The organism is Kribbella orskensis (assembly GCF_004342085.1).
Lineage (GTDB): Bacteria > Actinomycetota > Actinomycetes > Propionibacteriales > Kribbellaceae > Kribbella > Kribbella orskensis.
The window spans coordinates 56,220-111,937 of the sequence record NZ_SLWM01000006.1; the positions used below are offsets into that span (position 1 = coordinate 56,220).

Consider the following 55,718-nt stretch of genomic DNA (forward strand, 5'->3'; position numbering starts at 1 on the left):
GACACTTGTCCACGGTCTGCGTGCGTGCGAGCGTCGTACTCATGGGGACTGGCATTGGCAGCACGCCGCCGCTCCAGACCAAGGGGCGGCCCTCGTCCATGGTTCGGCACCGCCAGGGGCTGGTCATTGGGTTGGTCGTCCTGGTGGCGTTGTACGCCGTCGCATGCGGTGGCACGGCACCCTCGGAGTCGGGCTCTGTCGCTGGGCCTACGTCACCCGCGTCCGCGTCTGAGTCGCGGCCGAGTTCGCCACTACCGGCAGCAGGCGCCGCGCAGATCGTCAGTGCTCACCAGGTGGGGGGCCGCACCTGGGACCTGACAGTGCGGTCGCCGGCGGTCGGTACCGACGTCTACGTGCGGTTGCTGCTTCCCAGCCGATTCACCAACGCCCCGGATCGACGATGGCCGGCGCTGTACCTGCTTCACGGATGCTGTGACAGTTACGTCAGCTGGACCAGGTCCACTGACATCGAGCAGCTCTCGAGAGACCTGGACGCTCTAGTCGTGATGCCGGATGGCGGATGGGCAGGGTTCTACTCCGACTGGATATCCGGACCGCACTGGGAGACCTTCCACCTTCTGGAGCTGCCGAGTCTGCTCAAGGAGCGTTATCGGGCCAATGACCGGCGCGTTGTCGCGGGGGTCTCGATGGGCGGGCTCGGGTCGCTGAGTTATGCCGCCCGCCACCCGGGAATGTTCACCGTCGCCGCCTCCTTCAGTGGCGTCGTCAACACCCGCCTTGCCGCAGCGGAGTCGCAGGCGTACCTAGGGCTGCTGCAGTCACAAGGCGAGGATCCGCACGGGCTGTGGGGAGATCCGGACGCCGACGTGGACGTCTGGCGGGCGCACAACCCGTATGACCTCGCGGAGAAGCTCGCAGGCACTCGGCTGTACATCTCCGCTGGATCGGGCCAACCGGGGCCCCTCGACTCGGCTGGCGCGACCTTCGACCAGACCGAGAGCGCACTCCGAGCGGAGAACGAAGTGTTCGTCAAGCGCGTGCGTGAACTCCACCTCGACGCCCAGATTGACCTGTATTCACCCGGCACCCACAACTGGGTCTACTGGCAGCGAGAACTCCACAAGGCCTGGCCGCTGCTCAGCGACGGACTCCACGACGGCTGACAAGCTGGCATGCTCGGTCCCTCTGTGTCGTCTGGCTTTCACCGCAGCGCTCGCTCTGGGCTGGGTGGTCGTGGACGCCCCTATGGAGTCGGACGATGATGAGCTGGCTGGGATCGTGCGCCAGGCGTGCGTTGAGCAGGTGCAGCATTGACGGACGTGCCCGGATCCCTCTGAAAAGGCCCCATGGGCGCCGTGGTGGCGCCCGTGGGGGGCTGGTCAGGGGGCGACGTATTCCGCGAGGTGTTTGCCGGTGAGGGTGGTGGGGGTGGATATGAGGTCGGCGGGGGTGCCTTCGTAGACGATGCGGCCGCCGTCGTGGCCGGCGCCGGGGCCTAGGTCGATGATCCAGTCGGCGTGGGCCATGACCGCTTGGTGGTGCTCGATGACGATGACGGACTTGCCGGAGTCGACGAGGCGGTCGAGCAAGGCCAGCAGCTGTTCTACGTCGGCGAGGTGGAGGCCGGTGGTCGGCTCGTCGAGGATGTAGATGCCGCCCTTCTCGCCCATGCGGGTAGCCAGCTTGAGGCGTTGCCGCTCGCCGCCGGACAGGGTGGTGAGGGGCTGGCCGAGGCTGAGGTAACCGAGCCCGACGTCGGCGAGCCGGTCGAGGATCTTGTGGGCGGCCGGCGTGGCCGCCTCGCCCGCGCCGAAGAACTCCTCGGCCTCGGTCACCGGCATCGCGAGTACTTCGGCGATGTTCCGGCCGCCGAACTCGTACTCCAGCACCGACGCCTGGTACCGCTTGCCCTCGCACTCCTCGCAGGTGGATTCGACGGTGGCCATGATACCCAGGTCGGTGTAGATGACGCCGGCGCCGTTGCAAGCGGGGCAAGCACCCTCGGAGTTGGCGCTGAACAGGGCCGGCTTCACACCGTTGGTCTTCGCGAACGCCTTGCGGATCGGTTCGAGCAGCCCGGTGTACGTCGCGGGGTTGCTCCGGCGGGAGCCCTTGATGGCGCCCTGGTCGATCGACACGACCCCTGCGTCGGTGGGCATCGACCCGCGCACCAGCGAGCTCTTGCCGGAGCCCGCCACGCCGGTGATCACGCAGAGCACCCCGAGCGGGATGTCGACGTCCACGTCCTGCAGGTTGTTGGCGTCGGCACCGCGGATCTCCAGCTTGTCGGTGGCAGTCCGCACCGTCTCCTTGAGTTTGGCCCGGTCGTCGAGATGGCGGCCGGTGATGGTGTCGGAGGCCCGCAGGCCCTCGAGAGTGCCCTCGTAGCAGATGGTGCCGCCCGCAGTACCGGCGCCGGGGCCGAGGTCGACGACGTGGTCGGCGATCGCGATCGTCTCCGGCTTGTGCTCCACGACGAGCACGGTGTTGCCCTTGTCCCGCAGTTGCAGCAGGAGGCCGTTCATCCGCTGGATGTCGTGGGGGTGCAGGCCGATGGTGGGCTCGTCGAAGACGTAGGTGACGTCGGTGAGCGAGGAGCCGAGGTGGCGGATCATCCTGGTGCGCTGGGACTCGCCGCCGGAGAGGGTGCCCGACGGCCGGTCGAGCGAGAGGTAGCCCAACCCGATCTCCGCGAACGAGTCGAGGAGGTGCTGCAGCCCGGTGAGCAGTGGGGTCACGGACGGCTCGTCGAGGCCCTTGACCCAGTCGGCCAGGTCGCTGATCTGCATCGAGCAGACGTCGGCGATGTTCTTGCCCTTGATCTTCGACGACAGGGCTTCCTTGCTGAGCCGGCTGCCGTCGCACTCGGGACAGGTCGTGAACGTCACCGCCCGCTCCACGAAGGCGCGGATGTGCGGCTGCATCGCCTCGACGTCCTTGGACAGGAACGACTTCTGGATCTGCGGGATCAGACCGGCGTACGTCAGGTTGATCCCCTCGACCTTGATCTTGGTCGACTCCCGGTAGAGCAGGTCGTGCATCTCCTTCTTGGTGAACTTGCTGATCGGCTTGTCCGGGTCGAAGTACCCGCAGCCGCGGAAGATCCGGCCGTACCAGCCCTCCATGCTGTACCCGGGGATCGTCAGCGCGCCCTCGTTGAGCGACAGGCTGTCGTCGTACAGCGCGGTCAGGTCGAAGTCGGTGACCGAGCCCATGCCCTCGCAGCGCGGGCACATGCCGCCGAGCCGGTTGAAGGTCGCCTTCTCGGCCTTCGTCTTGCCGCCGCGCTCGACCGTGATCGCGCCGCTGGCCTTCACCGACGGGACGTTGAACGAATATGCGTTCGGCGAGCCGATGTGGGGCTTTCCGAGCCGGCTGAAGAGGATGCGCAGCATCGCGTTGGCGTCCGTGGCGGTGCCGACGGTGGAGCGGACGTTGGCGCCCATCCGCTCCTGGTCGACGATGATCGCCGTGGTCAGCCCCTCCAGTACGTCGACCTCCGGCCGCGCCAGCGTCGGCATGAAACCCTGCACGAAGGTGCTGTAGGTCTCGTTGATCAGCCGTTGCGACTCCGCGGCGATGGTGCCGAAGACCAGCGAGCTCTTGCCCGAGCCGGAGACACCGGTGAACGCCGTCAGCCGGCGCTTCGGGATCTCGATGCTCACGTCCTTGAGGTTGTTCACGCGCGCGCCGGTGACGCGGATCAGGTCGTGGCTGTCGCCAACGTGCGGCGCAGGCGGCTGCTTGTCCGTCTTCTTGGCCGTGCTCATGGTGTCTCCATCTGTCAGTCGGGCCGCCCTCGCGGTCTCCGTCAGGGTCGCCTGGCTCGATCTAACCAGCCTCCGGTACTACGTGGCCGCGGTCGCTCAGCCCGTATTTGGTGGCGTCGGCCGCTCAGCGGTACTACGGGGCGTCGGTCGCTCAGCGCAGTTGCTGGATGCGGACCATGTTGCCCGCGGGGTCGCGGAAGGCGCAGTCGCGGACGCCGTACGGCTGGTCCGTCGGCTCCTGGACGACCTCGGCGTCGCCGGCCTGCAGCCGCTCGAAGGTGGCGTCGAGGTCGGCGGTGGCCAGGTTGATGCCGCCGTAGGTGCCCTTGGCCATCATCTCGGTGATGGTGCGGCGCTCCTCGTCGGTGATGCCGGGGTCGGCGGCCGGCGGGTGCAGGACGATGGACGTGCCGGGCTGGTCGGGCGGGCCGACGGTGATCCAGCGCATCCCCTGGTAGCCGACGTCGTTGCGGACCTCGAAGCCGAGGGTGTCGCGGTAGAAGGCGATCGCGGCGTCAGGGTCGTTGTGCGGGAGGTAGCTCGCGTGAATGGTGATGTTCATGACGGTCACGCTAATGCGACTCGGTGACCGGCGCTTCTCGATTCCTGATCGGTCTGGTCACCTGTTTCGCGACGCAGGACGGCATCCCCGCGGTCGCGAGCGCCGCCTCGCGCCGGTAGACGCTCGGCGGGACACCGACCAGTTCGGTGAAGCGAGTGCTGAAGGTGCCCAGCGATGAGCAGCCGACCGCGAAACAGACCTCGGTGACGCTCATGTCGCCGCGACGCAGCAGGGACATCGCGCGCTCGATGCGCCGCGTCATCAGGTAGCCGTACGGCGACTCACCGTAGGCGGCCCGGAACTCGCGGCTCAGGTGCCCAGCCGACATGTGCGCGCCACGGGCGAGCGCCTCGACGTCCAGCGGCTGCTTGTACTCCCGGTCGATCCGGTCGCGGACGCGCCGCAGCCGCGCAAGATCACTCAAGCGCTGCGCCCCGTCGGCTTTGCTGGTCACGCTAACGATCGTGCCACATCCCCCGGACCAGCAGCCGAGCGCTGACGCTAGTGGTCTGGGGTGAAGCGGTAGACCTGCGAGTTGCGGGGTTGGAAGCCCAGTCGTTGGTAGAGGTGGTTGGCGGAGGTTCGGTCGGGGCGGGAGGTCAGGTCGACCGTACGGGCGCCGGCGGTCTGGGCCAGGCGGAGGGCTTCGTTGGTCAGTGCGGCGCCGATGCCTTGGCCTCGGGTCGAATCGTCGACGACTACGTCTTCGATGCGGGCTCGTAGGCCGGTGGGGATGGGGAACATCACCAGGGTGAGGGTGCCGACGATCGCGTCCGGAGCGCGGGCGATCAGGATGGTGTTGGCTTCGTGGGACACCATGCGGCGCAGGGCTTCCCCGTCAAGCGTTGGGGCCGAGCTGGAGAGCTGCGGGAGGAGGCGGGCGAAGGCCGCGGTCACCTCGTCGGTGATCTCGGTGAGTACCTCGACTGTGACTGTCACGCTCGGCACCCTACTGATCTCGCCGACCGCCAGCAGTAGCCGGTCGGTCAGTTCACTGACGGGCAGCTGTCGTTGCCGACGGTTCCGCAGATGATCAAGGGCATCTCAGGACGACCGGGCGCAGTTCGACGGTGGAGTCCAAGAGGCGGCCGACCATGGCGAACTCGTACTGGTCGACCATGCTGCAGGCCTCGAGGTCGGCGACAAAGCCTTCGTGCTTCGAATGCGTCGGATGCCGCCAGACACCCATGTGCTCCGCACCTGCAGCCCGTACTGCGCTCGCAAGGTCCGCTGGCGCCGGGTTGGTACCGCGCAGAAGCGCGCCCAGGTGTACTGCGCACCCCTCGTCCTCCGAGGTGTCTCCGGTGCACAGGGCGGTCACGGGGGAGTGCGGATGGTGCTCGGTGATCCAGCGGGCGGTGGCGGTGATGTTCGTAGCTGCGGCGGCCAGGAGTGCGACAGCCTGGTGGGCGGAGGCAAGGCCGCGGGTCCCGTTCGAGGTTCGCTGGATCACGTGAGCCCCGGTGAGGTCGGACGCCGCGACCTCGACCGGGGAGTTGCCCAGGTCGAAACCCTCCGGACGCTGGCCGTGCTCCTCGCCCATCAGTACAGCGCCGAGGCTCTGATCCCGCAGAGCGAAAGCCTGGTCGAGCTTCTCGACACAGACGATCCGCTCGGCCCCTGCAGCGAAGGCGGCCGCTGCGGTGGTGAACGCGCGGATGACGTCGATCACCACGACCACCTCGGTCAGCGCCGGCCGGTGCCGGAGATGAACCACGTTGAAGCTCTTCATCGCCCGGAAGCCTCGCACGGCCAGGGAGCAACCGCAGTCAAAGCGCACCGAGCCAACCGGCGACCACCACTCGCTCCACGGGGTCAGGATGCCACTCGAACGACGGGGCCGGCGCCCTATTTTCAGACGCCGGCCCCGCCACTGAGTACTGCTTACGCAGCGCGGAAGAGTGCGCCGCCTGAGGTGATACCGACCGAGGTCTTCACGCCGGCGACGACCAGGTCGATGACGTACGTCGTGCCCGACCAGCGTCCCTTGTACGTGACCGAGCCGGTCGCCTTGACCGGGGCGACGAACGACAGGATCGAGTCCGAGTAGCCCGAGCGGGCGAACATCAGCGTCGGCGCCGAGTTGCGGGTGAAGATGTTCGGGTAGTGCCAGCCCTGGATCGGGTTGGTCTGCGCCTGCTTGATCAGGATGGCGCCCGCCGGCAGCGCCTGCCGGAACGGGACCTGGAACAGGATCGTCCGGCTGGTGTCACCCGCCTTCGCCGCGATCGCCGTCGTCCGCGAGTACACCGTGGCCTTCTGGTCCGACGGCATGTGCCACAACGTCTGGAACTGTTGCGCCGTCTTCGAGGTCGCCCGGTCCAGGGACACGATCAGGTCGGGATCCTTCAGCACCAGGTAGCCGCGGGTACGGCTGATCCCGGAGCCGGGGACGTCGGAGAACTCGAAGAACTCCGCGTTGACCTTGACCACCTGGCGGTTCAGCTTGGTAACCGGGAGGGTCTCGGCGGACAGTGGCGTCGTCATCGAGTTGGCGGAGAACTGGCTCTTCGCCCAGGTACGCCAGACGTCGTTCTGGTAGCCGGCGTGACCACCGTTGATCAGGATGTCGCGGCCCTTGGCGGTGTAGGTGATCCCCATGTGGTCGCTGTGTCCGTGCACGGCGCGGGTCAGTGCCGGTAGCTGAAGCCTTCGCTGGTGAGGCGGGCACGGAGGTTGGCGACCTCGGCGGGCGGAGCTTGCCGGTGGGTTGACGAGACGTCAGCCTGAGCGCTGTCCGGGGACTTGATGGAGGCCGGCACGGCCGGTGGTCGCCTGCGCTTGCGTCCCCAGGGCTTCCACATGCTCCCCAGCATGACGCAGCAGACGACGCGGGAGAAGAGGCCGTACTGCGTGCCGCGGGTGGAGACGCCGTACTAGCGGTGCTTGGCCGCTAGGTGTGTGGCGTTTGTCGTGAGTTTTCAGGCGGCCTTTGCGAGGTGTTCGTGGTCGATGCGGCTGCGGACGTGGCGGTCGATGGTGGCCAGTGCTGGTCGGACTTCGGTGGGGGCGGGGGTTTGGTCGGCGGCGAGGAGGGGGCTGAGGAGGCGGTCGTGGACTTTGGTGGAGAAGATCGCGACTCGTTGGCCGATCGGGAAGAGCACCGTGCCGATCGGTCCGTCGGGTGTGAGGTCGTAGGTGTTGGTTCCTTGCCGTCGCTGGCTGAGCCGGTTGAGGCGGAGGCGGGCTCGTTGACCGTCACCGTCGCCATAACCCTGGCTGTCCCGCGCCATGACACCCGCGCCAGCCCCCCACTCGGCGGTCAGAGGCGAAGCCTCACTGGTGCTCTGGGGGGTTCGCTGCCTCCTCGGGGGTTACCCCACTGCCCTGGGGTTACCCACTGCTCTGGGGGTTACCCACTGCTCTGGGGGTTACCCACTGCTCTGGGGGTTACCCCACTGCTCTGGGGGTTACCCCACTGTTCTGACAGTGGGCGAACCCCAGCGGCGCGGGCGGAGCACACTCTGCGGCTGCGCGGGCGTGGTTTCGCGTCCTCCGGGGGTCCACTGGTGCTCTGGGGGTTCGCCGCCTGCTCGGGGGGTTACCCCACTGCTCTGGGGGTTACCCCACTGTTCTGACAGTGGGCGAACCCCCGCGGCGCGGGCGGAGCACACTGTGCGGCTGCGCGGGCGTGGTTTCGCGTCCTCCGGGGGGTCCACTGGTGCTCTGGGGGTTCGCTGCCTCCTCGGGGGGTTACCCGACTGCTCTGGGGGTTACCCCACTGTTCTGACAGTGGGCGAACCCCCGCGGCGCGGGCGGAGCACACTGTGCGGCTGCGCGGGCGAGGTTTCGCGCCCTCCGGGGGACCGCTAGGGTCGGCGGATGTTCTCCGCACCGCAGGTCAACGTCTACTCCGCGGACGTGGTCCGCTCGGTCGGGTTCTACCGGGGCCTCGGCTTCGAGGAGACGTTCCGTACGCCGGCCGAGGGCGAGCCGATCCACGTGGAACTCGTCCTGGACGGCTTCAAGATCGGCATCGCGTCGGTCGACTCGGCGGGAGCGGACCACGGCCTTCCGCTCGATCTCACCCAGCCCGGCCGCGGCATGGAGATCGTCCTCTGGACCGACGACACCGACGCCGCCTACGCCCGCCTGGTCGCCGCCGGCGCCAAGCCCCTCTCCACCCCGCACGACTGGCTGGGCAGCCTCCGAGTCGCCTGGGTCGCCGACCTCGACGACAACCCCATCGAACTGGTGCAACGCGTCTGCTAACGCCCAGCACCCGCTCGGCGGTCGTTGGCCGCCAACCGCTCGGCGTGCTCCAGGCCCAGTTGGACGCAGTTGGCCTGGTCGGAATGGCAGTACATCGACATCACCAGGCCCCGGACGTTCCAGGCGATCGCTGGCCGCTCGGCGGGGCCCCACTCCTCGACAGGTGCCCCGAACCTCTCGATCAGGAGCCGCCGCAACTCGTCGTACCGGGGACGCGCCTCGCCTTCGAACAGGAACAGGCTGAAGCCGAGGAACTGGTCGTCGTACGTGCTCCACTGCCCCTTGCCGCCGAGCGCGGTGAACTGCCTGTCGCCACCAGACACGTCCACGAAGCCGACCTCAGCGAACAACCCGACACGCTCCGCCTCGGTGGTCGGCCAGCGTGTCTCCACGATCCTGCCGACGGTCTCGACAACAGCCGCAGCTCTCATGCGCCCACCCAACCACGCCCGCGGACCGTAGTACCGGGTCATCCGTCGAGTTCCTGCGGGCTGCGTTCTATGCAGAACTCGTTGTGCTCGGGGTCGAGCAGGGTGACCCAGCCGCGGCCGTTGGGTTGGCGGTGGTCCTCGTGAATGGTGGCGCCGAGGGCGAGGAGGCGGGCGACCTCCTCGTCGCGGGTGCGGTCGGTGGGCTGCCAGTCGATGTGGACGCGGTTCTTGAGCGTCTTGGCCTCAGGGACGGCGATGAAGAGCAGGCCTGGCACCGGGCTCGGGGACTCGACCAGTACTTCGGTGTCGCCGGGCTCGTCGACCGACGAGACGGGCCAGCCGGTGACCTCGCTCCAGAAGGTGGCGAGTGCGTAGGGATCGCCGGAATCGATGGTGATGTGCCGCAGGATCATGACCGCTGACCCTAGTCGTGAGCACAGCTCAGACGAGCGGCGCCGCGCCCCCTCCGCGACTGCCCGATCACGCGACGGATTCGTGCCGGAACCGCCGGAGAACCGTGCTCCTCGAGGGCTCGTGGACTGTCGGAGGGTAGGTCTAGGGTGCGAAGCCTAGGCAGTATCCGGGCAACGAGCGGTATTCGGACCAGGGGGTTTGTGATGGCTTCGCGACTCAATCCGTACATCAGCTTCAACGGCACCGCGCGGCAGGCGCTGGAGTTCTACCGTGACGTGTTCGGCGGTGAGCTGGCGATCAACACGTTCGGGGAGTTCGGTGCGGCGGATTCGCCTGACGCCGACAAGATCATGCACGGCCAACTCGAGAGCCCCTCGGGGTATGTGCTGATGGGGTCGGACACGCCCGAGGGGATGGAGCAGAGCAGCAATGGCACCATCAGCCTCAGCGGCGACGACGGTGACGCGCTTCGCGGGTACTTCGAGCGCCTGGCCGACGGCGGCACCGTGACGATGCCGTTGGAGAAGCAGATGTGGGGCGACGAGTTCGGCATGTGCGTCGACAAGTTCGGCATCGGCTGGATGGTGAACGTCAGCCAACCGCAGGGCTGAGTGTCCGCTGACCTGCTGCGGCTGCCGGACGGCCGGCAGGCGCAGTACTGGCAGGGTGGTTCGGAGAGCGGGCCGGTCGTGTTCTTTTTGCACGGCTGCCCGGACACGCGCCATGCGGCGTTCGTGGGGGACGAGGCGGCGCGGCGTACTGGCGTGCGCCTGATCTCGGTCAACCGGCCGGGCTACGGATGGTCGGACGAGGCCGCCTCCACCCACGGGTCGGTCGCGGACGACGTCGCCGCGGTGGCGGACCTGCTCGGCATCGAGCGGTACGCCGTACTCGGCATGTCGATCGGTGGTCCGTATGCGCTGGCGTGCGCCGTCCGGCACCCCGGGCGGGTGACGGCGGCCGGCGTCGTCGCGAGCCCGGCGATCCTGACCGAGCTGGATCCGCCGATCCACCGGGACGACCTGTCGGCGGACGAGCAGGAGTACTTCGCGGACTTCGCACGCAGGTCGGTCGAGGACACGATGGAGCTGGCCCGGCCGGAGTTCGAGGCGTACGTCGAGAGTCTCGCGCCGGGTGATCCCGACGACGAGGCGCTGGTCCGGCGGTTCACCGAGCGGGTGTCGCCTCTCGACGCCGAGGTCCTCGCGCGGCTGACACCTAGTGAGCTCGCGGGCTCGATCCGGGAGGCCCTGATCAATCCGAACGGGTACCTCCGCGACGCCGCGATCACCTTCAGGGCCTGGGATTTCGATCCGTCGAAGGTCAGCTGCCCGACCACCTTCTGGTACGGCGAACTCGATGCGAACGCCTCCGTCCGGAACGGCGAGTGGTTCGCCGCGAGCATTCCCGGCGCGAGGCTGGTGGTTCGTGAAGGCGCGGGGCATCTCGGCTCGCTGCACGATCATTGGGAGGAGATCCTCGGCACTCTCCGTGGATAAATAGGTACGTCTGGTGCGGCGTCACGACCTACTGTCGGAGGAAACCGGCGACCGACGGGAGAGATCGTGAACGAGGTGCTGCTCGACGCAATCCGGCACAACAACTGGGCGTCGAAGCAGCTGCTCGCGTTCTGCCGGGAACAGAACTTCACGGCGGAACAGCTGGAAGTCACGGGTGTCGGCACCTTCGGCGGGATCCTCGCGACGCTGCACCACATCATCACGTGCGATGGGAGTTACCTGCGCCGCTTGGCCGACAGCGACCTGCTGCCGTGGGCGGACGGCAGCGAGCCCGAGGCCGACTTCGACACGCTCGAGCAGTGGGCCGAGGAGGCGCGGCTGCTCTGGGAGGACACCCTGTCGAAGCCGATCGAGGTCGAGCGGATCATCATCGTGGACGACGAGACCCGCGGCACCCGGGCCGGCATCTTCATCGCCCAGGCCCTCAACCACGCGAACCACCACCGCGAGCAGGTCTGCGCCATCCTCACCGGCTTCGGCATCGAGCCTCCCGACATCCAAGCCTGGGAATACGCCTGGCAAACCAACCGAATCTGGGACCTCCCCACCCCGACCCACTAGCCGAGGACGATCTCCGTACCGCTGGTCGTCGGCAACACCGCGTGGGCCCGGTCCTCTGTCAACACTCGGGAGAGGGGTCAGGCCTGGTCGAAGGCTGTTATGACGGATTTGGGGGCTTGGAGGCGCCAGGCGTCGGTGAGGAGTTCGCGGAGTTCGGCGGGGGTGATGGCGGGGAGGCGGACGAGGATGGCGGGGTAGTTGGCGTAGTGGGGTTCGGTGAAGAACTTGGCCGGGTCGGCGGCCAGGAGGGACTGTTTCTCGCCCTCGTCGGCTACCCGGACGACCAGTACTTCGGGGTTCGTGACGCGCTTCTTCTTCGGGTCGGGCCGCTCCAGCCAGCCCCACGCGAACCCCCGCCTGTCGACGGAGAACGCGAAACGGTCCTCCGCCTCGCGGACCTCCGGCAGTTCGAGTGCGATCTTTCGGACGTCCTCTTGATCAGCCACGCCCTCTCCCTACCAGATCCCTCGACTCCTGGACAGGAGTCACCGGTACGCCGGTGGCGAACCAGCTGACCAGGTTCTCCACCACCAGGCGGCCCATCGCGTCGCGGGTCGGGACTGTGGCGGAACCCACGTGGGGGAGCAGTACGGCGTTGTCGAGCTCCAGCAGACCGGGGTGCACGTCCGGTTCGTGCTCGAAGACGTCCAGCCCGGCGCTCAGGATCGTCCGGGAGCGCAACGCGTCGACCAGCGCGGCCTCGTCGACCACGGTCCCGCGGGACACGTTGATCAGGATTCCGTCGGGACCGAGCGCCTCGAGCATCTCGGCGTTCACCAGGTGCCGGTTCTCGTCGCCGCCCGGGATCACGATCGTCAGGATGTCGACGTCACGCGCCATCTCCACCAGCGACGGGTAGTAGCGGTAGGCAACATCCTTCTGCCGGCGGTTGTGGTAGGCGATGGAGATCCCGAACGCCTCGGCCCGGTGCGCGATGGCCTCGCCGATCCGACCGAGCCCGAGGATGCCCATCGTCCGGCCCTTCAACGTTGCCGGCGCCAACGGATACGCCCGCTCGTTCCACTTCCCTGCGCGCAGGTACCGCTCGGCCTGCGGGAACTCCCGGGCTGTCATCAGGAGCAGCCCGAGCGCGGTGTCGGCGACCTCGTCGTCCAGCACGCCCGGCGTGTTCGTCACCACCACACCGCGTTCCGCCGCGGCCGTCGCGTCGATCTTGTCGTACCCCACGCCGAAGCTCGCCACGATCTGCAGCGACGGCAGCTTGTCCAGGAATGCGCCGTCGACAGTCGCACCCGAGTTGGCGACGGCAACGATGTCCTTGCCCCGCTCGGCCAGTACGGAGTCCGGGTCGTCCGCCTCCCAGAGCCGGATCACCTCGAATTGCTCCGCGGTACCGGCGAGCACCGACCGGTTCATCGGACCTGGCATCAGCACGGTGGGACGAGCCATCACGGATCTCCTCTGACGAGCACGGGTCGGGGAAGTTCATCGAGGCTTTGCGCCGTCAAGCCTATTTCCCGGCCGCCGCGAGAGTCAGGATCGGGGTACCACGGCCGCAGTACCGGCTGGGAGACAGTGAGGAGCGGACCATGATCGTCGACTGCGCTTACTACCTCGGCGGCCGTCGTCAGCATGTCGGGGCGATGTCGGTCGAGGAGGCCGCCGACCGATGCCGGCAGGGCGGGTTCGTCTGGCTCGGGCTGTTCGACCCGACCGTGGAGGAGCTCGACCAGGCCAGCAGGAGCTTCGGCCTGCACGAGCTCGCCGTCGAAGACGCCCGCACCTTCCACCTGCGACCCAAGGTGGAGCCGTACGAGGGCGACATCCGGCTGGTGATCCTGCGGACCGCCCGGTACGACGAGGAGCGAGAGGAGGTGGACTTCGGGGAGGTGAGCGTGTTCGTCGGAAAGGCGTTCGTGATCACCGTCCGCCAAGGGGTGGCGAGTGAGCTGCACGGCGCGCGCACCCGGCTCGAGCAACGCCCCGAGCTGCTGGAGAACGGCACGAACTCGGTGCTCTGGGCGATCCTGGACCAGGTCGTGGACGGGTACGGCCCGGTCGTCGCCGAGCTCGAACGCGACATCGAGCAGGTCGAGGCCACGGTGTTCGCGGGATCCGTCGCACCGACCGAGCGGATCTACTTCCTCCGCCGCGAGGTGACCGACTTCTACCGCGCGGTGCACCCGCTTCTCGCAGTACTGGCGACCCTGGAGCGCGGTGCGCGCAACACCGGCCTGCTGCCGTACTTCCGCGACGTGCACGATCACCTGGTGCTGGTGAACGAGGAGGTCGCCGCGCAACGCGATCTGCTCGCCACCGTGCTCGAGGCGAACATGGCGGTGATCTCGGTCGAGCAGACGAAGGTGAGCGTGCGGCAGAACGCGACGATCGAGCAGCTCACCATCCTCGCGACTGTGTTCCTGCCGCTCACCTTCGTCACCGGGTTCTTCGGACAGAACTTCGGCTGGCTGGTCGACCACGTCGGCACCTTCTGGGACTTCCTCGTGCTCGGCGTCGGCGGCCTGCTGATTCCTTGCATCGCGTTGTTCATCTGGTTCCGGCGCCAACGTGCCGCCCGGATGGATGTCGTGCGTGCTGACGAGCATCCATGGGCCGGTCGCTGAGACAGGCCCTATGCCGTACCGGCCGGCTCGAAGCCGGCAAGCATCTCCTCCAACGCACGCTGGTCCGGACCGACGAAGGGGATCGGAGCCCGGTGCCGCGGCGAGCATGTCGAGGAACTCAGCCGTCTGCCCGGCCGCCGGAGGTAGGTGGGTGCTGAAACCCCGGTCGGGCTGGCTGAGCCCGGTATCGACCACCACGGGTTCGGTCGCCTGCAGAACGAACGCTCATTCACCGTTCATCCAGTTGGCGCGGGGTGTTCCAGGCCTGCACCGCGAGCACGGTGAAACTGCCTCCACCCGGTCTGAATCACATCGTCTGGAGGATGACATGATCCGCCCGAAACTGTCTGCCTTGCTGGTGGCAACCACCTTGCTCGCGCTGGTCGCCCTGCCGACCGCGTCAGCCACAGCACCCGCAGCACAGGCTGCTGGTACTGCGGTCGCTGCCGAGCCGCCATCGTTCGTCGCGACGCCGCTTCGGTCGTACGCCGCGTTCGACGCGAACCAGGCTGTCGCCGTGGACCAGAAGTACTTCTACGCGGTGAACAACACGAGGATCACCAAGCACGACCGGGCCACCGGTCAGCCGCTGCTGCAGTTCGCCGGTGCAGCGGGCGGTCCGTTCCAGCACATGGACAGCGGGGTCGTTGTCGGCAGCAAGTTGTACGCCGTGCACTCGAACTACCCGGACTCGCCGATGGAGAGCTCCATCGAGGTGTTCGACACCAAGACGATGCGGCACGTCGACACCTACAGCTTCGGCATCTACCGCGGCTCGCTGACCTGGCTGGACCGGCACGACGGCGCCTGGTGGGCCGGATTCGCGAACTACGACGTGATCCAGGACGGCCAGACCACGCCGTACGGGGAGACCTACAACACCCAGGTCGTGAAGCTGAACGACAAGTTCGAGGTCACCGAGTCGTGGACGATCCCGAAGCAGATCCTCGACAAGTTCAAGCCGATGAGCAATTCCGGCGGCTCGTGGGGACCGGACGGCCGGCTCTGGCTGACCGGGCACGACCTCGGTGAGGCGTACGTGATGAACCTGCCCAAGGCCGGCGCCGAACTCGAGTGGGTCGCCACCGTCGACCTCCCCGACGTCCAGGGCCAGGGCATCGCCTGGGACCGCTCGTCCGCCAAGCCGACCTTCTGGGCCATCAGCCGCCCCAACAAGCAGGTCCGCACCTTCACCATCCCGACCCGGTCGATCACCGACCCCACAGCCAAGGCCTGGCAGGTCCTGGGCCCCGGCCACTTCCAGCAGTAGTCCGCCTGGCCCCGGCGGCGCGATCCATGCCGCCGGGGGTCCGAGGTCTCGAGTGGGTGTCCGAAGCCCCACTTTGTGCACCATTTGAGCGTTCGGCCGCCCAGGATCTGCTCAAGCGGTGCACAAAGTGCCGGTTCTGAAGAGTCGCGCCGCCCCGGGGGTCGGCTACGCGGCAGCGGTAGTTGCCTCGGCCGACCGCCTGAAATCGCCACTTCGGTGGTTGGTTGGCCGGGCTTGTGGGGTTCACGGGTGCGGATGGGTGGGTATGTTGCCTGCCATGCTTGCTCTCGGACCGTTGTATGCCTTGTACGTCCGCCGCCTCCGGGCTCAGCTGCGCGGACGTGCCTTGCCTGGGCACATCGGTGTGGTGATCGACGGGAACCGCCGCTGGGCCCGCGATCAAGGGCACGCGAACCCGAGTGTTGGGCACCGCTACGGCGCCGAGCACATCGGCAACCTGCTCGGGTGGTGTGAGACGGCCGGCATCCCGCACGTGACGATCTTCCTGTGCTCGACCGAGAACCTGGTCAAGCGCGGGGATGCCGAGGTCGCTCACCTGATGCGGGTCACGGAGGACATCCTCGCCACCCGGCTCGCGGAACCCGGCGGGCGGTGGCAGGTGCACATCGCGGGACTCCTAGACCTCCTGCCGGACAGTACGGCGTACGCGCTGAAGGGCGCCGTCGAGGCGACGAAGGACTGCGCCACCGGCAACCACATCACGCTCGCGGTCGGGTACGGCGGCCGGCAGGAGGTCGTCGAGGCTGTTCGCTCGCTGCTGGAGTCCGAGGCGGAGGCCGGCAACGACCTGAGCGGCCTGGCCGACACGTTGAGCGCCGAGGACATCACCAAGCACCTGTTCACCGTCGGCCAGCCGGACCCCGACCTGATCATCCGCACCAGCGGCGAGCAACGCATGTCGAACTTCCTGCTCTGGCAGAGCGCCTACTCCGAGCTCTACTTCTGCGAGGCCTACTGGCCCGCCTTCCGCGAGGTCGACTTCCTCCGAGCCCTCCGCTCCTACACCGACCGCCAACGCCGCCACGGCGCGTAGTACCAACCCGTACTCCGGCCGCGTCGCACCAACCTGTACTCCGGGCCGCAGGCTCAGTCTGTACTCCGGGCCGAGGGCTCAGGCTGCCAACCTCAGAGCGTGCCGAGGTCTTCGAAGATGAGGGCTGTGCGGGTGGCCAGGACTTCGGGGATGGCCTGGAGTTTTTCGAGGACCACCCGGCGGAGGCCCTCGTTGTCGGCGGCTCGGACCAGAAGGATGGCGTCGAAGTCGCCGCCGACCAGCGCCATGTGCTTCACCTCGGGGATGGCCTGCAGTTGTTCCCGCAAGGTTCGCCAAGAACTCTGGCGGAGACTGAGGGTGACGTACGCCGAGGTCGCCAGGCCTAGTTTGAGCGGGTCCACGGTGGCCGTGAAGCCGGTGATCACGCCGGTGCCGGTGAGGCGTTCGACCCGGGCATAGGCGTTCGCGCGGGAGATGTGCACCTGGTCCGCGAGGGCCCGGATCGAGAGCCGGCCGTCCTGGCTCAGGGCCGCCACGATCTGCCGATCGATCTCGTCGAGCGCCGGGGCGACGACCATCTGTCCAGCTTCCGCCGCCGCGGTGATCACCTGGTCGGACATTCTGCTCCTCGGGGTCGCTGACTGAGACCAAACATCTCGTGATTCTTCCAGCTATGGATCCGAATGGCCAGAAGTATGACGATGAAGCATCCGTCCGTCTCCTGTGCAGGAGGGTCCATGACCACCGTCGAGGAGCGTTTGCTCCCCTCCGCCGAACCAGTTCAGTTGATCGACGAACACGGCGCCCGGCACGACAACCCGAAGTACGGGATGCCGTCCGCGGACGCCCTCGTCGACGGTTACGCACAGTTGGTCGTTGGCCGCAGGATCAACGACCAGGCCGGCGCGCTCGTCCGGCAGGGACGGCTCGCCGTCTACCCGTCGTCGCACGGTCAGGAGGCCTGCCAGGTCGCGGCCACGATGGTGCTGCGCGAGCAGGACTGGCTGTTCCCGACCTACCGCGACACCGTCTCCATCATCAGCCGCGGCGTCGACCCGATCGAGACGCTGACGCTGCTGCGCGGCGACTGGCACTCCGGGTACGACCCGCACGAGCGCAACGTGGCACCGCAGTCGACGCCGCTCGCGACGCAGTTGGTGCACGCCGTCGGAGTCGCGCACGCCGCCCGGCTCAAGGGCGAGGACACCGTCGTGATGGCGCTCTGCGGAGACGGTGCGACCAGCGAGGGCGACTTCCACGAAGCCCTGAACTTCGCCGCCGTCTTCAAGGCGCCGGTGGTCTTCTTCATCCAGAACAACGAGTACGCGATCTCCGTACCCCTTGCGCGGCAGACCATCGCGCCCTCCCTCGCGCACAAGGGCATCGGGTACGGCGTACCGGGGGAACGGGCCGACGGCAACGACCTGGCCGGGCTGCTCGCGGTACTGGGGCAGGCGGTCGACAAGGCCCGGGCGGGGGAGGGTCCGCAGCTCGTCGAGGCGCACACGTACCGCGTCCAGGCGCACACCAACGCCGACGACGCGAGCCGGTACCGCGACGACAAGGAGGTCACTCCTTGGCTCGAGCGTGATCCGATCAAGCGGCTGGACGCCTACCTGACCGAACAGGGCCTGCTGGATGAAGCGCACCGCGCGGAGGCGACAGCGGCGGCCGACAAGATCGCGGCCGATCTCCGGGATGGGTTGATGCAGGACGTGTCGCCGGATCCGGCCGAGTTGTTCGAGCACCTGTATGCGGTGCAGACGCCGCAGCTGAAGGAGCAGGCGGCGTTCCTGCAGGACGAGATCGCGCGAGAAGAGGCCTGAGATGACGCACCAGAAGCTCACCATGGCCCAGGCGCTGAACCACGCGCTGCGGGACGCGATGCGGGCCGACGAGACCGTCCTGATGTTCGGCGAGGACGTCGGCGCGCTCGGCGGGGTCTTCCGGATCACCGACGGCCTGACCGCGGAGTTCGGCGAGGACCGCTGCTTCGACACGCCGCTGGCCGAGTCCGGCATCGTCGGCATGGCGGTCGGGCTCGCGATGAACGGAATGCGCCCGGTCGTCGAGATGCAGTTCGACGCCTTCGGCTACCCCGCCTTCGAGCAGGTCGTCTCCCATGTCGCCAAGATGCGGAACCGTACCCGCGGCAAGGTCACCCTGCCGATGGTGATCCGGATGCCGTACGCCGGTGGCATCGGCGGGGTCGAGCACCACTGCGACTCGTCCGAGAGCTACTACGCGCACACGCCCGGGCTGACCGTGGTCGCGCCGGCCACCGTGGCGGACGCGTACACCTTGTTGCGCAGGTCGATCGAGTTCCCCGACCCGGTGATCTTCATGGAGCCGAAGAAGCTCTACTGGGCCAAGGAAGAGGTCGACCTCACCGCCGAGCAGCCGGGCATCGGGAAGGCCGTCGTACGCCGGGAAGGCCGCGACGCGACGCTGATCGCCTATGGCCCGTCGGTGCCGATCGCGTTGGAGGCCGCCGACGCCGCCGCTGCCGAAGGACGCCAGCTGCAGGTTGTCGATCTGCGCTCGATCGTGCCGTTCGACGACGAGACGGTGTGCGCGGCGGTTCGCAGTACTGGGCGGGCTGTCGTCGTGGCCGAGGCGAGTGGCTTCGCGAGCGTCTCGTCCGAGATCGTTGCCCGGGTCACCGAACGCTGCTTCCACTCGCTGGCCGCGCCGATCCGACGGGTCACCGGGTTCGACATCCCCTACCCGCCGCCGAAGCTGGAGCGACACCAACTGCCGGGCGTGGATCGCATCCTCGACGCGGTGGACGACCTGCAGTGGGAGGACTCGTGACGACCGCTCAGACCTTCCTGCTGCCTGACCTCGGCGAAGGGCTGACCGAGGCCGAGATCGTCCGCTGGCTCGTTGCTGTGGGTGACGTCGTGGTGGTGGACGCGCCGGTCGCCGAGGTCGAGACAGCGAAGTCGATCGTCGAGGTGCCTTCTCCGTACGCCGGTGTCGTGGCCGAACTGCACGGCGCGGAGGGCAGCACGGTCGACGTGGGGAAGCCGCTGATCACGATCGGCGTGCCTGCTGCTGGCGAGGACACCGCGGCCGTGGGAAGTCGCGAAGAGGACAAGGCGGCCGAGGCGTATCGCAAGGAGGAACAAGCCGGCTCGGGGAACGTCCTGATCGGCTATGGAACCGCCGAAGGCGCGCGTAACGGACGGCGTCGCAAGCCCCGTACTGCGGTGGTCGTCGAGGCGGTCGAGTCGTCGGTGCCGCTGGTCATCTCCCCACTGGTACGGCGGATGGCCCGCGACGCGAAGGTGGATCTGCGCGAGGTGAGTGGTTCCGGCGCCGGCGGGCTGATCGTCCGCCGCGACGTCGAAGCCGCCATCGCGGGTGCTCGCCCGGACGCAGCGCTTGCCCGAGGCGCCGGATCACCCTCGACCGTGCAGGCGCCCGCCCTCCAGGCTCCCGCCGCGCAAGTTCCCGCGGCGCAGGCTCCGGGCGCTCCGGCTGACTCGCGGACCGGGTTGCCGGAGTTGCGGCGGATTCCGATGAGTGGGTTCCGGAAGGCTGCTGCGGCGACGTTGAGCCGGAGCCGGGCGGAGATCCCCGAGGCGACGACCTGGGTGGACGTGGACGCCACGGCGCTGGTCGAGCTGCGGGAGTCGTTGCGCACATCCTCGGATCCTGGTCCGGGACTACTCGCGCTGATGGCGCGGTTCGTGGTGGCCGGGCTGCAGAAGTATCCGGAACTGAACGGTTTCGTCGACACCGAGCGCGAGGAGCTCGTGCAGTACGACGGGATCAACCTCGGGCTGGCGGCCCAGACCGAGCGCGGACTCGTCGTACCGGCTGTCGTCGGGGCGCACGCGCTGACCACGCGCGGCCTCGACGCGGAGATCCGGCGGCTGACGGGATCGGCGCGGGAGGGGCGGCTGACCGCGAACGAGCTGTCCTGCGGCACTTTCACGCTGAACAACTACGGCAGCTTCGGCGTCGACGGCAGCGCGGCGATCATCAACCACCCGCAGGTCGCGATCCTCGGCGTCGGCCGGATCATCGATCGCCCCTGGGTGGTCGACGGCGAGCTCGCGATCCGCAAGCTCACCCAGCTGTCGCTCGTCTTCGACCACCGGGTGTGCGACGGCGGGCTGGCCGCCGGCTTCCTCCGCTTCGTCGCCGACGCCTTCGAGTCCCCGACCTCAGCCTTCGCCGACCTCTGACCGGTCCAGCGGAGGTCCCGCCTTCGTCGCCGACTTGCCCAGGCGGGATCAGCGGAGCTGGCGGGGGCGGAGGCCGATGAGGATTGCGCGGAGGCCGGACTGGAAGCGGGCCGCCGGTCCGGCGAGATCGTCGCGGCTCAGATAGGCGGCGAGCGTGTCCGGCTCCACGCCCAGCTGATCCCCGGCAGCCGTCGGCCAGTCCCGCTCAGTCAGCGCGCTCCGGCGTACGGTCGCGGTCCAGGCAGCATCCGTCACCGCGGCACCCACGACATAGTGGATGACCGCCGAGACGGCCGCGTCCAAGTGCACCCCCTTGAACCCCGCTGAGCTGAGCACCCCCAGCACGCGCTCGGTGAAGGCCTGATAGTTCGGCCCGAGCCCCGCATGACTGGCAACTGCGGCGCCCACGGATGATCAGCCAGTACTCCGTACGCCGCGTGCGCCAGCGTCGTGAGCTGATCCCGCCAATCTCCCTGATCCGCCTCGACCAGCGCGCCACCGATCACGGCATCGACGGCCAGCTCGAGCAGATCGTTCTTGTTCGCGATCCGCCAGTACAGCGCCGAGGTCGCGGCGTTCCCGAGCTCGACCGCCATCCGCCGCATCGACAGCTGTTCGAGGCCGTCGCGGTCCAGCACCTTGATCGCGGTCTCGACGATGTCGTCGCGGCTGAGCGGTGCGCGGGTCCGCTCCGGTTCCTCCCGCAGCCAGACCGATCCCAGCACCGTCTTGTCGTTCGCCGCTCGTGCCACCGGCCGATCCTAGCGGATACGACGTTTCACTAAGTAATACAGCGTTTTAGCTCAGTACGAGCCCTTCCGGCCGGACCCAGGCGGAAGTGACTGCCAGTTCTTGCTTCGGTCAACTACTGCACGCACATGTCCGGAGGCGTTTTCAATTCGTTATGTCAGTTCTTCGGCGAGTCGCGGCCGTTCGGCTTGCGTTCAAGCGGTTGTCCCTAGCAGGCTGCTCCGAGTCGGCTGTAACACCACGGCATCCGCTCACGATGTCGGCAAGGGGGATCGACTGTTGCCGACATCGGTCACCGGAAAATCAAGGTCGGCCGCAAAAATCGCCTGTCCACCGGACGGCTTGAGCAGTGGGGAAATTCTTGTGAACGACGTATCGAGGGCCACACGATTTCGTGATGCCTTGACCAAGGCCGCCGGCACGCGCGGCGCGACCATCCTCGGCGGAGCAGGCGCTCTCGTCCTCGCACTGGGAGGCGTGACGGTGCTGATGGCTCCGTCGGCCTCCGCCGACGGCGGGATCGTCGAAAACAATCCGACGTGTGAGGACGTGATTCCCGGCTCGACGTCGGTGAAGTTCGATCCGCCGAACGCGGGGACCAAGTCCAATGGGGCGTTCTCGGTGACCATGACGCGGCGTACCCTCCTCGTCGATGATCCCCAGCACGCCGGCGACCAGACGGGCGGCGACGTGGTGGACTTCATCGCCACCGGCGGTGCCGTGCTCGGTGTCATTGTGAAGGGCGGACCGGCCGCGAACTTCTACGACTACACCCCTGGCGGCGTACAGGCCGGCGCTTCGCTGCACCCGCCGGTCAACTCGAACAACGACAAGTTCTACGGTCTCAGCCACGTCGACTTCTGCTTCGGTGAGACGACGACGCCGACGCCGACTCCGAGCGAGACCCCGTCGGAGTCGCCGACCGCGACCGAGACGCCTTCGGAAACGCCGTCCGAGACGCCTTCGGAGACGCCGAGCGAGACGCCGAGCGAGACGCCGTCTGAGACCCCGTCCGAGTCGCCGAGCGAAACGCCGTCTGAGACTCCGTCGGAGACGCCGAGCGAGACCCCGTCGGAGACGCCTTCGGAGACGCCGTCTGAGACGCCGTCTGAGACTCCGTCGGAGACGCCGAGCGAGACCCCGTCGGAGACGCCTTCGGAGACGCCGAGCGAAACGCCGTCTGAGACTCCGTCGGAGACGCCGAGCGAGACCCCGTCGGAGACGCCTTCGGAGACGCCGTCTGAGACCCCGTCCGAGACTCCGTCGGAGACCCCGAGCGAGACCCCGACTCCGTCGCAGACCCCGAGCGAGTCGCCGTCCGAGACTCCGTCGCAGACGCCGAGCCAGTCGCCGTCCGCGGCTCCGTCGAGCGCGCCCAGCACCAGCGCTCCGGTGGTCCCGACCGCCGTAGACGCGGGCCAGGAGGGCACAGAGACGGTCCTCACCGCCTCCTCGGCGAGCACCGGCCACCAGAGCACCTGGGGTGCGGGGCTGCTGGCTCTCGGTGGCCTGCTGTTGTTCGGCGGTGTCCTGAAGGCGCGGCTGCGTCGCGGTCAGCACTCTGTCTGAGATGTCTGGTAAGCGTCGTCACCCGGATCGCTCTGGTTCACCTCGGTGGACCAGAGCGGCCCTGGTGGCCGGCGCCGTTCTGGTCCTGATCGGCGGCTACCTCGAGTTCAGAGGCGACTCGTCCGCCGCCGATCAAGGCCCATCCCAGCCGCTCGCGGCGGCAAGTCCTGCACCGTCCAAGGCATCCGGATCACCGGCCGCGACGGCTGGTACTCCGACCGCCGTGCCGCCGAAGACTTCCAAGTCGCCGGCCAAGCCCAAGGCGACCAGCACCCGAAAGTCCGCCGCCTCCGGAAGTCCCATCCGGGTGTCGGTACCGCGATTGGGCGTATCCGCCAGGATCTTGCCGATCCTCGTTCGTAAGGGTGCGCTCATCCCGCCGTCCAACCCGCGGCTGGTGGGATGGTGGTCCGCCGGCGCCCGGCCTGGAGCGGCCGTGGGCTCGGCGATCATCACCGGGCACACAGTGCACACCGGTGGCGGCGCCTTCGACGACCTCGACCAACTGAAGGCCGGGGACGCGGTCAAGGTGACCACGGGCAAGGGCAGCATCGCCTACACCGTGGTCGGCGTGAAGGTGTACCGCAAGAAGACGCTGGCCAAGGAGGCCGCCCGGCTGTTCGACCAGACCGTTCCCGGCCGCCTGGTGCTGGTCACCTGCGAGGACTGGGACGGCACCGCCTACCTGAGCAACGCCGTCGTCATCGCCCAGCCCGTCGCCTGAGAGCACCAGTCCTGGCGCCTTCGCCGGCCCCAAATCCTGGAAGTCACCGAACTTGTCGGCAGCGGCAGGGGCCGGCCCCCCATGGGACCGGCCCGCCCCTGGTCTCGCGGTGGCTAGCCGTCGGAACGATGAATCGAAGGTCCTGCCACCGCATCGGCGAAGGTGCTGCGCCGGCACGTGTTCGGGTGGTTACACGGGCATCAGCGCGGGTGGTTGGCCCCATACCGGCACTTTGTGCACCAGCTGAGCAGGCCCGGGCGGCTCGAACGCTCACCTGGTGCACAAGGTGCGGCCTCAACCGCGCGCCATCGGCTCCACGCCCGCAATCGGCCCCCGGCCGCCACCCCGCCCAGCCGCCACCCCGAACGGATCCGAGGGGCAACCCGCACTCTGAGGGGTTCAGCCCGCAGAGGGCACGCCGGCAGGACCGGTAGCCGCCCGGGAAGTTGGAGACGGCGGTCGCGCGAACTTCACAGTGGGGATCATCAGGTATTCCTTCAGACAGTGGTGAGAGCGGGTTCGGGGGTGACGGCGACGCGGCGACGCCGGTCCAGCAGACCGGAGGTCAGCGCGACCGCGAGGCCGGAGGCGGCGAGGGCGGCGCCGACCCAGTTGGGCGCGGTGTAGCCGAGGCCGTGCTCGATGGTGAGCCCACCGAAGTAGGCGCCGACCGCGTTGCCGAGGTTGAAGGCGGCGATGTTCGCTGCGGAGGCCAGCGCCGGAGCGCCCGCGGCCTTGTCCATCACCCGCTTCTGCAGTGGCGCCACGGTCGCGAAACCGGCCGCGCCGAACAGCGCGATCGTGACCGCCGACGACACCTGCCCGTGGGCGGTGAAGACAAAGGCCACCAGTACTGCGGCCAGCAGCGCGAGGATCGCGTACAGGCTGGGCATCAACGAGCGGTCGGCCGCCTTGCCGCCCAGCAGGTTGCCCACGACCAGGCCGCCACCGAACAGCACCAGCAGCCAGGTGACAGCCCCGGAGGAGAAGCCGGCCACCTCGGTCATCATCGGCGCGATGTAGGTGAACGAGGCGAACACCCCGGCGAAGCCGAGCGCGGTCATCGCCAACGCCAGCCAGACCTGCAGGTTCCGGAACACGGCCAGTTCGCTGCGCAACCCGGGACCCTCAGCGGTGTCCTGGCGGGGCACCAGGAAGACGATGCCGAGCAGGCCGATCACGCCGAGCACGGTGACCGCCCAGAAGGTCGAACGCCAGCCGAACTGCTGACCCAGCGCGGTGCCACCTGGAACGCCGAACACGTTCGCCACGGTCAGCCCGGTGAACATCAGCGCGATCGCGCTCGCCTGCTTCGCCTTCGGCACCAGCGACGCGGCGACCACCGCGCCGACCCCGAAGAACGCGCCGTGCGACAGCGCCGCCACGATCCGCCCGGTCATCAGTACGCCGTACGAGGGGGCCAGGGCGGAGATCAGGTTGCCGGTGATGAAGACCGCCATCAGCGAGATCAGCACGGTCTTGCGGGAGATCTTCGAGCCGATCGCGGTGAGCAGCGGTGCTCCGACGACCACGCCGAGGGCGTAGCCGGAGATCAGCAGACCGGCGGAGGGGATGCTGACACCGAAGCCTCCGGCGACCTCCGGCAGCAGGCCCATGATGACGAACTCGGTGGTGCCGATCCCAAACGCACCGATGGCCAGCGCTAGCAAAGCGGCGGGCATGGCTTGGTTTCTCCTCGAAGGTAGTCTTGTGACTGTTACCGGCGTCCGAGATAGTTGCAGACGCGGGTTATTGCACAAGCGTCATGCTGCCTCATGCAACGACAAAGTTCAAGTGAGGCCTTGAGGAGGAGTTGTGGGACTACCGGATGACGCCGCCGAGGCGCGGGCCCAGGGCTGGCGAACGCTGGCGGCTCTGCACGCCCGGATCGAGGACGAGCTGGAGCGCGCGCTGCAGAAGCAGCACGGCCTGTCCGTGAGTGAGTACAGCGTGCTGGACGTGCTCGCCCGGCAGGACGACTACCACCTGCGGATGAACCAGTTGTCGAACGCGGTGGTGCTCAGCCAGTCCGCGACGACCCGGCTGGTGAACCGCCTGGAGGACCGCCAACTGCTGCAGCGGTACCTATGCCCGACCGACCGCCGGGGCATCTACACGGAGGTCACCAAGGCCGGCCGCGACCTGCTCGACCAGGCCCAGCCGACGCACGACGCAGTACTGACCGGGGCGCTCGACAAGGCCTCGGAGCTGCCGGAACTAGCTCCGCTCGTCAACGCTCTCGCGAAGCTCGCCCTGCCCGCCAAGGTCTGAACCCGAACCACCCGCGCCGCCGTCGCGAAGGCTGATGACGGCGTCCAGGTAGTCGGCGACGGCGTCGCGGTTGCGGGCCAGGCAGTCGATCCGCGCGGTCATCCGGTCGCGCTCGCGTTCGAGGGTCGCGATCATCTCGGGCGTCGCGTCGGGGAAGTGAATCGCCCGCGGCTTGTCCAGGCAGGGCAGGATCTGCTTGATGATGCGCGTCGGCAGTCCGGCATCGAGCAGCCCGCGCACCTGCAGCACCCGGTCCACCGTCGCTTCGCTGTAGCTGCGGTAGCCGTTGCTGCAGCGTTCGGAGACGATCAGGCCCTGCTCCTCGTAGTACCGCAGCAGCCGCCGCGGGGTGTCGGTCCGCTCCGACAGCTCGCCGATCCGCATCCGTTCCCCTCCAGCTTCGCCTCACATCGGTGTGACGGTTCGAGCATACGAGCCACCGAGGACGGCTGTGGGTTGGCTGAAGATCGGGGGCGGATGGTGGTGAGCGCGCGGAGGGCTGGACAGGATCGGGAGCATGGGTGAGATCAGTGAACGTAATGCCGTCCGGCGGCTGTGCGACCGGCTGAGCTTCGGGCCCGCGCCGGGCGAGCTGGACGCCCGGTTCGAGGCGACGCTCGCGCGGCTGCTCAGTACTGCGGCCGACGCCGCGACCACTCCGCCGCCCGTCCTGACACCGCCGCAGCCGACGAAGGCCCTCAGGAAGAAGGGCGCCAAGCAGAAGGGTGCCGACGAGAACGGCGCCGACGAGGACAAGACTGCGGCCGACCGGGCCGCGAGGAAGGCGGCCAACAAGGCACGGGCCGCCCAGGAGGCGAAACTGAGCGGTTGGTGGCTCGACCGGATGGTCGCCTCCGACCGTGCGACCGAGCGGCTGACCTGGTTCTGGCACGGGCACTTCGCCACCAGCAACCAGAAGGTCCGCAGCGCGCCACTGATGCTCGCGCAGAACCAGGTCCTCCGGACCTACGCCCGCGGCAGCTTCACCGATCTCGCCCAGGCGCTCGTCGTCGACGCGGCGATGATCCGCTGGCTGGACGGCAACGACAACCGCGAGGGCTCGCCCAACGAGAACCTGGCTCGCGAGTTCCTCGAGCTCTTCACCCTCGGCATCGGCCACTACTCCGAGGTCGACGTCTTCGAAGGCGCCCGTGCACTCACCGGTTGGACCGTACGGCGGGCCTCGGCGAAGGCCGTGTTCGTTGCCGCGCGGCATGATTCCGGCGAGAAGACGATCCTCGGGAAGGCCGGCGAGTTCGGCGCGAAGGAGTTCGTCGACCTGGCGCTGGCGAAACCCGAGTCCGCGGAGTTCGTGATCGGGCGGCTCTGGTTCCGGCTGGTCTCGTCGACGCCGCCTGCTCCCGAGACGGTCCGGCGCCTCGTCGCAGCGTACGGGAGCGAGCGGGACATCGGCGCGGTGCTGAAGGCGATGGTCGCCGACGCTGCCTTCCGGGACAGCACATCCGCTTTGGTGAAGCAGCCCGTGGAGTGGGCGGTCGGCCTGATGCGGGCTCTCGGCATCCAGCCGGCCAAGCTCGACGACAAGACCCGGGTGATGCTGCTCGCCGGACTCCGTGGCATGGGGCAGTTGCCGCTGCGTCCACCGAGCGTCGGCGGCTGGCCGTCCGGCGCGAGCTGGCTGACCACCTCGGCCGGCGTCACTCGGCTGCGACTCGCTCAGTTGCTGGCCAGGAAGGCCGTGCTCGGGCAGTTGGAGAAGTCCAGCGCGCGCGTCGACGGAGTACGGGTGTTGCTCGGGGTCGACGCCTGGTCGGCGCGGACGAAGGATGCGCTGGCCGGACTGACAGATCCCGCGCAATTGACCGCCGTCGCGGCCTGCGCGCCCGAATACGTAGTGAGTGGTTGAGGAGAATCATGGACAACCTGACCCGACGCCGGTTCCTTACCATGAGCGGAGTCACCGCGGCCGGCGCGCTCGCGGTCGGAGCGACCCAGGTGAGCTGGTCCGACCTGATGAGCGCCGCCGTGCAGGATCCCCTGAGCAGCGAGGATTCCGTGCTCGTGGTGGTCACGCTGTACGGCGGCAACGACGGGCTGAACACCGTGGTCCCCGCAGCCGATCCGGCGTACCAGAGGGCGCGGCCGGACCTCGCCTACGAGGCGAACGAGGTGCTCGATCTCGGCGAAGGGCTCGGGTTCAACCCGGGTCTGAAGGGGCTGAAGGGGTTCTGGGACGACAAGTCGCTCGCGATCGTGCGCGGAGTCGGCTACCCGGAACCGGATCGCAGCCACTTCCGCTCGATGGCGATCTGGCAGACCGCGTCGCCGAAGACGCCCGTGCCGACCGGCTGGCTCGGGCGCTGGCTCGATGCCGCCGGTGCCGATCCGCTGCACGCGGTGTCGGTCGAGCCGACGCTGCCGCCGTTGTTGGCAGGGGCAACAACCGCGGCAGCGTCTCTACCCGTCCGCGGTCTGAAACTGCCCGCGGGCAAGGTCGGTACTGCGTTCGCCGCCCTGGGCCAGCCGAGTTCCGGTGAAGAGCACTGGCAGGCGCAGGCCGCGAAGTCGCTGCAGGATCTGCAGGACGCGGTGAAGGTGCTCGGCGGCGCGGTCCACGACCAGCCGGAGAAGGAAGACGACGACGACGAGCAGCGGACCAAGGGTGCTTCCGCCGGCGGTGGGTCGCAGCTGGGTGCTCAGCTGGAGCTGGTCGCCGGACTGGTCGAGGCGGGTGTTCCTACCCGGGCCTACTCAGTGTCGCTCGGCGGGTTCGACACGCACGCGGATGAACGCGGCACCCAGCAGCGGTTGCTGACGGAGCTCGATGGTGCGTTGACGCCGTTCGTGCAGCGGATGCGCAAGAGTGACCGAGGCCGGCAGGTGGTCGTTCTCGTGTACTCCGAGTTCGGGCGCCGGGTGAGCGCGAACGGGAGCGACGGGACGGATCACGGCACGGCTGGACCGCTGTTCGTCATCGGAGACAAGGTGCAGGGCGGGTTCTACGGTGAGCAGCCGAGCCTGACCGACTTGTCCAATGGCGACCTGAAAGCGACGACCGACTTCCGCGATGTCTACGCCACGGTGTTGCGGGACGTGCTGGATGCGGATGCCGGGCGGATCCTCGACGGGCACACCGGGAGCGTCGACGGATTGCTCAAGGTTTGAACGGGAGGGTCAGCAGGAAGGTTGCTCCCGGCCCCTTGTCGAGGCAGACGAGGTCGCCGCCGTGGGCTCGGGCGAAACCCCTTGCGATGGGCAGCCCGAGACCGGATCCTCGGCTGCGGTTGCCGTGAACCAGGCGCTGGAAGATCCGCTCCCGATCTGCAGGTGGGATTCCCGGACCGTTGTCGTGGACAACGATCTCGGCGTGGTCCGGAGTGGCGGCGACGTGGAGCTGGATGAGACCGCTGTCGCCGGTCGCGTTGCGGGCGTTGTCGACCAGGTTCGCGAGGATCTGGGTGACGCGGTCGGGGTCGACGGCGATCTCGACGTCCGCTCCGCTGAGCTGGACGGTATGGCCGGGGGCTACCAGCCGGAGGCGGTCGGCCTGCGCCTGGGCGAGGTCCTGCAGCCGGACGGGCCGGCGACGCAGTACGAGGCCGGCGTCGATCCGGGCGAGCTCGAGCAGGTCGGCGACCAGGGCACCGGCTCGGCGGGATTCCCTGACCAGCAGGAGTTCCAGCTCCTCGCGGCGTTCCGAGGGGGCGCCCGGGCCAAGCTGAACCAGGGTTTCCGCCGCGGTCTGGAGGCCGGTGACCGGAGTACGGAGTTCGTGGGCGGCATCGGCGACGAACTGACGGAGGTGTTCCTCCGAGCAGCGGGCCGTGCGTTCGGCGCCTTCGAGGGAGTCGAGCATCTCGTCGAAGGCCGCGGCGGTGCGGCCGAGTTCGGTGTCGGGGCGGGTCGGCTGCAGACGGCCGCCTCTTCGACCGGCGGCGATCGATCGCGCGAGGGAGGTCATCGCGTCGAGCGGGGCGAGGGCGAAGCGCATACCGAGGATGAGGGCCAGGGCGGTGATCAGGAGGGCGGCAGCGCCGGAGAGGAGCAGAACCCGTTGCAGGGTTCGGCTTGCGCCGTCGAGGAGGGAGGTGTCGGCGGAGAGCAGGAGAGTTGCTCCGCGGGTTCTCTGGCCGCCCAGGAGGGTGGTCTTCACCTGACGGATCTCACCGCTCGGTTCGACCGCCGGTGCACCGAGTTGCTGACCGTTGCGCAGGATGAGAGTCACCCGGATGCCGTCGGCATCGATCCGGCGTACCAGGTTGGCCGGCTGGACGTTCTGCCGCGCGAGTTGCTGGGCGAGCTGGGCGCGGCCGTTCAGCAGGGTGTTCAGGTTGCGCTCGGCCTGCGCGTCGAAGATCGCCTTCACCGCCAGCCCAGTGATCGGCAGCACGAGCAGCAGCACCACCAGTGCCGTGACCGTCACCCGTCGCCGCAAGGACACCGTCCGCAACCCGCTCACAGTGCCTGCTCTGCCCCGCTGGTGTCCTGAGGAGTGCGGAGGATGTAGCCGGCGCCGCGGACAGTGTGCAGGAGTTGGGGGCTGCCGAGCTTGCGACGCAGGGCGCTGACGTGGACCTCGACCAAGTTGGCCGCGTAGTCGTCGTAGCCCCAGACCGCGGCCAGGATCTGCGCCTTGCCGGCCACCCTGTCCCGCCGCCCGGCGAGGAACGTCAGCAACTTCAACTCGGTGGAGGTCAACTCGATCGGCTTGCCCGCCCGAGTCACCGCGCTGGCCTCCACGTCGATCACCAGGTCGTCGACCTCGAGAACCGTCCGCAACCGGCCCATGCGTCGCAGTACGGCCTCGACCCGGGCGATCAATTCGGCGAGAACGAACGGCTTGACAACGTAGTCGTCCGCGCCGGTCCGCAACCCATGCAACCTGTCCTCGACGGCATCCCGCGCGGTCAGCAGCACGATCCCCGCGTTCGAGGTCTGCCGCACGATCTCCAGCAGCGCGAAACCGTCCCGCCCCGGCAGCATCACATCCAGCAACACCAGGTCAGGCCCGAACTCCGCTAGGTCCTTCTCGAGCGTGTCACCGTCACCCCTGGTCAGGACGGCGCACCCCGCCTCCTCCAGCGCGATCCCCACCGCGGTCCTGATCGCCTCCGCGTCCTCGACCACCAGGACCCTCGCCGCCATCCGCCTATCCTCCCACCAGCACCCCGCGTCCCGCCGTACTCCGCTCGCCACCTTCAGCCCACCTTCAGGTTCCCGGCGCGGTGGGAGACTGGCAGCGGGCGAAGGGAGTGTGCGATGAAGCGGCCGGACCGGCGCAAGGCGTACTTCTGGCTGATGGGCACCTGCCTGACCCTGATCGGCCTGGCCTGGTTCGTGGTCCGGCTGTTCTCGATCCCCGTCGCCATCGGCATGAGCGCCGTTGCCGCCGTGATCCCACCCATCGCCGTGATAGTCGCCAACCGCCCCGAGGACTGACCCGCCACGCGCGTCAGGGCTGACTGGCTGGGCCTGGGTCGAGGCTGGTGGCAGGTGTTGGGTCCAAGTAGAGGTGGCGGACGGTGGGGAACTGGCGGCGTACTGCGCTGTCGATCCGCTCGGCCAGTTCTTCGACCTGGGCGCCGGTGGTTTCGGAGTCGTCCAGGTCGACCCGGACGACTACCAGGACCTGGTCCGGGGCGAGGCGCAGGCTGAGGAGTTCGACGACCTCGTCGATGCCTGGGGTGTCGGCGATCAGGCAGCGGATCTGGTCCTGGACGTCGTCGGGAAGTGCCTGGCCGATCAGCATCGACTTGTTGTCGCGGCCGAGCGTGAAGGCGACTCCGATCAGGAGCAGCCCGATCGCGATCGACGCGGTGCCGTCCCAGAACTCCTCGCCGGTGACCGCGCTGAGCGTGACCCCCACGGCCGCGATCATCAGGCCGATCAGCGCCGCCGAATCCTCGAAGGCGACCGTCTTCACCGCCGGTTCTGCCTCCTTCAGGTGGTCCAGGGTCGAGACCCCCTGGTCGTGGGCCTCCCGGCGGACCTGCCGGACCGCGCGCAACCACGAGATGCCTTCGAAGATGAAGGAGACGACGAGGACGGAGTACACGACTGCCAGTGCGGCGACCGGCTCCGGGTCGAGCACCGCGCGGATGCCCTCGGCGATGGAGAAGCCGGCGCCGAGGACGAAGATGCTGACCGCGGCGAGCAGCGACCAGAAGTAGCGCTCCATCCCGTAGCCGAACTGGTGCAGGGCGTCTGCCGGCTTCCGGCTGCGCTTGAGCGCAGTGAGGAGGAAGACCTGGTTGAGCGTGTCGGCCACGGAGTGCGCGGCTTCGGCGAGCAGGGCGGTGGACCCCGACAGCAGACCGGCGATGCACTTGGCGACCGCGATCGCGAGGTTGGCCGCGCCGGCCAGGAGAACTGTGCCTTCGGATTCGTCTGCCATCAACCTCGCGAGGTGCCCGATCAGGGGCACGTCCAAACCGCTGGGGTCATTCCCTGAGAGCCCTCAGGCGGAGTACAAGGCCGAGGAGAAGGATCGCCGCGAGGATGCCAAGGGTGAGCGGATCGCTGGAACGGCCGCCGAGATCGCGGTCCATCAGGTGTGAGATGAAGTGCACGATCGCTCCGGCGCTCCCACCCAGCAATGCCACCACGAGCGCATCCCGCCAGACGAGCGCTCCCAGCAACGCGACCCCGACGCCGAGCTGGAACGCGCCCAGGTCGTGGAACAGGTGCAGGTTGAACGGGTCGAACGTCGCGATCGTCCGATGAAAACTCTCCGGCCAACCGAACGACCACACTCCAGGCACCAGAAACGCCAATGCCCCGAGCACCACAGACCCGTTCACAAGCAGTTGACGCCCCCTTACCGGGGAGCCGGAGGAGGCGGCGGTCTGCGCCCCGCCTCGCGGGGTGACGGTGGTGGGTTGGGGTCCGCGGGGGGCGTTGGGTGGGTGGGACATGAGGGCTCCGGAGTGTTGACGGGTGGGGACATGTCGGGGGACACGGGTAGGGGTGGGGGTGTGACATGCTCCGGCTGTGGCTGGTCAGGGTGCGGGGAAGGTGCTGGGGACGAACCTGCGTGCGCGGCGGGACGAGCAGGGGATCTCGTTGTCGGAGCTGGCTCGGCGGTCCGGGATCGCGAAGGGCACGTTGTCGCAGCTGGAGTCCGGGGCCGGGAATCCGACGATCGAGACGGTGTTCAGTCTGTCGAACGCTCTGGGTGTGCCGGTGTCCTCGTTGCTGAACGAGCCGCCGCCCTCGGATCTGGTGCTCGTGCGGTCCACCGACCTCGACGTGCTGAGTGGGGACGCCGTCGATCTCCGGATGCTCCGGCGGTTGGAGAACCCGGGCGCGCTGCTCGAGATCTACGACCAGCAGATCCGCCCCGGCTCGGTCCAGCACTCGGACGGGCATCCCGGCACCGAGCACCACGTGATCCTCACCGGCCGCCTTCGGATCACCGCGCAGGGTCGTCCGCAGGAACTCGGTCCCGGCGACTACCTCGCCTTCCGCGCCAACGCCGCCCACGAGTACGAGGCGCTCGACGGCCTGGTCAGATCCGTCCTGCTGCTCGAGTACCCGCCGGACGTCCACCCGTCCGCCATCGACTGCGTCCACCCGGTCTGACCCTCGCCGCCGAGCCGGCCGCCCGCCGACTGCCCGTTGACCCGGGACGGTCTGGCGTCGTACATTCGAAGCGTTCATTTTAGTGAACGTTTGGGAGGTGTGCGGATGGTCCTGGCTACCGGGTACGACGTTGTCGTCGTGGGGGCGGGGATCGTCGGCGCTGCCTGCGCTGAGGCGCTCGCCGCGGCCGGGGTGCGGGTCCTGGTGGTGGATCGCGGCGGCGTGGCGGGCGGGACCACCGCTGCCGGCGAGGGCAACGTGCTGGTCTCCGACAAGGAGCCGGGCCCGGAACTCGACCTAGCGATCGCGTCCCGCCGCGAGTGGCCCGCGGTACTGAAGCGCCTGCCTGAGCGGGTTGCCGATGTGGAGTGGGAACCCAAGGGCGGCCTGGTGGTCGCTACCACCGATCCCGCGCCGCTGGAGGCGTTCGCCGAGGTGCAACGATCCGCTGGGGTCGATGCCCGCGTGATCACTCCCGCCGAGGCTTTCGAGCTCGAACCTCTGCTGACTCGCGCGGTGACGACCGCCGCCTACTACCCCGATGATGCTCAGCTCCAACCGGTACTCGCGGCCACGGCCTTGCTGGCCGCAGTACGGGCGCGTGGGAGAGAGGTACGCGCCGGCGTCAACGCTCTGGCCGTACGCCGATCCGACGCCGGGCGGGTGACCGGCCTCGAGACGGACGCGGGCGTGGTCCCGTGTGGCGCAGTGGTGAATGCGTGTGGGCCGTGGGCCGGGGCGTTCAGTGAAGCGGCCGGTGGCCCGATCCAGGTACTGCCGCGCCGCGGGATGATCCTGGTGACAGCACCGCTGCCGGTCTGCGTGCGGCACAAGGTGTACGACGCGGACTACGTCGGGGCGGTCGGTAGTGGCGAGGCGGATCTCCAGACCTCGACCGTGGTGGAGTCCACCCGCGGAGGCACGGTGCTGATCGGGTCGAGCCGGGAGCGGATCGGGTTCGACGACGCTGTGCGCGTGAAGGTACTGCGGGAACTCGCGCGCAAGGCGGTCGGGCTGTTCCCGTTCCTCGCCGGCGTGCCGGTGATGCGGGCCTACGGCGGCTTCCGTCCTTACGCGCCTGACCACCTGCCCGTGATCGGCGCCGATCCACGGATCGAAGGACTCTGGCACGCAACCGGTCATGAAGGCGCGGGCATCGGCCTGGCGGCATCCACAGGTCGCCTGATCACCGAACTCTTCCTCGGTCTCGCGCCGCACGTCGACCCCAACCCGTTCCGCATCGACCGACCAGCGTTGTTGCCGGCATGGGTGGTCTCATGAGCCCGTACTTGCGTTCAGTTGAAGGAGATCCGTCGCAACCGCGGCCCGGTACTCCGGTCCGCATCGTCGTCGACGGTGAGTCCCTCGAAGCGCGCCCGGGTCAGACGGTCGCCGCCGCATTGATGGCGAGCGGACGCGACTCGTGGCGGACCACCCGAGGTGCGGAGCGCCCTCGCGGAGTCTTCTGCGGAATCGGCGCCTGCTTCGACTGCCTGGTCGTCGTCAACGGAACCCCCGACGTCCGCGCCTGCCAACGAACCATCAGTTCCGGCGATACCGTCACCACCCAACACGGCGCCGTCCTTCCGACAACCTCCGCCGAAGCAGCCGGTACTACGACGTCGACCGCCGCAGCTGCCGAGGCCAAGGCGGAGACCAACCTCGTAGTAGTGGTCGGTGGTGGCCCGGCCGGGGTGGGAGCAGCGCTGGCGGCGGCGGACGCTGGAGTCGAAGTCCTGCTGGTCGATGCCGGACAGGCAATTGGTGGGCAGTTCCATCGGCAGTTGCCCGTGGAGTTCAAAGCGCGCAGACCCGAGCGGTTGCAGCACGGGTGGGGCGAGTTCTCAAGGCAGCGGGACCGGATCGCCAACCACAGCAGGATCACCCACCTCACCGAGACCTCGGTCTGGGCGATCGAGCGAGACGCGCAGTCCCGGGAAGAGGCCGCGCACAAACGGAAGACCACGCGGCTGTGGTTGCAGCAAGGTCCGGCGGATGCGGTCGGACGACACGTCTGGTCGGTCGACGCCGAGGCAGTCGTGCTGGCGACCGGGGCGTACGACCGCGTGCTCCCCTTCCCCGGTTGGGACCTTCCGGGCGTCTACAGCGCCGGAGCCGCTCAGGCATTGGCGAAAGGCCAGCGCATCGCGGTCGGCAAACGCGTCCTCGTCGCAGGAACAGGCCCGTTCCTCCTGCCGGTCGCCGAGTCCCTCGTCGGCGTCGGCGCCGAGGTGGTCGCCCTCCTGGAGGCAAACCGCCCATCGACGGTCCTGAAGGGCTGGCGCACCGACCCACTGGTTGCCCCCAGCAAGCTAACCGAAGCACTCGGGTACGGCGCACTCCTCGCCCGCCACCGCATCCCGCTGAAACACGGCAGAACCGTCATCGCCGCCCACGGCCGGGACCGGGTGGAGTGCGTCACCACCGCCAAACTCGACCACGACTGGAACCCCATCAGGGGAACCGAGCAGCAGATCGAGGTCGACGCCGTCTGCCTGGGCTTCGGGTTCACCGCCCAACTGGAACTGGCGATCTCGGCCCGCTGCGACCTCGGCGCCGGACCCGACGGTGGACCGGCAGTCATCGTCGACGACAACCAGCAGACCAGCACACCAGGAGTGTTCGCCGCCGGCGAGCTCACCGGCATCGGCGGAGCCGCACTCGCCGCAGCAGAAGGCGAAGTAGCCGGCGCCGCAGCCGCCCGCTCCTTACAAGCGACCAGCCGACCGCCCAGCAAGAAGGTAGTTACCAAGGCAAGACGATTCGCCGCCGCTCTGGCGAAGGCATATCCGGTCAAACCCGGCTGGCAGACCTGGAGCGACGACACCACTCTCGTCTGCCGTTGCGAGGAGGTCACCCGAGCCGACCTGCAGGAAGCGGTCACCCAACGGGAAGCGACAGGCAGAAGCCTCAAGCTGACCTGCCGGGTCGGCCTCGGCCTCTGCCAGGGACGTGTCTGCGCCCGCACCGTGGCAGACCTCGCCACGCACGACGACGCAGTACCAGCAAGACAAACAAGCAGTGATTTCAAGAGGCCGGTGGGGCAGCCCGTGCGGCTCGGAGACCTAGCAGCAGCAGAGATTCAGGAGGACTTGTGAGCGAGAAACTGGACGGCGTGATCGTCGCCACCGCCCTGCCGTACGCCGAGGACGCAGCCGCGCCGGCCGGGTTGCGGCCCGACTTCGACCGGTACGCCGAGCACTGCCGCTGGTTGATCGACAGCGGCTGCCGGGGCGTCGGCCCGAACGGGTCGCTGGGGGAGTACTCGTCCCTCACCGACGAGGAGCGCCGCAAGGTGGCGCAGACCGCGATCGAGGCGGTCGGCGACGACGGGATCGTCGTGGTCGGCGTGCACAGCGCCGGTGCGCACCAGGCGCGCTCGTGGGCCGAGAAGGCGGCGGAGGACGGCGCGGACGGCGTACTGTGCCTGCCGCCGACCATGTACCGCGCGAACCGTGGCGAGGTGATCCACCACTACACCGAGGTCGCCAAGGCCGGGCTGCCGGTGATGGTCTACAACAACCCGCACGACACCAAGGTCGACCTGACTCCGGACATTCTCGCGGAGCTGGCCGAGATCGAGAACATCGTCGCGGTGAAGGAGTTCTCCGGCGATGTCCGGCGCATCCTCGAGATCCGCGAGTCAGCGCCGACCCTCACGGTGGTCGCGGGTGCCGACGACCTGACGCTGGAGGCGCTGCTGATGGGTGCGACCGGCTGGTTCGCGGGATTCCCCAACGTCTTCCCGGCCGAGTCCGTCCGCCTCTTCAACCTGGCGCTCGAAGGTAATCTGCAAGAAGCAAGGGCGCTCTACGAGCCGCTGGTCGCCGCGTTCCGGTGGGACTCGCGGGTCGAGTTCGTCCAGGCGATCAAGTACGGCATGGACTACGTCGGCCGGTACGGCGGCCCCTGCCGCCCGCCGCGTGGACCGCTCGTGCCGGAGCACCTCGCCCAACTGGAGCAGGACATGAAGAAGGCAGTGGAGTCGTTGAGATGAGGTCGATCCGCACCCTGAGCGCCATCGACTCGCACACCGAGGGGATGCCGACGCGCGTCATCACCGGCGGCGTCGGCGTCATCCCCGGTACGACGATGGCCGAGCGGCGCGAGTACTTCCTCGAGCACGACGACGACCTCAGGCTGTTCCTGATGAACGAGCCGCGCGGGCACTCCGCGATGAGCGGCGCGATCCTGCAGCCGCCGACCCGGCCGGACGCCGACTGGGGTGTGCTCTACATCGAGGTCTCGGGGTGCCTGCCGATGTGCGGGCACGGCACGATCGGCGTCGCCACCGTGCTGGTCGAGTCCGGCATGGTCGAGGTGACCGAGCCGCTGACCCGGGTGCGGCTGGACACCCCGGCCGGTCTGGTCGTCGCGGAGGTTGCCGTCAGCAACGGCCGGGCGGAGCACGTGACGATCCAGAACGTGCCCGCGTACTCGCACGCCCTGGACGCGACGGTGAAGGTCGACGGCCTCGGCGAGCTCACCTACGACCTGGCGTACGGCGGCAACTACTACGCGATCCTGCCGCTGGAGCAGCTCGGCATCCCGTTCGACCGGTCCGAGAAGGACCGGATTCTCCAGGCCGGCCTGGACATCATGGACGCCATCAACGCCACCGACCGCCCGGTGCATCCGCTCGATCCGAGTATCCACTCCTGCAAGCACGTGCAGTTCACCGCGCCCGGACGGGACGGCAGCCACTCGCGCAACGCGATGGCGATCCACCCCGGCTGGTTCGACCGGTCCCCCTGTGGCACCGGCACCTGCGCGCGGATGGCCCAGTTGCACGCCCGCGGTGAGCTCGGGCTCCACGAGGACTTCGTCAACGAGTCCTTCATCGGCACCCGCTTCACCGGCCGCCTGCTCTCGGAGACCACTGTCGGCGACCACCAGGGCGTCGTACCGACCGTCACCGGCAGGGCCTGGATCACCGGCATGGGCCAGTACCTGCTCGATCCCGACGACCCCTTCCCGACCGGTTTCGTGCTCTGACGGCCGACGCCCCTGGACCTCGCTGCTCCCGCGACCTTGTGCACCAGATTCCCAGTCCTCCCGCGGCAAGGTGCTCAGGCGGTGCACAAGGTCGCCGTTCGGCGCCCGGCGACTGGCGCGGCTGCGGTCAGGAGCTGGTGGGCGTGCCGTAGCCGCCGCCGCCGGGTGTTTCGATGACGAACACCTCCCCGGCGGATACAGCAACGGAGTCGCAGCCGGACATCTCCCTCACGGATCCGTCCACCTGCTCGATCCACTGGCGGCCAAGGCCGCCGGGCAGACCGCCAGCCATCCCGTAGGGCGGGACCCGGCGGTGACTGGCAAGCGTGGTGACCGTCATCGGTTCGAGGAATCGGATCCGGCGACGGCCACCGTCGCCGCCATCCCACCGGCCGGCGCCGCCGCTGCCTTCGCGGATCTCATAGCTCTCCAGCCGTACCGGATAGCGCCACTCCAGGACCTCCGGATCGGTGAGCCGGGAGTTCGTCATGTGAGTCTGCACCACGTCGGCACCGGCGAAGCCAGGGCCTGCGCCGGCACCGCTGCCCACGGTTTCGTAGTACTGGTGCCGGTCGTTGCCGAACGTCACGTTGTTCATGGTCCCGGAGCCCTCGGCCTGGACGCCGAGCACGGCGTACAAGGCGCCGGTGACCGCTTGCGAGACCTCGACGTTGCCGGCGGCAACCGCCGCGGGATAATCCGGTGACAGCATCGAGCCCGGCGAGATGATCACTCGCAGCGGCTCCAGACAGCCCGAGTTCAGCGGGATCTCGTCGTCCACCAGGGTGCGGAAGACGTACAGCACGGCGGCCATCACCACCGACGACGGCGCGTTGCCGTTGCCGGCCTGCTGTGCGGAGGTGCCGGTGAAGTCGATCTCCGCCGTCCGGGCGTCGGCGTTCACCCGCACGGCCACCTCGATCCGCGCGCCGGAGTCGAGTTCATAGCTGTAGCTGCCGTCGCGGAGCGTGGGGATGACCCGCTGGACGGCCTCGGCGGCGTTGCGGCGTACATGCTCCATGTAGGCCGAGACGACATCCAGGCCGAAGTGGTCGACCATCGCCAGCAGCTCCTCGATGCCCTTCTCGTTGGCTGCCACCTGGGCGCGCAGATCGGCGACGTTCGTGGTGGGGTTGCGGGACGGGTACGTCGCGGCGGAGAGCAGATCGACCGTCTCGCGCTCCCGCAGTTCACCGCCGGAGACCAGCAGCCAGTTGTCGATCAGGACTCCTTCGTCCTCGATGCGGGTGCTGTTCGCCGGCATCGAACCAGGCGTGATCCCACCGATCTCCGCGTGGTGACCGCGGGAGGCGACGTAGAACAGGATGTCCTGTCCGGCTCGGTCGAAGACCGGTGTCACGACGGTGATGTCGGGCAGGTGAGTGCCGCCGCGATAGGGATTGTTGAGCATGTACGTGTCGCCGGGCGCCATCCGGCCGGCGTTCCCGGCGATCACCATCTTGATGCTCTCGCCCATCGAGCCGAGGTGTACCGGGATGTGCGGTGCGTTCGCAATCAGGTTGCCTCCTGCATCGAACAGCGCGCAGGAGAAGTCCAGCCGCTCCTTGATGTTCACCGACTGCGAGGTGCTCTGCAGCCGCACCCCCATCTGCTCGGCGATCGACATGAACAGATTGTTGAAGATCTCCAGCATCACCGGGTCGACCGCGGTCCCGATCCGCTGCTGGACCGGTCGCGCCGCCACGCGGCTGAGCAGCAGGTGGCCGAGGTCGTCGACACCGGCTCGCCAGCCGGGTTCGACAACTGTCGTCGCGTTGGCCTCGGCGATGATCGCCGGTCCGTCCACCCGGTCGCCGGGTCCGATGTCGTCGCGCTGGTAGACGTCGACATCGGCCCAGGCGCCGCCGGCCGAGAACATCGGCACCCGCGCTACCGCTCGCAGCTCGCCGCGCTGTCGCTGCGGACGGATCCAGGTCTCTTCGCCGGTCCCGGCAGCGCCCAGTAGCTCGAGCGACACCGCCTCGACGACGATCTGCTTGCCGGGCATCAGGAAGGAGAACCGCCGACGGTAGGTGGCCTCGAACTCCGCAACCATCGCGTCCACCTCGCCGATGGACACGGCGACCGCGGTGTCGGTGCCCTCGTAGCGCAGCAGCGCCCGGCGGACCGCGGTGATCCGGCCGGCCGGGATGCCTTCGCGCTCGAGCTCGCGCCCGGCGTCCTCCTGGAGCTCGTCGAGGATCTGCGTGAGCTCGGGAAGGACAGCTCCGCTCAGCGTCGACTCGACCGCCCGCTCGCGCAGTGCGGCGACGTCGGCCACCCCCATGCCGTAGGCCGAGAGCACTCCGGCGAGCGGGTGGATCAGCACCTGCGTCATGCCCAGCGCATCGGCCACCGCGCACGCGTGCTGGCCACCCGCCCCGCCGAACGTGGCCAGCACGTACCGGGTGACGTCGTACCCGCGTTGCACCGAGATCTTCTTGATCGCGTTGGCCATGTTGGCGACGGCGATGTCGGCGAAGCCGGCGGCGACCTCTTCCGGGCTACGCCCATCCGCGATCACCTCGGCCAGGTCCGAGAACATCTGCCGGACGACTCCACTGTCGAGCCGCTGGTCGCCGTGCTCGCCGAAGACGGCCGGGAAGAAGTCCGGCTGAACCCGGCCGAGCATCACGTTCGCATCGGTGACCGTGAGCGGGCCTCCCCTGCGGTACGACGCCGGGCCCGGATCCGCGCCGGCCGAGCCCGGACCGACCCGGTAGCGGCTCCCGTCGAAGCTCAGGATCGATCCGCCGCCGGCGGCTACGGTGTTGATGCTCATCATCGGCGCCCGCATCCGGACTCCGGCCACCAGCGTCTCGAGCTCCCGCTCGAACTCGCCTGCGTAGTGCGACACATCGGTGGAGGTGCCGCCCATGTCGAAGCCGATCACCCGGTCGAATCCAGCCGCCGTGCTGGTCCGGGCCATCCCGACGACGCCGCCGGCGGGCCCGGACAGGATCGCGTCCTTGCCCCGGAACGCATGCGCCTGCGTGAGCCCGCCGTTGGACTGCATGAACATCAGCCGGACGCCGTCCAACTCGGTCGCCACTTCGTCGACGTACCGCCGGAGGATCGGTGACAGATAGGCGTCCACGACGGTCGTGTCGCCCCTGGAGACCAGCTTCATCAACGGGCTGCACTCGTGCGACGTCGAGACCTGGGTGAAGCCGATCCGCCGCGCGATATCGCCGATCGTCGCCTCGTGCCGGGAGTAGCGGTAGCCGTGCATACACACCACGGCCACCGACCGCAGGCCGCCGTCGTACGCCCGCCGCAGGTCCTGGGTCACGGCCCGTTCGTCGAGCGGGACGAGGACCTTACCGTCCGCGGACACCCGCTCGTTCGCCTCGATCACCTGCGAGTAGACGAGCTCCGGCAGCACGATCTGGCGGGCGAAGATCTTCGGGCGGTTCTGGTAGGCGATCCGCAGCGCGTCCCGGAAACCCTTGGTGATGACGAGCAGGGTGGGTTCGCCGGTACGCTCGAGCAGCGCGTTGGTGGCCACGGTGGTGCCCATCTTGACCACCTCGATCCGCTCGGCCGGGATCCGGTCGCCGGCGGGGACCTCGAGCAGTCGGCGGATACCCTCGACGGCTGCGTCCTGATAGCGCCCGGCGTTCTCGGACAGCAGCTTGTGCGCCACCAGAGTCCCGTCGGGACGCCGCGCGACGATGTCGGTGAAGGTGCCGCCACGGTCGATCCAGAACTCCCACTTCCGCGCCATCCGGTCCCGCCTCTCTCCAGTCGCTGCCATGCCACCCACACAAGCACACCGATGCCGTCCAGCAGCAACAGTCCGTGCCGCTGCTGGACGTCGCGAAGCCAGACATCGGGGAGCAGGCGGAGTTCGAACCGGGAGCTGTGCCGGTGTATTGGGCTTGCGGAGTGACGCCTCAAGCTGCGTTGATGGCTTCTAGGCCCCCGTTCGCGATCACTCATGCCCCCGGGCACATGTTCGTGACCGACGTGCCGGACAGTGCCTATCGCCAATTCTGACGACGCTTCTTTGGGGGAGCAGATGAGTGAAGACCGGACCGAGGAACAGCGGAAGTCGTACCGGCCGATCGATGCGGCCGGGTTCCGTGAGTCGATCGCGCGGGGCTGGGGGCCGGTGGATCGATCGGTCCAAGTGCCGGCGGGGTTGGCCGAGGCGGCGGCCGAGCACCGGCAGAAGCTGAGCGCCGCGCTGCCGGGACGCCGGATCGCGGTGGCGGCCGGCCGGTCGCCGGTGCGGTCGAACGACACCGACTACCTCTTCCGGGCCGACAGCGACTTCGTCTGGCTGACCGGCTGCCAGGCCGAGGGCTCGGTGCTGGTGATCTCCGCCGCCGGCGACGCGACGCTGTACCTGCGCGAGACGGCCGGCCCGACCGAGGTCGACTTCTTCGCGAACGCCCGCGACGGCGAGCTGTGGATCGGGCCGGTGCCGGGCCTGAAGGACTGGTCCGAGGCGTTGCAAGTGCCGTGCCGCCCGATCGAGGAACTTCCGGCCGCGGTCCGTGGCGCGGTGCCGTGGATGATGACCACGCACGGCGTGGAGCCGCTGCTCGACGCGTTGGTCGATGGCCGGCCGTCGGATACCCAGGAATTGCGGCAGACGCTCGCCGAGCTGCGCAGGCTCAAGGACGGCTGGGAGCTCGACCAGCTGCGCGACGCGGTCGCCGCGAGCGTGCTGGCCTTCGCCGACGTCGCCCGGGAGCTCCCCGAGGCCGTCCGCGGCGGCGGTGAACGCTGGCTGCAGGGCACCTTCGACCGCCGCGCCCGTACTGCGGGCAACGGTCCGGGGTACGCGTCGATCGTTGCTGCGGGCAACCACGCGCCGGTGCTGCACTGGGTCCGGAACGACGGCGCCGTCCGCGAGGGCGACGTGATCCTGCTGGACGCGGGCGTGGAGACGCGCACGCTGTACACGGCCGACGTGACCCGGACCTTCCCGGTGACCGGGGAGTTCACCCCGGCCCAGCGGCAGGTGTACGACCTGGTGCACACGGCACAGCTCGCCGCCCTGGACGCGGTCCGCCCAGGTGCGCCGTACCGGGCCTTCCAGTACGAGGCGATGCGGGTGCTGGTGGAGGGGCTGCGCGACTGGGGCGTGATCGACGTGTCCCTCGACGAGGCGCTAGGGGCGGACGGGCAGCAGCACCGCAGGTACGTCGTCTGCGGTCTCGGGCACTACATCGGGCTCGACGTGCACGACTGCGACTCGGCCCGCCCCGAGACGTACTTCGCCGCCGACCTGGCAGCGGGCATGGCCCTGGCCGTCGAACCGGGCCTCTACTTCCACCCGAACGACGAGACCATCCCGCCGGAGCTCCGCGGCATCGGCATCCGCATCGAGGACAACGTGGTCGTCCACTCCGACCGCCTGGAGATCCTCACCGAGGCGCTGCCGATCACCCCGGACGGCCTGGAGCAGTGGGTCCAGGCCCATCTCCCAGAGTGACCTCGCAAATGCGTCCCGGGTGTGCTCGCGGAGCGTGGTCGTCGACACTGAGCGTGGTGAAGCAATCACTCAGAAAAATATCGTCACAACCAGTAACGCCGGGCGGGTCCGCCACGATGTAGCGAGCGGGGGAGGGTCAATCTCGGCCCGGCGCGTGGCAGTGGGGGGCCGCGACCACGCGCCGGCCGAGCTGGCCCCGACTGGGACCCGGGGGGGATCCCAGGGATCTGTTGCACGGGGGGAAAGTCCGATGAACCTGCGAGTGCGGGTGGTTCACTGTGCCTGCGGCGGTGACCACCACTGGTACGCCGACATCGACGACACGGACGACCTGCAGCCCGACGATCCTTACTGGTTCGTCGACCGCTGCTCGTCGCAGTCCGCGGCGCTCGAAAAGGCCTGTGCCGAACTCCTCGACCTGTCGGCCCGCGCGTATGGGGGCGCCGCGCTGACCAGGGTCCAGGAAGCCGACCTGGTCCACGTCTGAACCGCAAGTGAGGTCCGGGCGGACCGAGACCCCCTCTCCCTGCTGGCGAGGGGGCCTCGGTTCTTTTCCCGGTGCCGGGGATCACTCGCGGGTCAGCCTGACGCGTCGCCCGAACCTCAGGCCGGCGGGATCGCGGGGCAGGAGTCGCCGCGCGCTGGCAGCCGGAGCGAGACCAGGTAGCTGTCCACGGGACGTTCCATGCAAGGGCTGGTCGTGTAGCTGCCGTGTCCCCAGCCTTCGTAGCTGAGCAGGACGCCCTGCCGGCCGAGCTGGCGCGCCACGTCGGTTGCCCAGTTGTAGCCGGCGGCCGGATCGTGGATCGAGTTGATCAGCAGCAGCGGGGTCTGCAGGCCGCGGACCTTCAGCCGGTGCTGCGGGTTGTCCACCCGGGTCGGTGAGCCGAGGCAACTGGCGATCGCGAGCAGCGCACCGGGATACTTCATCTCGGGGTAGTCCCTGGCCAGTCGCTTCAGCTGAGCGGAGTACTGCGAATAGCTGCTCACCGGCAGGCTCCAGTCCTGGCAGAACACCGCGAACGTGTTCGACTCGAGCCCGGTGGGCGTGGGCGGTGACACGACGACCGGCGGCTTGCTCTCGTCGAGCTGCTTCAGTAGTCCGGCGAGCGCCGGCCATTGCGGGTCGTAGAGCTGGCGGAAGGCCAGGAAGCTCAGCATGAACGGCGGCAGGGCCGTGTTCGGCACCTTCGGGTTCGGCAGCTCACCGAGGTCAGCTCGCGCCAGCAGGCTCGCCCACAGAGCAGGGATGTCCCGCCCGTGCAGGACGCAGTCGGTGTTGGCGTCACACCACTTCACGAACTCGTCGAAGGAGTCCTGGGCGGTCGACGCCTGGGTGTCGAGGAACGCGCTGGTGCCCAGGCTGTGGTCGACCACGCTCTCCAGCACGATCGCCCGGACCCGGCTGGGATACGTCTCGGCGTACAGCTCCCCGAGCAGGGTGCCGTAAGAGCTGCCGTGGAACGTCAGCTTCGACTCGCCGAGAGCCGCCCGGATCGCGTCCAGGTCGTGCACGATCTGCAGGCTGTCGATGTGGTCGTACACCGGCCCGGTGTTGGCCCGGCAGTCCTTGGAGAGCTTCCGGTTGTACCGCAGCGTCTGGTCGAACTCCGCTTGCGACCGGATGATCGGCGACGGCTGCTGAGCCAGCAGGGCCGCAGAGCACTTCACCGGGTTGCTGCGCGCGATCCCTCGCGGGTCGAAGCTGACGATGTCGAACCGGTCCTGCAGGTTCGTGCTGAACCTGCTCATCCCGGTCCGGATCCGCTCGACCCCGGAGTCGCCCGGCCCACCCGGTCCGAACACCAGGGAGCCCACCCGGTGGCCCGGATCCTTCGCGGGCCGGCGGGCGAGGGCCAGTCCGAAGGTCGGGCCGTGTGGATGGTTCCAGTCGACCGGGACCTGCAGGGTGGTGCACTGCGAGCCCTCGAGCAGCTCCTTGTCCTCCTCGGTGTCGCCTGCCTCCGGCAGACAGTCCGACCACCGCAAACCTTGTGCTGTTGTCTCCGGTACTGCGGTCGCGGTGGCGGGCGTCGGCGCGAAGGTGACGCCGGCCAGCGCGGTCGCCAGCACCGCACCTCCTGCGACGGTCCTTCGAAGTCTGAGATTCACAGGTCTTCCTTCTCGTTGGGGAACGACCTGATCCTCGGCAATCGCATTCCCACGCACATCGGGATTGACCCCGGACCGATCCCCCGACCGGCTTCGGGGACTTGTTAGGGTCACAGACCTGATGACTGAGACGACTCCAGCCGCGAGCCCCGCCAACCCCGCCATCGACTCCGCCGATGTGACCGCGGCCGGCACCGGATCGAAGTACGCCAGGTGGTTCCGGGTGGTGGCGATCGCCGAGGCGGTCTCGTGGACCGGGCTGCTGATCGGCATGCTGTTCAAGTACGTGCTGTCGGACAACGAGGTCGGCGTGAAGATCTTCGGGCCGATCCACGGCACCATCTTCATCGCCTACGTGATCACGGTCGCAGTCGTCCGCAAGCCGCTGCGCTGGACCTGGCTCACCACGCTGGTCGCCCTGGCCGCGAGCATCCCGCCGCTGTTCACCTGGTTCTTCGAGCTCTGGGCCCAGCGCACCGGCCGCCTGCGCTAACGACGACCGCAACGCCTGCAGGGCTTGCGAGTCCGCAGGTAGTAGGCGTAGGTCGCGACGGCCAGGCCCACACCCCAGACGAAGTAGGCCGGTACTGCCACCCAGAAGAAGCTCTGCGGCAGGTCGATGCCGTCGAACGCGACCTTGCCCTGCAGGGTTTCGGCGGTCATTTGCAGCAGGCCGACACCGAAGTACGCCGTGATGCCCGCGCCCAGGCCGGCACCCGGCAGCAGCAACATCCACCGCGGGAACACCTTGCCGAGCCGGTAGACCAGCAGTAGCGGCAGTGCGATCCCGGCGAGCAGGAAGCCGCCTTCGAAGATCAGCATCGAGAGACCGGCGGCATGGGGCGTTGTGTCGAAGCCGACGACAGCCTGGGCCGCCAAGCGGAGCAAGCAACCCCCGACCGCTATCCACGCTGCTGCCACCGCCCACCTCGGTGTGGAGGTCAGTGACTGCCTGCGGCCGCTGCACCCGAAGCAGGTCGGGTCCAGCTGGCGTTGCCGAGCCAGAGCCGTTCCCGCCAGCAATGCCGCGCCAGCGAGTGCACCGATCCGGCTGAGCATCCCCGCCAGGTCCCAGGGGATCCCCAGCCCCGGCAGCAGGCCACCGACCACGTCCAGCAGAGCCAAGGCGGACACGGCGACCCACCCCGCGGCCGCCGCCCACAGCAGCCCGATCACCAGCCGGTACCGCGGCCAGGTGGTCGCCGCGACCACCAGAGCCGCGCTGACCAGGCAGGCAGCCACCGACGGCCAGTCGGGGATCAGCAGGTCGCCACCCGGGAACTTCCACTCCGGCGCGTGCCCGGTGGCGAACCAGACTCGCACGAGGCCGTAGGCGGTTGCCCAGCCGAGGGCCAGCCGGGGGACCCAGCTCATCCACGCCGGGGGTACCCGCGCCACGTCCGGATTACGCGCGGTCGTTGTCATGGCCTCAGCCTCGCCGCGGGTGGCCGGGGCCGCATCCATCGCGAGAGGGAACCGCCTCCATCGCCGGATTGACGGGCGTGGCGACAGCGCCGTACCGTCCAGGCGACAACTGCAGGCAACTGCCGACAACTACACAGCAGCCGCATGAACCCGTGCGGGAGAGACCCGGGCTCGAACCGGGCGCCGTAGGAGCAACTCTCCCCAAGAATCTCTCAGGCACCTTCACCGCACGGGCGAGGCACCTCTGAAGGACAGCAGTCCGACAGAGCGGGGAGGCAAACCAATCGGTCAATGACGACCGGAAGGAACCTCCGCACATGGCGATCAGTGTTTTCGATCTGTTCAGCATCGGGATCGGCCCGTCGAGCTCCCACACCGTGGGGCCGATGCGAGCCGCCCGCACCTTCGCTCTCGGCCTGGCCGGCGACGGTCTGCTGGAGCGTACGACGGCCGTCGAGTCCCAGTTGTTCGGCTCGCTCGGCGCGACCGGTCACGGACACGGCAGCAACAAGGCGGTCATCCTCGGCCTCGAGGGGGAGGACCCCGAGGCGGTCGACACCCGCTCGGTCGACAGCCGGGTCGCCGCGATCCGGGAGGCCGGCAGGCTGCGGCTCGCGGGGCGGCACGAGATCGCCTTCGACGAGAACACCCAGCTCGTCATGCACCGGCGCAAGGCGCTGCCGTACCACCCGAACGGGATGACGTTCGTCGCCCGCGCGGCCGACGGTTCCTGTCTGCGCGAGCGGACGTACTACTCGGTCGGCGGCGGGTTCGTGGTCGACGAGAACGCCGCGGCCGGGGACCGGATCGTGCAGGACCGGACACCGCTCAAGTACCCGTTCCTGTCCGGCGCCGAGCTGCTCGACCGGTGCCGCGAGTCGCAGCTGCCGATCAGCGAGGTGATGCTCGCGAACGAGCTGGCCTGGCGGACCGAGCCGGACATCCGGGCCGGCCTGCTGCACATCTGGCAGGTGATGCAGGACTGCGTCGACGAAGGCTGTGAGACCGAGGGCACCCTGCCGGGTGGCCTGAAGGTGCCGCGCCGGGCACACGCGCTGCACCACAAGCTGAGCAGCGACAAGTGGTCGGTGGACCCGCTGAAGGTGATGGACTGGGTCAACCTGTTCGCGCTCGCGGTGAACGAGCAGAACGCCTCCGGCGGCCGGATCGTCACCGCGCCGACGAACGGTGCCGCGGGCATCATTCCCGCGGTGCTGCACTACTACCGCCGGTTCGTGCCCGGCGCGACCGAGGACGGCGTCGTCCAGTTCCTGCTCGCGGCCGCGGCGATCGGCGTGCTCTACCTGGAGAACGCGTCGATCTCCGGTGCCGAGGTCGGCTGCCAGGGCGAGGTCGGCTCGGCCTGCTCGATGGCCGCGGCCGGACTGTGCGAGGTGCTGGGCGGTACTCCGGAGCAGGTCGAGAACGCCGCCGAGATCGGGATGGAGCACAACCTCGGGCTGACCTGCGACCCGGTCGGCGGCCTGGTCCAGATCCCGTGCATCGAGCGCAACGCGATGGCGGCGGTGAAGGCGATCAACGCGGCCCGGATGGCGATGCACGGCGACGGCGTGCACGTGGTCACCCTGGACAAGGTGATCAAGACGATGCGCGAGACCGGCGCCGACATGAAGGTCAAGTACAAGGAGACCTCGCGCGGCGGCCTCGCCGTCAACGTCATCGAGTGCTGACGGTCAGCGGGTGGTCGCCGCCACCGCTGCCGGGTCCTCGACGTGGGCGTTGTGGCCAAGGCCGGGCAGGGTGACGACCCGATCGTGCAGCGCCGCTAGCTCGGCGTCCGTGTTCATCGGGTCGAGCTCACCACGTGCCAGCACCACGTCCGCCTGGCTGTCGGCGATCAACCTCGCCATCTCCGGGGCACCCACCCCGAACGCCCGCGGATCCAAAGCCAGTCGCCACGTCTCACCTTCGCGCACCAAGCCGTGGTCCACCGCGTCACTGGCCGGATCGACGAGTCCCTGGAGCCCCGAGACCTTGAGGTACCGCGCGGCCGCCTCGTCCCGGGTCTCGAACCAGGCCACCGGCTTCGTCGCCAGTGCCGCCGCCCGCGCGAGGTCCTCCTCGGACCACACAACCTTGACGCCGAGCGCGATCACCCGATCCACCTGGACGTCGTACCGGCCGCTGGCGAGCTCGAGGGCGAGCACCCCGCCGAGGGAGTGCCCCAGCACCGTGAGACCCCGACGTACCGGCAGGCTCTCGGCGACGGCCGCCGCCATCGACCCGAAGCTGTACTCCGGCAGTGGTGCGGCCGAGCCGTGGCCCGGCAGGTCTGGGGCGAACCACTGGTCAGATGAGGGCCAGCCGTCCCAGACCCGGACGGTGGCGCCGAGTCCGTGCAGCAGGAGTCCGCTAGTCATGGGAGCAGGCTGGCACAGGATCGTGCGGTCTGCCCGTCCACCAGCGAGCCGATGCTGACTCCCTGTGCAGGGTTGGTCGCAGTCAGGTCATCTTGCTGCCTGATATCGCGTCGTGATGGTGAAAGTAGTTCCAGGACTATTTGAAACGGCTGGTCAACCGCTACTCTCCCGGACTTGTGAAGCCGTTCTCTGAGGAAGAACAGGCAGAACGACGCAGGTTCGGGCGTAAGCGTGGGGGGCTTCGCCGGATCGCCGTTCTCGTCGCCGCCCCTGCGGGCGTCTATGCCGTCCTGGTGTCCGTCAGCCTGCTGGGTGGGCCGCGCCTCGGCGCGCCGCTGATCCCGCTGCCGGGCGGTGGTGTGGACGCGACCAGTCCGATCGCCGGCCCCCAGCCGAGTCGTCTGCCCGCCAAGAACTTCCCGTCCATCCCGCCCGAGGTCTCCAACCCAACCGTGCCGCCGGCCGTCCTGCCGACGGTCGCGCCGTCGACGACCGGACCATCGACCGGCTCGGCCGACGGCCGCTCGACCACCGGCCGGTCGGCGGATGACCCGTCGACCTCCGGCCGATGGAACGAGCGCTCCGTCGCAAACTCGTGGCCCCCCGGCTCGGCCGACCGGCCCGCGGAACCCCAGGTCCCCGGCAGTTCGACGACCAACCCCGCCGAACATCCCGACCCGTCCATCCCGCCGGCCACCAAGACCCCGCCGCCCCCGCCTCCGACGACCGACCCGCCGCTACCCCCGGACACCCCGAGCAACCCACCGGGCAACCCCGAGGAGCCCGACCAGCCGTCCCTGACCGATGCCCTACTCGGCCTGCTCGACAAGATCCTGTAGCGCTACCGATCCTGTCGCGCCTGCCGATCCTGAAGCACTACCAGGGGACGACGCCGATCAGGCTGAGGTACTGGCCGGTGGGGCCTTCGGGCGTGAGGGTTGCGAGGCGGACGATGATCTCGGCGCCTTGTTCGACGGTCTGGGGACCGGTGTGGGCGTTGAGGTCGGTGGCTGTGTAGCCGGGGTCGACCGCGTTGATGCGCAGGTGCGGGAACTGGTGCGCGTACTGTGCGGTGATCATGTTCAACGCGGACTTGGATGCGGCGTACGCCGGCGCCGAGATCCAGCCCGGCACGGCTGCCGTACGGGTCTGGGGATCGGTCGCGGCGGCGACCGAGCCGAGGCCGCTGCTGACGTTGACGATCACGCCGGTGCTACTTGCCTCTAGCAAGGGCAGGAAGGCGTGCAGGACCCGCACGGGTCCGAACACATTGGTGTCGAAGACTGCCTGGTAGTCGTCCCCGGTCAGCTCCGCCGCGGACATGGCCGGACCGGCGATCCCGGCGTTGTTGACGAGAACGTCGAGTCCGCCGGCTTCGTCGGCGATCAGCTTCGCCGCTGCCTCCACCGACTCTTCGTTCGTGACATCGAGCTGGACCGCTCGGCCGCCCAGCTCGTCAGCCGCCTGGCGGCCGCGTTCGAGGTCGCGGGCGCCGAGGTAGACGGTGTGGCCGGCGGCGATCAGTTGTCGGGCGGCCTCGTAGCCGAGGCCCTTGTTGGCTCCGGTGATCAGTGTTGTGGTCATGTCCTCAGGCTGCTTGCTGCTCGCGGAGGCAGACAGAGCACCGCATGTCCTGGGGACTGGCAGTACCAGGCTCGTTTGGGTAGCGGCGGACATACTGGCGAGGTGGGAGAACTTGGAAGGACGCTGCACGCCTGGCGAGATCGTGTGACGCCGGTCGAGGCCGGCCTGCCCAAGGGGGACAGGCGGCGAGCCCCCGGACTCCGGCGCGAGGAGCTGGCGCAACTGGCCGGTCTCTCCGTCGACTACGTGATCCGGCTCGAACAAGGCAGGTCGTCCGCGCCCTCGGTCCAGGTGCTCACCGCACTGGCCCGGGCGCTCCGGCTGAATGATGCCGAGCGCAACCATCTGTTCGTGCTCGCGGGTCAGGTCGAGCCGACGCCCGGCCGCGTCTCGGCGTACATCCCGCCTGGTGTGCAGCGGCTGGTCGACCAGCTGGAAGGTGCGCCGCTCAGCGTGTGCGACGCGGCGTGGACGATGATCAGCTGGAATCCCCTCTGGACAGCGCTCATCGGTGATCCGTCGGGACTGCGGGGCCGGCACCGCAACATCATCTGGCGGCACTTCTCCGCGGCTTCGCAGGACGGCGAGGTCGGCGGGTTCGGCCGGGTCGTCCAGACGCCCGAGCAGGCGGAGCACTTCATGGACGCGATGGTGACCGACCTGCGCGCCGCGGCCGCGCGCTATCCGAAGGACCCGGACCTGCGAGCCCTGATCGACGAGCTCCGGGCCGGCAGTGAGCTGTTCGCGCGGCTGTGGGAAGAACCAGTCATCGCCTTCCATGGATCCGAGCGCAAGACGGTGAACCACCCGGAGCTGGGCGCGATCACCCTCGACTGCGATGTCCTCACCGTCCCGGGCAGCGACCTGCGCATCGTCGTCTACACCGCGGCGCCCGGCTCCGACGCGGCCGAGAAACTCCGCCTGCTGTCGGTCGTCGGCCTGCAATCGATGACGTAATTCAGGCGCTCACGAGTATCGAGTCCGGGCAATTCCGTAAATGTGGCGAGGGCAGTGGCTGACGGCAACAACAGCGGCTGTTATGACGCACGGCGCCGGCTGATCGCCTGGTGGTGATGGTGTTCCTCGCGTGGGCGCAGGACGGCCCGCGCTGAACCGGCGGATATCGCGTTGGTTAATTAGTGTCTTCTCCTCCCGGTGGAAATGGCGTAATCTGCCGAACCTGGGGCTGCAGGGGGGAAATCATGAACACATTCTTTGGTCAGTCGGCCGTTGCCGGTCCGGCCGGGCGGCGCAGTCGCGTTCGCCGCCGGGCGGCGATGCTGGTGATCGCACCGACGTCCGCGTACCTGTTGCTGCTGACGAGCAGTCTGCTGGGCGGGCCGACCTTCAACAGTCCGCTGCTGCCTTACGCGGCCGGGCAGGCGCCCACCGAACCTCAGGCGGGGCTACTGCCTGTCGGTCCGGGCGGCGATACCTCGGTGCGGCTGGAGGGTATGCCGCCGACGCCAGGTGGCGCTGACGAGTCGACACCCGTCGGCCCGGGCGACCCGGCGCTGGATGTCAAACTGCCTGACGTCGTTGTGCCTGCCGGTACGGCGAACCGGGGCGCGCCGACGGTCGGACAGCAACAAACAGGTTCGACTGGGACCGCGTCGGCCGGGAAGACCCAACCCAAGGCTGGAACGCAGACCTCGCCGACCAACCAGACGACCACCTCGAAGTCTGGCACCACCACGGCGTCGAAGCCCGCCACCAAACCGACCGCGCCGGCTACCTCGCAGCCGACCCAGCCGGCCGAACCACCGGCCGAGCCGCCGCCGCCGGCTGAAGAGCCGACTGACCCGCCGGAGGCGTCGGGGCCGCTGGAGCCTGTGGTCGAGATCCTGACACCCGTGGTCGATCCAGTGGTCGACCTGCTCGAAGGCGTCGGCGGACTGCTCGGCCCGTAACCGCGGTTCCCGACTCGGCGGTCAACGTTTCGGACCGGTCAACCCTTCGGTCAGAGTTCAGAGGCGCGGAGCGGGCCGGACGAAGGGGAACGCGAGGGTGGCGCGGATGTTCTGGCCGGTGAGCATCATCATCACCCGGTCGACGCCGATGCCGAGCCCACCGGTCGGTGGCATCGCGTACTCGAGCGCACTGAGGAAGTCCTCGTCCAGCGACATCGCCTCGGGGTCACCCGCGGCCGCCTTCAGCGACTGCTCTGTCAACCGTCGCCGCTGCTCCACCGGATCCACCAGTTCGGAGTACGCCGTACCGATCTCTGCGCCGAAGGCGACCAGGTCCCACCGCTCGGCCAGTCGAGGGTTGTTGCGATGGGTCCGGGTCAGCGGCGACGTCTCGACCGGGAAGTCGGTGTAGAACGTCGGCAGGGTGGTCGTCGGCTCGACCAGTTCGTCGTACAGCTCGAGCACCAGTTCCCCTGCGGACAGGTCGAATCCGGCGTGTACGCCGTGCTCCGCACAGATCTCCCGCAACCGCTCGGCCGAGGTCCCGGAGTCCACCTGTACTCCGGCCACCCGGCTGACCGCGTCGTGCACGGTGACGACCGGCCAGTCGCCGGAGATGTCGATCTCGCCGTCCGGCCGCTGCACGACGGGTTTCCCGAACACCGCGGTGGCCGCCTCGATCAGCAGCTCCCGGGTCAGCTCGAGCATCGTGACGTAGTCGGCGTACGGCTGGTAGGCCTCGACCGAGGTGAACTCGGGGTTGTGGGTCGCGTCGGCACCCTCGTTGCGGAAGTTCCGGTTGAGCTCGAACACCTTGCCGAGCCCGCCGACGCTGAGCCGCTTCAGGAACAGCTCGGGCGCGATCCGCAGGAACAGGTCGGTGTCGTAGGCGTTGATGTGGGTGACGAACGGCCGCGCGTTCGCCCCGCCGTGCACAGCCTGCAGCATCGGCGTCTCCACCTCGATGAACCCGCGGCTCTCGAATCCGTTGCGCAAGGCCCGTACCGCGGTGCTGCGGTACTGCATCATCTGCAGGGACTCGGGGTTCATCACCAGGTCGAGGTGGCGCTGGCGGACCCTGGCCTCGGGATCGGTGAAGCCGTTTCGCTTGTCCGGCAGGGGATGCAGGCACTTCGCTGCCATCAGCCAGCTGGTCGCCGCGAGCGACAACTCGCCCCGGCGGCTGGTAACCACCTCGCCTGTGACGCTGACGTGATCGCCGATGTCGACAAGCCGACGCCAGTTCTCCAGCGAGGTGATGCCGCAGCTGTCGGTGGCGAGCATCACCTGGAGGCTCGACAGGCCGTCCTGCAGCTCGGCGAAGGCCAGCCCGCCGTGGTTCCGCATCCGGGTGACCCGGCCGGTGACGGATGCCTGGTGGCCGGTGTGGTGGTCGGCGGGCAGGTTCTGGTGCACTGCCCGGATCCGTTCCAGGGTTTCCGTCCTCGGCACCGAGACCGGATAGGGTTCGATGCCAGCGGCAACCAGTCCGGCGAGCTTGCCGCGACGGATCCGCTCCTGCTCGGTGAGCCGGCGATCCGGCAACGCGGGCCGCAGCAGCGCTTCCTCCTGCTCCCGAACCGCGAGGGCGAACTGGCCGCCGTCGGCCGCCATGATCGCGTGCCGCTCGGCGGTCTCCAGCGTGTCGACCCGCGTCCACGGCCGGGGTGCGGGCAGGAATCCCTCAGCCGTGCCGGCCGCGAGCAGCACCTGGGCAAGGGAAGCGCCGCGCGAGTAGCAGATCAGCCGGGGCGACCAGCGCGGCAGGTACTTCTCGTTCGACTGGTACAGACTCTCGAGCTGCCAGAACCGGGACGCGGCGGTGAGCAGGGCGTTGGTGAGCCGCAGTACCGGCCCGGCTCCGACCCGCTCGGCGTCGCTGAAGATCTCCCGGAACATGGCGAAGTTCAGTGAGATGTGGTGCACGCCGAGATCGCCGCAGGCGTCCACCAGCGCGTTGACCATGAACTCCATCAGGCCGTTCACGGACTCGGGATCGCGCCGCATCAGGTCCAGCGACACCCCGCGCACACCCCAGGGCACGAACGACAGCAGGCCCCGTACTGTGCCGTCGGCGTCCCGGGCGATCACCATCACACAACGGGCGTCGGATGCATCGCCGAGCCGGCCGAGGGCCATCGAGAAGCCACGCTCGGTCTGAGCTCCCCGCCAGTGCTCGGCGAGCTTGACGTACTTGGCGAGCATCGCGGGGGACAGGTCGCCCTGCCGGACTACCTCGGCGTGGTACCCGGACCGCTGGGCCCGGGTGACCGCCTGCCGTACGGGCCGCATCGTCCGGCCCTCGAGGGTGAAGTCCGCCACGTCGATGATCGCCTCGTCGCCCATCGCGAGCGCGCGCAGCCCCGCGTCGACGTACGCGTGGGCCGCCTCCTCGCTGGCGGACAGGACCGCGGGGGACCAGCCGTACGTCCGGGCCTCGGCGAGCCAGCGGTTGATGGCGCCGGGCCACGCCGCCGGATCGCCCAGCGGGTCGCCACTGGCCAGGCTGACC

At 68.8% G+C, this 55,718-nt stretch carries 58 protein-coding genes and 1 riboswitch (1 of these 59 only partly in view); of the genes, 30 read left to right on the top strand and 28 right to left on the bottom strand.

Annotation, left to right across the window (positions count from 1 at the left end; all coding sequences use genetic code 11):
- The first annotated feature begins 98 nt into the window (after positions 1-98).
- Entirely contained in the window at positions 99-1,124 is a 1,026-nt protein-coding gene (locus EV644_RS18140; RefSeq protein ID WP_241998404.1) for an alpha/beta hydrolase, read from the top strand.
- A 216-nt stretch (positions 1,125-1,340) separates the two neighbouring features.
- Here EV644_RS18140 and EV644_RS18145 read toward each other — a convergent pair whose 3' ends face one another.
- The 6 genes from EV644_RS18145 to EV644_RS18170 all read right to left on the bottom strand — a co-directional run bounded on the left by EV644_RS18145 (position 1,341) and on the right by EV644_RS18170 (position 6,915).
- Positions 1,341-3,731, bottom strand: coding sequence for an ATP-binding cassette domain-containing protein (locus tag EV644_RS18145; protein ID WP_132189481.1), 2,391 nt, complete (start codon positions 3,729-3,731; stop codon positions 1,341-1,343).
- A 151-nt stretch (positions 3,732-3,882) separates the two neighbouring features.
- Positions 3,883-4,293 carry a VOC family protein gene (locus EV644_RS18150; protein WP_132189482.1) on the bottom strand — a complete coding sequence of 137 codons (411 nt, stop codon included), beginning with the start codon at positions 4,291-4,293 and terminating at the stop codon, positions 3,883-3,885.
- Positions 4,294-4,303: 10 nt separating this feature from the next.
- Positions 4,304-4,747 carry a helix-turn-helix transcriptional regulator gene (locus tag EV644_RS18155; RefSeq protein WP_132189483.1) on the bottom strand — a complete coding sequence of 148 codons (444 nt, stop codon included), beginning with the start codon at positions 4,745-4,747 and terminating at the stop codon, positions 4,304-4,306.
- Between the two features lie 47 nt (positions 4,748-4,794).
- A complete protein-coding gene (locus EV644_RS18160) occupies positions 4,795-5,232 on the bottom strand; it encodes a GNAT family N-acetyltransferase (RefSeq protein WP_132189484.1) in 438 nt (145 codons plus the stop codon).
- A 94-nt stretch (positions 5,233-5,326) separates the two neighbouring features.
- Entirely contained in the window at positions 5,327-6,025 is a 699-nt protein-coding gene (locus tag EV644_RS18165; RefSeq protein ID WP_132189485.1) for a 2-phosphosulfolactate phosphatase, read from the bottom strand.
- Between the two features lie 152 nt (positions 6,026-6,177).
- Positions 6,178-6,915, bottom strand: coding sequence for a heparinase II/III domain-containing protein (locus tag EV644_RS18170; protein ID WP_255511322.1), 738 nt, complete (start codon positions 6,913-6,915; stop codon positions 6,178-6,180).
- A gap of 126 nt (positions 6,916-7,041) precedes the next feature.
- On the opposite strand from EV644_RS18170, the gene EV644_RS47205 reads away from it, so the two are divergent.
- Entirely contained in the window at positions 7,042-7,173 is a 132-nt protein-coding gene (locus tag EV644_RS47205; RefSeq protein ID WP_255511323.1) for a hypothetical protein, read from the top strand.
- Positions 7,174-7,214: 41 nt separating this feature from the next.
- Here the strand turns inward: EV644_RS47205 and EV644_RS18175 are convergent, their stop codons facing one another.
- On the bottom strand, positions 7,215-7,526 hold the full coding sequence (locus EV644_RS18175) for a hypothetical protein (protein WP_199239886.1): 312 nt from the start codon (positions 7,524-7,526) through the stop codon (positions 7,215-7,217).
- 589 nt (positions 7,527-8,115) lie between these two features.
- On the opposite strand from EV644_RS18175, the gene EV644_RS18180 reads away from it, so the two are divergent.
- Positions 8,116-8,505, top strand: a complete 390-nt coding sequence (locus EV644_RS18180; RefSeq protein ID WP_132189487.1) for a VOC family protein — start codon at positions 8,116-8,118, stop codon at positions 8,503-8,505.
- Here EV644_RS18180 and EV644_RS18185 read toward each other — a convergent pair.
- Together EV644_RS18185 and EV644_RS18190 are read right to left on the bottom strand one after the other, a co-directional pair.
- Entirely contained in the window at positions 8,502-8,936 is a 435-nt protein-coding gene (locus tag EV644_RS18185) for a hypothetical protein (protein WP_132189488.1), read from the bottom strand. The two genes, EV644_RS18180 and EV644_RS18185, sit on opposite strands and share 4 nt — an antisense overlap.
- A gap of 38 nt (positions 8,937-8,974) precedes the next feature.
- The gene (locus tag EV644_RS18190) at positions 8,975-9,349 is read right to left on the bottom strand and encodes a VOC family protein (RefSeq protein WP_132189489.1); all 375 of its coding nucleotides are present in this window, start codon (positions 9,347-9,349) and stop codon (positions 8,975-8,977) included.
- A gap of 204 nt (positions 9,350-9,553) precedes the next feature.
- On the opposite strand from EV644_RS18190, the gene EV644_RS18195 reads away from it, so the two are divergent.
- From EV644_RS18195 to EV644_RS18205, 3 genes are all read left to right on the top strand, one after another.
- A complete protein-coding gene (locus EV644_RS18195; RefSeq protein WP_132189490.1) occupies positions 9,554-9,961 on the top strand; it encodes a VOC family protein in 408 nt (135 codons plus the stop codon).
- Entirely contained in the window at positions 9,962-10,849 is an 888-nt protein-coding gene (locus tag EV644_RS18200) for an alpha/beta fold hydrolase (RefSeq protein ID WP_132189491.1), read from the top strand.
- A 66-nt stretch (positions 10,850-10,915) separates the two neighbouring features.
- Positions 10,916-11,431 (top strand): DinB family protein, encoded by a 516-nt coding sequence (locus EV644_RS18205; protein WP_158292863.1) that lies wholly within the window; start codon positions 10,916-10,918, stop codon positions 11,429-11,431.
- Between the two features lie 77 nt (positions 11,432-11,508).
- Here the strand turns inward: EV644_RS18205 and EV644_RS18210 are convergent, their stop codons facing one another.
- Positions 11,509-11,877 carry an MmcQ/YjbR family DNA-binding protein gene (locus EV644_RS18210; protein ID WP_132189493.1) on the bottom strand — a complete coding sequence of 123 codons (369 nt, stop codon included), beginning with the start codon at positions 11,875-11,877 and terminating at the stop codon, positions 11,509-11,511.
- A complete protein-coding gene (locus tag EV644_RS18215) occupies positions 11,870-12,841 on the bottom strand; it encodes a 2-hydroxyacid dehydrogenase (protein ID WP_132189494.1) in 972 nt (323 codons plus the stop codon). The genes EV644_RS18210 and EV644_RS18215 overlap by 8 nt, the downstream gene beginning before the upstream one ends.
- A 140-nt stretch (positions 12,842-12,981) precedes the next feature.
- Between EV644_RS18215 and EV644_RS18220 the strand changes: the two genes are divergently transcribed.
- From EV644_RS18220 to uppS, 3 genes are all read left to right on the top strand, one after another.
- Positions 12,982-14,016 carry a magnesium and cobalt transport protein CorA gene (locus EV644_RS18220; protein ID WP_132189495.1) on the top strand — a complete coding sequence of 345 codons (1,035 nt, stop codon included), beginning with the start codon at positions 12,982-12,984 and terminating at the stop codon, positions 14,014-14,016.
- A 328-nt stretch (positions 14,017-14,344) separates the two neighbouring features.
- The gene (locus EV644_RS18230) at positions 14,345-15,286 is read left to right on the top strand and encodes a hypothetical protein (RefSeq protein ID WP_132189496.1); all 942 of its coding nucleotides are present in this window, start codon (positions 14,345-14,347) and stop codon (positions 15,284-15,286) included.
- A 277-nt stretch (positions 15,287-15,563) separates the two neighbouring features.
- Positions 15,564-16,340 carry a polyprenyl diphosphate synthase gene (uppS, locus tag EV644_RS18235; RefSeq protein WP_132189497.1) on the top strand — a complete coding sequence of 259 codons (777 nt, stop codon included), beginning with the start codon at positions 15,564-15,566 and terminating at the stop codon, positions 16,338-16,340.
- Positions 16,341-16,432: 92 nt separating this feature from the next.
- Here the strand turns inward: uppS and EV644_RS18240 are convergent, their stop codons facing one another.
- Entirely contained in the window at positions 16,433-16,921 is a 489-nt protein-coding gene (locus EV644_RS18240; RefSeq protein ID WP_132189498.1) for an Lrp/AsnC family transcriptional regulator, read from the bottom strand.
- Positions 16,922-17,038: 117 nt separating this feature from the next.
- On the opposite strand from EV644_RS18240, the gene pdhA reads away from it, so the two are divergent.
- The 3 genes from pdhA to EV644_RS18255 are packed head-to-tail and all read left to right on the top strand — an operon-like array spanning position 17,039 to position 20,497.
- Complete coding sequence (gene pdhA, locus EV644_RS18245; protein ID WP_132189499.1) at positions 17,039-18,127, top strand: pyruvate dehydrogenase (acetyl-transferring) E1 component subunit alpha; 1,089 nt, start codon at positions 17,039-17,041, stop codon at positions 18,125-18,127.
- Between the two features lies 1 nt (position 18,128).
- Positions 18,129-19,115 carry an alpha-ketoacid dehydrogenase subunit beta gene (locus EV644_RS18250; RefSeq protein ID WP_132189500.1) on the top strand — a complete coding sequence of 329 codons (987 nt, stop codon included), beginning with the start codon at positions 18,129-18,131 and terminating at the stop codon, positions 19,113-19,115.
- Entirely contained in the window at positions 19,112-20,497 is a 1,386-nt protein-coding gene (locus EV644_RS18255) for a dihydrolipoamide acetyltransferase family protein (RefSeq protein WP_132189501.1), read from the top strand. Before EV644_RS18250 ends, EV644_RS18255 begins: the two co-directional genes overlap by 4 nt.
- Positions 20,498-20,545: 48 nt before the next feature.
- On the opposite strand, the gene EV644_RS46355 is transcribed toward EV644_RS18255, so the two are convergent.
- The 4 genes from EV644_RS46355 to EV644_RS44605 form a co-directional block, all read right to left on the bottom strand.
- On the bottom strand, positions 20,546-20,842 hold the full coding sequence (locus EV644_RS46355) for a hypothetical protein (protein WP_369410504.1): 297 nt from the start codon (positions 20,840-20,842) through the stop codon (positions 20,546-20,548).
- Complete coding sequence (locus EV644_RS18260) at positions 20,749-21,249, bottom strand: TetR/AcrR family transcriptional regulator (RefSeq protein WP_241998419.1); 501 nt, start codon at positions 21,247-21,249, stop codon at positions 20,749-20,751. The genes EV644_RS46355 and EV644_RS18260 overlap by 94 nt, the downstream gene beginning before the upstream one ends.
- A 249-nt stretch (positions 21,250-21,498) precedes the next feature.
- On the bottom strand, positions 21,499-21,876 hold the full coding sequence (locus tag EV644_RS44600; RefSeq protein WP_158292864.1) for a hypothetical protein: 378 nt from the start codon (positions 21,874-21,876) through the stop codon (positions 21,499-21,501).
- 207 nt (positions 21,877-22,083) lie between these two features.
- Complete coding sequence (locus tag EV644_RS44605; protein WP_158292865.1) at positions 22,084-22,692, bottom strand: hypothetical protein; 609 nt, start codon at positions 22,690-22,692, stop codon at positions 22,084-22,086.
- Positions 22,693-22,817: 125 nt separating this feature from the next.
- On the opposite strand from EV644_RS44605, the gene EV644_RS46360 reads away from it, so the two are divergent.
- Positions 22,818-23,540 (top strand): class F sortase, encoded by a 723-nt coding sequence (locus tag EV644_RS46360; protein WP_241998332.1) that lies wholly within the window; start codon positions 22,818-22,820, stop codon positions 23,538-23,540.
- A gap of 497 nt (positions 23,541-24,037) precedes the next feature.
- On the opposite strand, the gene EV644_RS18275 is transcribed toward EV644_RS46360, so the two are convergent.
- Positions 24,038-25,222: an MFS transporter gene (locus EV644_RS18275; protein ID WP_132189503.1), complete on the bottom strand. Its 1,185-nt coding sequence runs from the start codon at positions 25,220-25,222 to the stop codon at positions 24,038-24,040.
- A 133-nt stretch (positions 25,223-25,355) separates the two neighbouring features.
- Here EV644_RS18275 and EV644_RS18280 point away from each other — a divergent pair, with 133 nt between their 5' ends.
- The gene (locus EV644_RS18280) at positions 25,356-25,811 is read left to right on the top strand and encodes a MarR family winged helix-turn-helix transcriptional regulator (protein WP_132189504.1); all 456 of its coding nucleotides are present in this window, start codon (positions 25,356-25,358) and stop codon (positions 25,809-25,811) included.
- Here the strand turns inward: EV644_RS18280 and EV644_RS18285 are convergent.
- Positions 25,758-26,195: a MerR family transcriptional regulator gene (locus EV644_RS18285; protein WP_132189505.1), complete on the bottom strand. Its 438-nt coding sequence runs from the start codon at positions 26,193-26,195 to the stop codon at positions 25,758-25,760. The genes EV644_RS18280 and EV644_RS18285 overlap by 54 nt on opposite strands.
- 133 nt (positions 26,196-26,328) lie before the next feature.
- Here EV644_RS18285 and EV644_RS18290 point away from each other — a divergent pair, with 133 nt between their 5' ends.
- Complete coding sequence (locus tag EV644_RS18290; protein WP_132189506.1) at positions 26,329-27,678, top strand: DUF1800 domain-containing protein; 1,350 nt, start codon at positions 26,329-26,331, stop codon at positions 27,676-27,678.
- An 8-nt stretch (positions 27,679-27,686) separates the two neighbouring features.
- A complete protein-coding gene (locus EV644_RS18295; RefSeq protein ID WP_132189507.1) occupies positions 27,687-28,937 on the top strand; it encodes a DUF1501 domain-containing protein in 1,251 nt (416 codons plus the stop codon).
- Here EV644_RS18295 and EV644_RS18300 read toward each other — a convergent pair.
- Both EV644_RS18300 and EV644_RS18305 read right to left on the bottom strand, forming a co-directional pair.
- A complete protein-coding gene (locus EV644_RS18300; protein WP_241998334.1) occupies positions 28,927-30,231 on the bottom strand; it encodes a HAMP domain-containing sensor histidine kinase in 1,305 nt (434 codons plus the stop codon). The genes EV644_RS18295 and EV644_RS18300 overlap by 11 nt on opposite strands.
- A complete protein-coding gene (locus EV644_RS18305; protein ID WP_132189508.1) occupies positions 30,228-30,917 on the bottom strand; it encodes a response regulator transcription factor in 690 nt (229 codons plus the stop codon). Before EV644_RS18305 ends, EV644_RS18300 begins: the two co-directional genes overlap by 4 nt.
- A 114-nt stretch (positions 30,918-31,031) precedes the next feature.
- On the opposite strand from EV644_RS18305, the gene EV644_RS18310 reads away from it, so the two are divergent.
- Positions 31,032-31,211, top strand: a complete 180-nt coding sequence (locus EV644_RS18310; RefSeq protein WP_132189509.1) for a DUF3099 domain-containing protein — start codon at positions 31,032-31,034, stop codon at positions 31,209-31,211.
- 13 nt (positions 31,212-31,224) lie between these two features.
- On the opposite strand, the gene EV644_RS18315 is transcribed toward EV644_RS18310, so the two are convergent.
- Both EV644_RS18315 and EV644_RS18320 read right to left on the bottom strand, forming a co-directional pair.
- Positions 31,225-32,166, bottom strand: a complete 942-nt coding sequence (locus EV644_RS18315) for a cation diffusion facilitator family transporter (protein ID WP_132189510.1) — start codon at positions 32,164-32,166, stop codon at positions 31,225-31,227.
- Positions 32,167-32,212: 46 nt separating this feature from the next.
- Positions 32,213-32,572 (bottom strand): hypothetical protein, encoded by a 360-nt coding sequence (locus EV644_RS18320; protein ID WP_132333385.1) that lies wholly within the window; start codon positions 32,570-32,572, stop codon positions 32,213-32,215.
- A 190-nt stretch (positions 32,573-32,762) separates the two neighbouring features.
- Here EV644_RS18320 and EV644_RS18325 point away from each other — a divergent pair, with 190 nt between their 5' ends.
- The 5 genes from EV644_RS18325 to EV644_RS18345 all read left to right on the top strand — a co-directional run bounded on the left by EV644_RS18325 (position 32,763) and on the right by EV644_RS18345 (position 38,348).
- A complete protein-coding gene (locus EV644_RS18325; RefSeq protein ID WP_132189512.1) occupies positions 32,763-33,353 on the top strand; it encodes a helix-turn-helix domain-containing protein in 591 nt (196 codons plus the stop codon).
- A 105-nt stretch (positions 33,354-33,458) separates the two neighbouring features.
- Positions 33,459-34,634, top strand: coding sequence for an NAD(P)/FAD-dependent oxidoreductase (locus EV644_RS18330; RefSeq protein ID WP_132189513.1), 1,176 nt, complete (start codon positions 33,459-33,461; stop codon positions 34,632-34,634).
- Positions 34,631-36,451 carry an FAD-dependent oxidoreductase gene (locus EV644_RS18335; RefSeq protein WP_132189514.1) on the top strand — a complete coding sequence of 607 codons (1,821 nt, stop codon included), beginning with the start codon at positions 34,631-34,633 and terminating at the stop codon, positions 36,449-36,451. The genes EV644_RS18330 and EV644_RS18335 overlap by 4 nt, the downstream gene beginning before the upstream one ends.
- On the top strand, positions 36,448-37,350 hold the full coding sequence (locus EV644_RS18340) for a dihydrodipicolinate synthase family protein (protein WP_132189515.1): 903 nt from the start codon (positions 36,448-36,450) through the stop codon (positions 37,348-37,350). Before EV644_RS18335 ends, EV644_RS18340 begins: the two co-directional genes overlap by 4 nt.
- Entirely contained in the window at positions 37,347-38,348 is a 1,002-nt protein-coding gene (locus tag EV644_RS18345) for a proline racemase family protein (protein ID WP_132189516.1), read from the top strand. Before EV644_RS18340 ends, EV644_RS18345 begins: the two co-directional genes overlap by 4 nt.
- A gap of 127 nt (positions 38,349-38,475) precedes the next feature.
- Here the strand turns inward: EV644_RS18345 and EV644_RS18350 are convergent, their stop codons facing one another.
- The gene (locus EV644_RS18350; RefSeq protein ID WP_241998336.1) at positions 38,476-42,105 is read right to left on the bottom strand and encodes a hydantoinase B/oxoprolinase family protein; all 3,630 of its coding nucleotides are present in this window, start codon (positions 42,103-42,105) and stop codon (positions 38,476-38,478) included.
- Positions 42,106-42,149: 44 nt separating this feature from the next.
- Between EV644_RS18350 and EV644_RS18355 the strand changes: the two genes are divergently transcribed.
- From EV644_RS18355 to EV644_RS18365, 3 genes are all read left to right on the top strand, one after another.
- The gene (locus EV644_RS18355; RefSeq protein WP_241998337.1) at positions 42,150-42,347 is read left to right on the top strand and encodes a D-glutamate cyclase family protein; all 198 of its coding nucleotides are present in this window, start codon (positions 42,150-42,152) and stop codon (positions 42,345-42,347) included.
- A 22-nt stretch (positions 42,348-42,369) separates the two neighbouring features.
- Positions 42,370-43,794 (top strand): aminopeptidase P family protein, encoded by a 1,425-nt coding sequence (locus EV644_RS18360; RefSeq protein ID WP_132189517.1) that lies wholly within the window; start codon positions 42,370-42,372, stop codon positions 43,792-43,794.
- Positions 43,795-44,044: 250 nt separating this feature from the next.
- Complete coding sequence (locus EV644_RS18365; protein WP_132189518.1) at positions 44,045-44,281, top strand: hypothetical protein; 237 nt, start codon at positions 44,045-44,047, stop codon at positions 44,279-44,281.
- Between the two features lie 116 nt (positions 44,282-44,397).
- Here the strand turns inward: EV644_RS18365 and EV644_RS18370 are convergent, their stop codons facing one another.
- A complete protein-coding gene (locus tag EV644_RS18370; protein ID WP_241998339.1) occupies positions 44,398-45,867 on the bottom strand; it encodes an alpha/beta hydrolase in 1,470 nt (489 codons plus the stop codon).
- A gap of 160 nt (positions 45,868-46,027) precedes the next feature.
- Between EV644_RS18370 and EV644_RS18375 the strand changes: the two genes are divergently transcribed.
- Complete coding sequence (locus EV644_RS18375) at positions 46,028-46,399, top strand: DUF3817 domain-containing protein (RefSeq protein ID WP_132189520.1); 372 nt, start codon at positions 46,028-46,030, stop codon at positions 46,397-46,399.
- Here the strand turns inward: EV644_RS18375 and EV644_RS18380 are convergent.
- The gene (locus EV644_RS18380) at positions 46,396-47,331 is read right to left on the bottom strand and encodes a hypothetical protein (RefSeq protein ID WP_132189521.1); all 936 of its coding nucleotides are present in this window, start codon (positions 47,329-47,331) and stop codon (positions 46,396-46,398) included. The genes EV644_RS18375 and EV644_RS18380 overlap by 4 nt on opposite strands.
- 145 nt (positions 47,332-47,476) lie before the next feature.
- Positions 47,477-47,569: riboswitch (glycine riboswitch) on the top strand.
- Between the two features lie 79 nt (positions 47,570-47,648).
- Between EV644_RS18380 and EV644_RS18385 the strand changes: the two genes are divergently transcribed.
- Positions 47,649-49,022 carry an L-serine ammonia-lyase gene (locus EV644_RS18385; RefSeq protein WP_132189522.1) on the top strand — a complete coding sequence of 458 codons (1,374 nt, stop codon included), beginning with the start codon at positions 47,649-47,651 and terminating at the stop codon, positions 49,020-49,022.
- 3 nt (positions 49,023-49,025) lie between these two features.
- Here the strand turns inward: EV644_RS18385 and EV644_RS18390 are convergent, their stop codons facing one another.
- Positions 49,026-49,712 (bottom strand): alpha/beta fold hydrolase, encoded by a 687-nt coding sequence (locus EV644_RS18390; protein ID WP_132189523.1) that lies wholly within the window; start codon positions 49,710-49,712, stop codon positions 49,026-49,028.
- 176 nt (positions 49,713-49,888) lie between these two features.
- On the opposite strand from EV644_RS18390, the gene EV644_RS18395 reads away from it, so the two are divergent.
- Positions 49,889-50,551: a hypothetical protein gene (locus EV644_RS18395; RefSeq protein ID WP_132189524.1), complete on the top strand. Its 663-nt coding sequence runs from the start codon at positions 49,889-49,891 to the stop codon at positions 50,549-50,551.
- A 37-nt stretch (positions 50,552-50,588) separates the two neighbouring features.
- Here EV644_RS18395 and EV644_RS18400 read toward each other — a convergent pair whose 3' ends face one another.
- Positions 50,589-51,296, bottom strand: coding sequence for an SDR family oxidoreductase (locus tag EV644_RS18400; protein ID WP_132189525.1), 708 nt, complete (start codon positions 51,294-51,296; stop codon positions 50,589-50,591).
- Between the two features lie 102 nt (positions 51,297-51,398).
- Here EV644_RS18400 and EV644_RS18405 point away from each other — a divergent pair, with 102 nt between their 5' ends.
- A complete protein-coding gene (locus EV644_RS18405) occupies positions 51,399-52,253 on the top strand; it encodes a helix-turn-helix transcriptional regulator (protein ID WP_132189526.1) in 855 nt (284 codons plus the stop codon).
- Positions 52,254-52,498: 245 nt separating this feature from the next.
- On the top strand, positions 52,499-53,206 hold the full coding sequence (locus EV644_RS44610; protein ID WP_158292866.1) for a hypothetical protein: 708 nt from the start codon (positions 52,499-52,501) through the stop codon (positions 53,204-53,206).
- Between the two features lie 57 nt (positions 53,207-53,263).
- On the opposite strand, the gene lysX is transcribed toward EV644_RS44610, so the two are convergent.
- Positions 53,264-55,718, bottom strand: partial view of a bifunctional lysylphosphatidylglycerol synthetase/lysine--tRNA ligase LysX gene (gene lysX / locus EV644_RS18415; protein ID WP_132189527.1) — the 3' portion only. Its footprint extends 902 nt past the window's final position; the window shows 2,455 of its 3,357 coding nt (coding positions 903-3,357); the start codon falls outside the window, past its right edge — the gene reads right to left on this strand; its stop codon occupies positions 53,264-53,266.

Coding starts and splice junctions, on each gene's coding strand:
- EV644_RS18140 (WP_241998404.1), top strand. CDS start 99: ATGGTTCGGCACCGCCAGGGGCTGGTCATTGGGTTGGTCGTCCTGGTG.
- EV644_RS18145 (WP_132189481.1), bottom strand. CDS start 3,731: ATGAGCACGGCCAAGAAGACGGACAAGCAGCCGCCTGCGCCGCACGTT.
- EV644_RS18150 (WP_132189482.1), bottom strand. CDS start 4,293: ATGAACATCACCATTCACGCGAGCTACCTCCCGCACAACGACCCTGAC.
- EV644_RS18165 (WP_132189485.1), bottom strand. CDS start 6,025: ATGAAGAGCTTCAACGTGGTTCATCTCCGGCACCGGCCGGCGCTGACC.
- EV644_RS47205 (WP_255511323.1), top strand. CDS start 7,042: ATGGAGGCCGGCACGGCCGGTGGTCGCCTGCGCTTGCGTCCCCAGGGC.
- EV644_RS18175 (WP_199239886.1), bottom strand. CDS start 7,526: ATGGCGCGGGACAGCCAGGGTTATGGCGACGGTGACGGTCAACGAGCC.
- EV644_RS18180 (WP_132189487.1), top strand. CDS start 8,116: ATGTTCTCCGCACCGCAGGTCAACGTCTACTCCGCGGACGTGGTCCGC.
- EV644_RS18185 (WP_132189488.1), bottom strand. CDS start 8,936: ATGAGAGCTGCGGCTGTTGTCGAGACCGTCGGCAGGATCGTGGAGACA.
- EV644_RS18190 (WP_132189489.1), bottom strand. CDS start 9,349: ATGATCCTGCGGCACATCACCATCGATTCCGGCGATCCCTACGCACTC.
- EV644_RS18195 (WP_132189490.1), top strand. CDS start 9,554: ATGGCTTCGCGACTCAATCCGTACATCAGCTTCAACGGCACCGCGCGG.
- EV644_RS18215 (WP_132189494.1), bottom strand. CDS start 12,841: ATGGCTCGTCCCACCGTGCTGATGCCAGGTCCGATGAACCGGTCGGTG.
- EV644_RS18220 (WP_132189495.1), top strand. CDS start 12,982: ATGATCGTCGACTGCGCTTACTACCTCGGCGGCCGTCGTCAGCATGTC.
- EV644_RS18230 (WP_132189496.1), top strand. CDS start 14,345: ATGATCCGCCCGAAACTGTCTGCCTTGCTGGTGGCAACCACCTTGCTC.
- uppS (WP_132189497.1), top strand. CDS start 15,564: ATGCTTGCTCTCGGACCGTTGTATGCCTTGTACGTCCGCCGCCTCCGG.
- EV644_RS18240 (WP_132189498.1), bottom strand. CDS start 16,921: ATGTCCGACCAGGTGATCACCGCGGCGGCGGAAGCTGGACAGATGGTC.
- pdhA (WP_132189499.1), top strand. CDS start 17,039: ATGACCACCGTCGAGGAGCGTTTGCTCCCCTCCGCCGAACCAGTTCAG.
- EV644_RS18250 (WP_132189500.1), top strand. CDS start 18,129: ATGACGCACCAGAAGCTCACCATGGCCCAGGCGCTGAACCACGCGCTG.
- EV644_RS44600 (WP_158292864.1), bottom strand. CDS start 21,876: ATGGTCACCGAGAACGCCCCATTGGACTTGGTCCCCGCGTTCGGCGGA.
- EV644_RS46360 (WP_241998332.1), top strand. CDS start 22,818: ATGTCTGGTAAGCGTCGTCACCCGGATCGCTCTGGTTCACCTCGGTGG.
- EV644_RS18275 (WP_132189503.1), bottom strand. CDS start 25,222: ATGCCCGCCGCTTTGCTAGCGCTGGCCATCGGTGCGTTTGGGATCGGC.
- EV644_RS18285 (WP_132189505.1), bottom strand. CDS start 26,195: ATGCGGATCGGCGAGCTGTCGGAGCGGACCGACACCCCGCGGCGGCTG.
- EV644_RS18290 (WP_132189506.1), top strand. CDS start 26,329: ATGGGTGAGATCAGTGAACGTAATGCCGTCCGGCGGCTGTGCGACCGG.
- EV644_RS18295 (WP_132189507.1), top strand. CDS start 27,687: ATGGACAACCTGACCCGACGCCGGTTCCTTACCATGAGCGGAGTCACC.
- EV644_RS18305 (WP_132189508.1), bottom strand. CDS start 30,917: ATGGCGGCGAGGGTCCTGGTGGTCGAGGACGCGGAGGCGATCAGGACC.
- EV644_RS18310 (WP_132189509.1), top strand. CDS start 31,032: ATGAAGCGGCCGGACCGGCGCAAGGCGTACTTCTGGCTGATGGGCACC.
- EV644_RS18315 (WP_132189510.1), bottom strand. CDS start 32,166: ATGGCAGACGAATCCGAAGGCACAGTTCTCCTGGCCGGCGCGGCCAAC.
- EV644_RS18330 (WP_132189513.1), top strand. CDS start 33,459: ATGGTCCTGGCTACCGGGTACGACGTTGTCGTCGTGGGGGCGGGGATC.
- EV644_RS18335 (WP_132189514.1), top strand. CDS start 34,631: ATGAGCCCGTACTTGCGTTCAGTTGAAGGAGATCCGTCGCAACCGCGG.
- EV644_RS18345 (WP_132189516.1), top strand. CDS start 37,347: ATGAGGTCGATCCGCACCCTGAGCGCCATCGACTCGCACACCGAGGGG.
- EV644_RS18350 (WP_241998336.1), bottom strand. CDS start 42,105: ATGGCAGCGACTGGAGAGAGGCGGGACCGGATGGCGCGGAAGTGGGAG.
- EV644_RS18360 (WP_132189517.1), top strand. CDS start 42,370: ATGAGTGAAGACCGGACCGAGGAACAGCGGAAGTCGTACCGGCCGATC.
- EV644_RS18365 (WP_132189518.1), top strand. CDS start 44,045: ATGAACCTGCGAGTGCGGGTGGTTCACTGTGCCTGCGGCGGTGACCAC.
- EV644_RS18375 (WP_132189520.1), top strand. CDS start 46,028: ATGACTGAGACGACTCCAGCCGCGAGCCCCGCCAACCCCGCCATCGAC.
- EV644_RS18380 (WP_132189521.1), bottom strand. CDS start 47,331: ATGACAACGACCGCGCGTAATCCGGACGTGGCGCGGGTACCCCCGGCG.
- EV644_RS18385 (WP_132189522.1), top strand. CDS start 47,649: ATGGCGATCAGTGTTTTCGATCTGTTCAGCATCGGGATCGGCCCGTCG.
- EV644_RS18390 (WP_132189523.1), bottom strand. CDS start 49,712: ATGACTAGCGGACTCCTGCTGCACGGACTCGGCGCCACCGTCCGGGTC.
- EV644_RS18400 (WP_132189525.1), bottom strand. CDS start 51,296: ATGACCACAACACTGATCACCGGAGCCAACAAGGGCCTCGGCTACGAG.
- EV644_RS44610 (WP_158292866.1), top strand. CDS start 52,499: ATGAACACATTCTTTGGTCAGTCGGCCGTTGCCGGTCCGGCCGGGCGG.